The 57,671-nt window shown below is 65.1% G+C and carries 38 protein-coding genes and 2 riboswitches (1 of these 40 running past the window's edge); of the genes, 19 read left to right on the forward strand and 19 right to left on the reverse strand.

Features of this window, described 5'->3' with window-relative positions; translation table 11 throughout:
- Window positions 1-275 precede the first annotated feature (275 nt).
- The 9 genes from RUH75_RS01035 to RUH75_RS01075 form a co-directional block, all read right to left on the reverse strand.
- Window positions 276-4,241: an LVIVD repeat-containing protein gene (locus RUH75_RS01035; protein ID WP_313801294.1), complete on the reverse strand. Its 3,966-nt coding sequence runs from the start codon at window positions 4,239-4,241 to the stop codon at window positions 276-278.
- A 26-nt stretch (window positions 4,242-4,267) separates the two neighbouring features.
- Complete coding sequence (locus RUH75_RS01040; RefSeq protein ID WP_313801296.1) at window positions 4,268-6,091, reverse strand: hypothetical protein; 1,824 nt, start codon at window positions 6,089-6,091, stop codon at window positions 4,268-4,270.
- A gap of 3 nt (window positions 6,092-6,094) precedes the next feature.
- Window positions 6,095-8,065: a heme-binding protein gene (locus RUH75_RS01045; RefSeq protein ID WP_313801298.1), complete on the reverse strand. Its 1,971-nt coding sequence runs from the start codon at window positions 8,063-8,065 to the stop codon at window positions 6,095-6,097.
- Window positions 8,062-9,453, reverse strand: coding sequence for a multiheme c-type cytochrome (locus tag RUH75_RS01050; protein ID WP_313801300.1), 1,392 nt, complete (start codon window positions 9,451-9,453; stop codon window positions 8,062-8,064). The genes RUH75_RS01045 and RUH75_RS01050 overlap by 4 nt, the downstream gene beginning before the upstream one ends.
- Window positions 9,454-9,575: 122 nt before the next feature.
- A complete protein-coding gene (locus RUH75_RS01055; RefSeq protein WP_313801302.1) occupies window positions 9,576-16,706 on the reverse strand; it encodes a histidine kinase in 7,131 nt (2,376 codons plus the stop codon).
- Entirely contained in the window at window positions 16,706-18,505 is a 1,800-nt protein-coding gene (locus RUH75_RS01060; RefSeq protein ID WP_313801304.1) for a ShlB/FhaC/HecB family hemolysin secretion/activation protein, read from the reverse strand. The genes RUH75_RS01055 and RUH75_RS01060 overlap by 1 nt, the downstream gene beginning before the upstream one ends.
- A gap of 133 nt (window positions 18,506-18,638) precedes the next feature.
- Window positions 18,639-19,388 carry a hypothetical protein gene (locus RUH75_RS01065; protein WP_313801306.1) on the reverse strand — a complete coding sequence of 250 codons (750 nt, stop codon included), beginning with the start codon at window positions 19,386-19,388 and terminating at the stop codon, window positions 18,639-18,641.
- Window positions 19,375-21,411 (reverse strand): adenylate/guanylate cyclase domain-containing protein, encoded by a 2,037-nt coding sequence (locus tag RUH75_RS01070; RefSeq protein WP_313801308.1) that lies wholly within the window; start codon window positions 21,409-21,411, stop codon window positions 19,375-19,377. The genes RUH75_RS01065 and RUH75_RS01070 overlap by 14 nt, the downstream gene beginning before the upstream one ends.
- Before the next feature lie 5 nt (window positions 21,412-21,416).
- On the reverse strand, window positions 21,417-24,485 hold the full coding sequence (locus tag RUH75_RS01075; RefSeq protein WP_313801310.1) for a CHAT domain-containing protein: 3,069 nt from the start codon (window positions 24,483-24,485) through the stop codon (window positions 21,417-21,419).
- 356 nt (window positions 24,486-24,841) lie between these two features.
- On the opposite strand from RUH75_RS01075, the gene RUH75_RS01080 reads away from it, so the two are divergent.
- From RUH75_RS01080 to cobJ, 11 genes are all read left to right on the forward strand, one after another.
- Window positions 24,842-25,765, forward strand: a complete 924-nt coding sequence (locus RUH75_RS01080; protein ID WP_313801554.1) for a formylglycine-generating enzyme family protein — start codon at window positions 24,842-24,844, stop codon at window positions 25,763-25,765.
- A gap of 22 nt (window positions 25,766-25,787) precedes the next feature.
- A complete protein-coding gene (locus tag RUH75_RS01085; protein ID WP_313801312.1) occupies window positions 25,788-26,030 on the forward strand; it encodes a hypothetical protein in 243 nt (80 codons plus the stop codon).
- A gap of 111 nt (window positions 26,031-26,141) precedes the next feature.
- Window positions 26,142-26,370, forward strand: a riboswitch (cobalamin riboswitch).
- Between the two features lie 152 nt (window positions 26,371-26,522).
- Entirely contained in the window at window positions 26,523-27,611 is a 1,089-nt protein-coding gene (locus RUH75_RS01090) for a HoxN/HupN/NixA family nickel/cobalt transporter (RefSeq protein WP_313801314.1), read from the forward strand.
- A gap of 14 nt (window positions 27,612-27,625) precedes the next feature.
- Window positions 27,626-28,669 (forward strand): cobalamin biosynthesis protein CobW, encoded by a 1,044-nt coding sequence (cobW, locus tag RUH75_RS01095; RefSeq protein ID WP_313801556.1) that lies wholly within the window; start codon window positions 27,626-27,628, stop codon window positions 28,667-28,669.
- On the forward strand, window positions 28,669-32,391 hold the full coding sequence (cobN, locus tag RUH75_RS01100; RefSeq protein ID WP_313801316.1) for a cobaltochelatase subunit CobN: 3,723 nt from the start codon (window positions 28,669-28,671) through the stop codon (window positions 32,389-32,391). The genes cobW and cobN overlap by 1 nt, the downstream gene beginning before the upstream one ends.
- A complete protein-coding gene (gene cobO / locus RUH75_RS01105) occupies window positions 32,388-32,993 on the forward strand; it encodes a cob(I)yrinic acid a,c-diamide adenosyltransferase (RefSeq protein ID WP_313801318.1) in 606 nt (201 codons plus the stop codon). Before cobN ends, cobO begins: the two co-directional genes overlap by 4 nt.
- A gap of 17 nt (window positions 32,994-33,010) precedes the next feature.
- Window positions 33,011-33,619 (forward strand): 5,6-dimethylbenzimidazole synthase, encoded by a 609-nt coding sequence (bluB, locus tag RUH75_RS01110; protein WP_313801558.1) that lies wholly within the window; start codon window positions 33,011-33,013, stop codon window positions 33,617-33,619.
- 99 nt (window positions 33,620-33,718) lie between these two features.
- A riboswitch (cobalamin riboswitch) is annotated at window positions 33,719-33,946 on the forward strand.
- A 171-nt stretch (window positions 33,947-34,117) separates the two neighbouring features.
- Window positions 34,118-35,182 (forward strand): cobalamin biosynthesis protein CobG, encoded by a 1,065-nt coding sequence (locus tag RUH75_RS01115; RefSeq protein ID WP_313801560.1) that lies wholly within the window; start codon window positions 34,118-34,120, stop codon window positions 35,180-35,182.
- Window positions 35,182-35,811, forward strand: coding sequence for a precorrin-8X methylmutase (locus RUH75_RS01120; RefSeq protein ID WP_313801320.1), 630 nt, complete (start codon window positions 35,182-35,184; stop codon window positions 35,809-35,811). Before RUH75_RS01115 ends, RUH75_RS01120 begins: the two co-directional genes overlap by 1 nt.
- Window positions 35,808-36,527, forward strand: a complete 720-nt coding sequence (gene cobI / locus RUH75_RS01125) for a precorrin-2 C(20)-methyltransferase (RefSeq protein ID WP_313801322.1) — start codon at window positions 35,808-35,810, stop codon at window positions 36,525-36,527. Before RUH75_RS01120 ends, cobI begins: the two co-directional genes overlap by 4 nt.
- On the forward strand, window positions 36,524-37,273 hold the full coding sequence (gene cobJ, locus RUH75_RS01130; protein WP_313801324.1) for a precorrin-3B C(17)-methyltransferase: 750 nt from the start codon (window positions 36,524-36,526) through the stop codon (window positions 37,271-37,273). The genes cobI and cobJ overlap by 4 nt, the downstream gene beginning before the upstream one ends.
- Here cobJ and RUH75_RS01135 read toward each other — a convergent pair.
- Window positions 37,249-37,998, reverse strand: a complete 750-nt coding sequence (locus RUH75_RS01135; RefSeq protein WP_313801562.1) for a cobalt-precorrin-6A reductase — start codon at window positions 37,996-37,998, stop codon at window positions 37,249-37,251. The two genes, cobJ and RUH75_RS01135, sit on opposite strands and share 25 nt — an antisense overlap.
- Here RUH75_RS01135 and cbiE point away from each other — a divergent pair.
- Genes cbiE through cobF form a run of 5 tightly spaced genes read left to right on the forward strand, consistent with a single transcriptional unit; the run spans window position 37,997 to window position 42,398 of the window.
- On the forward strand, window positions 37,997-39,205 hold the full coding sequence (cbiE, locus tag RUH75_RS01140; protein ID WP_313801326.1) for a precorrin-6y C5,15-methyltransferase (decarboxylating) subunit CbiE: 1,209 nt from the start codon (window positions 37,997-37,999) through the stop codon (window positions 39,203-39,205). The genes RUH75_RS01135 and cbiE overlap by 2 nt on opposite strands.
- Complete coding sequence (locus RUH75_RS01145; protein WP_409592304.1) at window positions 39,187-39,567, forward strand: cobalamin biosynthesis protein; 381 nt, start codon at window positions 39,187-39,189, stop codon at window positions 39,565-39,567. Before cbiE ends, RUH75_RS01145 begins: the two co-directional genes overlap by 19 nt.
- Window positions 39,564-40,346, forward strand: a complete 783-nt coding sequence (cobM, locus tag RUH75_RS01150; RefSeq protein ID WP_313801328.1) for a precorrin-4 C(11)-methyltransferase — start codon at window positions 39,564-39,566, stop codon at window positions 40,344-40,346. Before RUH75_RS01145 ends, cobM begins: the two co-directional genes overlap by 4 nt.
- Window positions 40,343-41,656: a cobyrinate a,c-diamide synthase gene (locus RUH75_RS01155; RefSeq protein WP_313801330.1), complete on the forward strand. Its 1,314-nt coding sequence runs from the start codon at window positions 40,343-40,345 to the stop codon at window positions 41,654-41,656. The genes cobM and RUH75_RS01155 overlap by 4 nt, the downstream gene beginning before the upstream one ends.
- A 1-nt stretch (window position 41,657) precedes the next feature.
- On the forward strand, window positions 41,658-42,398 hold the full coding sequence (gene cobF / locus RUH75_RS01160) for a precorrin-6A synthase (deacetylating) (RefSeq protein ID WP_313801332.1): 741 nt from the start codon (window positions 41,658-41,660) through the stop codon (window positions 42,396-42,398).
- A gap of 50 nt (window positions 42,399-42,448) precedes the next feature.
- Here the strand turns inward: cobF and RUH75_RS01165 are convergent, their stop codons facing one another.
- The 6 genes from RUH75_RS01165 to RUH75_RS01190 form a co-directional block, all read right to left on the reverse strand.
- A complete protein-coding gene (locus RUH75_RS01165; protein ID WP_313801334.1) occupies window positions 42,449-42,652 on the reverse strand; it encodes a hypothetical protein in 204 nt (67 codons plus the stop codon).
- Between the two features lie 166 nt (window positions 42,653-42,818).
- Window positions 42,819-44,360 carry a SpoVR family protein gene (locus tag RUH75_RS01170; RefSeq protein ID WP_313801336.1) on the reverse strand — a complete coding sequence of 514 codons (1,542 nt, stop codon included), beginning with the start codon at window positions 44,358-44,360 and terminating at the stop codon, window positions 42,819-42,821.
- A complete protein-coding gene (locus tag RUH75_RS01175) occupies window positions 44,357-45,664 on the reverse strand; it encodes a YeaH/YhbH family protein (RefSeq protein ID WP_313801338.1) in 1,308 nt (435 codons plus the stop codon). Before RUH75_RS01175 ends, RUH75_RS01170 begins: the two co-directional genes overlap by 4 nt.
- A gap of 35 nt (window positions 45,665-45,699) precedes the next feature.
- Window positions 45,700-47,643, reverse strand: coding sequence for a PrkA family serine protein kinase (locus tag RUH75_RS01180; RefSeq protein WP_313801340.1), 1,944 nt, complete (start codon window positions 47,641-47,643; stop codon window positions 45,700-45,702).
- Between the two features lie 345 nt (window positions 47,644-47,988).
- Window positions 47,989-49,359 (reverse strand): ATP-binding protein, encoded by a 1,371-nt coding sequence (locus RUH75_RS01185; protein WP_313801342.1) that lies wholly within the window; start codon window positions 49,357-49,359, stop codon window positions 47,989-47,991.
- Window positions 49,360-49,366: 7 nt separating this feature from the next.
- The gene (locus tag RUH75_RS01190; RefSeq protein WP_313801344.1) at window positions 49,367-50,101 is read right to left on the reverse strand and encodes a response regulator transcription factor; all 735 of its coding nucleotides are present in this window, start codon (window positions 50,099-50,101) and stop codon (window positions 49,367-49,369) included.
- A gap of 244 nt (window positions 50,102-50,345) precedes the next feature.
- On the opposite strand from RUH75_RS01190, the gene RUH75_RS01195 reads away from it, so the two are divergent.
- The 3 genes from RUH75_RS01195 to RUH75_RS01205 are packed head-to-tail and all read left to right on the forward strand — an operon-like array spanning window position 50,346 to window position 56,027.
- Window positions 50,346-51,476: an efflux RND transporter periplasmic adaptor subunit gene (locus tag RUH75_RS01195; RefSeq protein WP_409592305.1), complete on the forward strand. Its 1,131-nt coding sequence runs from the start codon at window positions 50,346-50,348 to the stop codon at window positions 51,474-51,476.
- A 13-nt stretch (window positions 51,477-51,489) separates the two neighbouring features.
- Window positions 51,490-54,633, forward strand: coding sequence for an efflux RND transporter permease subunit (locus RUH75_RS01200; protein ID WP_313801346.1), 3,144 nt, complete (start codon window positions 51,490-51,492; stop codon window positions 54,631-54,633).
- Window positions 54,630-56,027, forward strand: coding sequence for an efflux transporter outer membrane subunit (locus tag RUH75_RS01205; protein WP_313801348.1), 1,398 nt, complete (start codon window positions 54,630-54,632; stop codon window positions 56,025-56,027). The genes RUH75_RS01200 and RUH75_RS01205 overlap by 4 nt, the downstream gene beginning before the upstream one ends.
- Here the strand turns inward: RUH75_RS01205 and RUH75_RS01210 are convergent.
- From RUH75_RS01210 to RUH75_RS01220, 3 genes are all read right to left on the reverse strand, one after another.
- Window positions 55,990-56,400 carry a hypothetical protein gene (locus RUH75_RS01210; RefSeq protein ID WP_313801350.1) on the reverse strand — a complete coding sequence of 137 codons (411 nt, stop codon included), beginning with the start codon at window positions 56,398-56,400 and terminating at the stop codon, window positions 55,990-55,992. The genes RUH75_RS01205 and RUH75_RS01210 overlap by 38 nt on opposite strands.
- A gap of 203 nt (window positions 56,401-56,603) precedes the next feature.
- On the reverse strand, window positions 56,604-57,287 hold the full coding sequence (locus RUH75_RS01215; protein ID WP_313801352.1) for a hypothetical protein: 684 nt from the start codon (window positions 57,285-57,287) through the stop codon (window positions 56,604-56,606).
- A 99-nt stretch (window positions 57,288-57,386) separates the two neighbouring features.
- Window positions 57,387-57,671, reverse strand: partial view of a S8 family serine peptidase gene (locus RUH75_RS01220; protein ID WP_313801354.1) — the final stretch only. 1,011 nt of this gene lie beyond the right edge of the window; 285 of the gene's 1,296 nt are visible here — the last part of the coding sequence; its start codon lies off the right edge, out of view; the stop codon is at window positions 57,387-57,389.

The raw sequence follows: 57,671 nt of genomic DNA on the forward strand, positions 1-57,671 counted from the left end.
TGGTGAATCAGAAAAAGCCGCCGCCGTGAATCCCTAAAATGTCACTACAGCCTAGTGCCATCGACAAGATGGCCTGCGAACGGCAAAAAATGGTCGAAACCAGACCAACGATTTTTCTGTCCTACAGCCCCTTGTCGGCGCTATGCCGCCTGCGGCTCTTTCAACCGTAAAACCCAATAGGAAATTTCCGCAAGAGCCTTACTTCACGCAACATCTACCGTGTCACTTATGTCACCCAGATCCTGTCGCTCAATCCCATCATGGCAAGCTGGCCATCACCGCAATAAAGGCGGCCGCCAGCCCTTCATGTCCACCTCATCGCTGACCTTATAGGGAATCCCTTTCGAGGTCAGGAACAGCCGCTCCATCTCGCCCCGGGTGAAGGGCCGCGATCCGAGCCGCCCGAACACCGCGATCTGCCCGCCCGTTTCGTCCACCGCCCGGTCGCGGTCCAGCCCCTTGGACAGCGCCAGCGCCGGCGAAGGCGTCCGCGCCCAGGCGATCAGTTCCGGCTTGGGCGCGGGGGAGAAGCCGTAGAAATTGGGCTGGCTCGCGGGACTGGTGAGCTGGATCACCTTCATGCCCGCCCGCCCGTCCGCGACATAGGCGAACAGCGACGCATTGGTCGTGCCGACGATGACATCCTCCACATCGGTCATCTGACCGCCGAACGTCTCCTTCAAATAGACGCTGGGCCGGAGCGGATTGGTGATGTTGACGATCGCCAGCCCCTCCGTCTTGGCCGCGACATAAGCATAGGTCCGCGCCAGATAGATGCGCCGCGCGTCGGCCAGCGGCACGGTCGCGGAGGGCACCGCCACCGGATCGGTCAGGTGCGTCACGTCGAACAGCTTCAGCCCCTCCGCATCCGTCACCCACAGATAGCGGAACTGGATCGCGCTCGCCCGCGCATCCTTGAGCGGGCGGACGGCGGCAAGGCGCGGATGCAGCGGATCGCTGAGGTCCACCACCACCAGCCCCGCATCGGCGGTGATATAGGCGATCTGCCCCGCCAACTGGATATGCCGCGCCCCGTTCAGCACGCCATCGGGGTTCCAGGTGACGGCGCGCTTCAGGAAATTGTTGCGGAACTCGCCATCGGCCATCGTCTCGATATTGACCATGATGAGGCCCTCGACGCTATCCGTCACCGCCGCATAGCTGTAGATTGGCAGGAACGCCTGTTCCTGATTGATCTCGCGCCATTTCTTCGTATTGCGCAGCGGGTTGATCGGCTGGTTGGTCGGCAGCGCCATGCACGTCGCATTTTTCGTGCGAATGCCCGTATCATGGCCGAGCTTCGAGAAAGGTCCGCTGATGATCGGCTCGGAAAAGCCCTTGTTCGCGATCGACGCCACGTCATAGACGCGGAAACCGCCCTTCCCTTCGGCCACATACATATATTCGCCGCGCAGTTGCAGACAGCCGACGCGATCCGCCGTGCCCTTCACGACATTGCGGAATTCTTCGACCGGATGCGTTTCGCCCGAAGCCTTTTTGTCGAAGATCTTGCCGCGCACCCAGTTCTTCAACTCGCGCCCGTTCTGCTCGACATGCAGCTTCCAATAGTCGGGATAGGCATATTTCTGGAGATAGCTGCCAATCACCGCCTGCGGCTCGTCCCATTCGGTGACGCGGATCGCCTCGAACCCGCCTTCCAGACCGGTCCAGGCGTTCAACCCGACGAAGTTCACGAAATTGGTGCCGAGCAACAGCAGTTGCGACATGACGGCGTTATTGTCGTCCTTCGCCGACACATGGCAATCGGAACAGGTCTTCGTCTCGGTCCGGCGCACCGTATGCGGGAAATGCGGTGCGAAAGCTTGGCTTGAGAAACCGATGCCCGACACTGGCGGCTGCTGGATATAGATGCGCTCGCGATTGATGTTGGTGGACGACAGGACCAGCGCCGATGTCGATCGAACCGGGGCGGTTTCATTGCCCTTGGTCGTCATATGCTTGCCGAGCTGGAACATTTCGTCGCGCGCCACCTGCGGGTTGTAGGTCGCGAAATTGCGCGTCTCCTCCCCGTCGAAATGATGGAGCGACGTCTTCCAGTTCGCCTCGATCGGCAAGTGACAGCCACCGCAACTGGTGGTCCAGCTGAGATGGCAGGTGAAACAGGCCATGCTGTCATCGCCATGCGCCCGGTCTTCCCTGGCAACGCCGGGCCCGAAAGCGAAACTCCCATCCTCCGCGCCCGATCGACTCATCAGCTTGGCGCGGGCGGCCTTGGCATTGAAGTGCGGGCTGGCAGGATCGACCGCATCCTTGACCAGCGACACCTCCCATTCCAGCTTCGGATCGACGATGGACCGCTGGATCAGCTTCCGCCGCCCGCTGGCGTCGAAATACCATTCAAAGCGGCGCTTGCCGTCCGGATTGCGGAGCAGCGCAAGGTTGGTGCCCTTGGGCGGGGCCGCCGGGCCGGAGGTCAATAACGTCGGATAATTGTCGACCGTACCGTGGCAGTCCTTGCAACCGATCTCGATCGCGTTCGCCACCTCGCCATAGATGAAGCCGTTGCCATGACTGTCCTGCGCGAAATGGCAATCGGCGCATTGCAGGCCCTTTTCAGCGTGGATATCCATGAGGTGGACGGCCTTGCCGGGATTGGTGCCGACAGGCACGAACTTGCCCTCGCCCCGTTTGCGCCATTTCTCCGGATCGTCGGGCGAGACGATCTTGCCATCGGCATCGAGCAGATTGCCCTCCCGGTCGCGCTTGAAGACGCCGCGGAAGTTCCAGCCATGGCCGTGATAATCCGCGAACTGCGTATCCTTGGCCTTGTCGTTCAGGTCGTAGACGTTGCGCAGGAAGTCGAGATCCGACCATTTGCCGCGCGGACTCGCACCTTCGGGATTACGTTCCAGGGTCTGGTGCACTTCTCCTGCGGTCGGATATTTCTGCTTTTCCGGCCACATCAATGGAGCGTCGGACTCATAATCCCACATGGTGTAGCCGAGATAACTGTTCAGGAAGATATTCGGCTGGTGCATGTGACAGTTCATGCACTGGGCAGTCGGGATCGCCCGGGTGAATGCGTGGCGGATCGGATGCCCGCTTTCCTTGACGGCGCCGACCGGATGATCCGGCGCGACCTCCTCGCCATGCGGGCCTTTCAACCCGCCATGGCTCATCTTGTTGGCGATGGTGGGATCGACCGTCGCGGTCTGCCCGTCGCGGCCATATTGGGCATAGATCAGGCTGTGGCGCGGTTCACGGTCATTGGCATAAACGACGTGGCAGCCCGAACAGCCCGAATGGCGATAGTCGCCCGGCTGGTCGTTCGTTCCCATGAACCACATATAGGGGTCGTTGAGGCGCGTCTTGTGCAGGTTCAGCACCGGGATCGCCACGCGCAGGCCGGTGCCAGGACCACGGCTCGACTGTTTGAGGTCGGGGCGGCCGGGTTCCTCCAGCCGCTGGATCGATCCGGTCGGGTTGGGCAGACCGATTTCGGGAAATTGCGTGGCGATATTACGCCCGCCGCGCTCGAACACGCGGAACACGTCGCCGGGCGGCATCACCTGCCAGGTCGGCAGCGGATAGAGTTCGGCCAGCGCGCCGCGCGCCTTCTGCTCAGGCGTAAGCGTGCCGGGCGGGCTGCCGGGAGAGACGATCTTAGCCGGCTTGCCATCCCTGGTATAAGCCTCCCCCAAGGCATAGTTCTTGAATAAGACGACGCCATTATTATAGGCCGCCCCACCCCACAGCATCGCGCCGGATGCCATCAGCGAGCGCTCTGCCGCCTCAATCACCTGCATATGGCATGAGCCGCATGCATCGCGTGCCACGCGATAATCGCTGGGGTTGACGAAGCGGACGAACTCGGGCGCTTCCCGGTTGAGTAGCGAGTAGCTGCGCTGCGGGTTGGCGGAGGAGGGATAGTGCCAGCTCTTCGGATAGCGCGGCAGAACATGCGCCTTCTCCCGCGCGGCGACATAGGCGGGGTCTTCGAAGCCCAGAGCCGGATCGCCGCGCACCGCCGCATTGCCGCCATGGCAGTCGGTGCAGCCCAACATCACCGCCGGGGTGGCGTGCATGGACGGCTCGTCGGTCTTGCTGTGGCAGCTGTAGCAGCCGTCGGATTTGGCCGCGACCTGTTCGGCGGTCTGGCTCATCGGTGCGGCGGGCGCCGGGATATAATGGCGCTCGACCGGCTTTTCGGCGTCGGAAGCGTGGAGCATGGCAACGGGCAAAAGGAGCGCGGCCAGTAGCAGCGTCGCAATACCCAACATCAGGGAAAGGGAAGGTCGCGCGAGCATCAATAACTCAAAATCAAATTGGCGAGCACCGAATAATAATTCCGGTTACCCTCGCTATTGGTGAAGAGATCACGAAATCCAGCACCCGGCAGCAAAGTCGCTCCCGACAGACGAAACACGATATTTTGCGTCGCATGAGGCCGCCAGATCGCGGCGGTCGACAGATCCCAGCCAATCGACTTGGGAATACTGCCTTCATTGCGTAACGCCTGAAGCGTGGCCGTATTCTGGAACCAGAGGTGATTGGCATTGGCCGACAGGCGCAGTTCCGGCATCAGGTCGAAATCCGCGCCTGCCCCCAGAAGCATGGTACCGGGATTGTTGAAATTCGACTGCCCCTGTTCCTTCGACGACCGCAGCGAGTTCAAAATGCCGTTGCGCCCGTTGATCCCGATGACGCGACCGCCCCCGGCAAAGGGAATGGTCTGCCTGATCCAATAGCTGGTGTCGGCCCCTGCAAAAACCGGATTCTCGAAGATCGCGTCGAAGCCGTTCTCGCGATTATCATAGGGATCGCCGTCCCCGCTGGCATAGAGGCCTGAAAGACGGAAACGCATCCAGTCCTTGTCGTAGCTTGCCTCTGCCGCCGCGAAAAAGGCGCGGATCTGCGCGGGCTTTGAGGTAAAGAAACTGTTCCGATCCTCCCCCAGCGCGCCGTAGAGCGAGGCCGTCAGGTTCATCCGCCCGATCCGTCCATCGGCATTATAGCCAAGATAAACGACATCATATTCCCGCCCCCGCAAATCGCCCAGCAACGCCGGACGCACGGGGAAGCCATTATCGTCAATCTCGACGTCATGTTTCTCGCGGTTCATATTATAGACGGCCGTGATCTGGCTGGTGAGTCCGGGGATCAGGAAATCCTGCCGGTAAAGATTGGCAACGAACACCCAGTCGTTGCGCGGCGTCTGCACGATCGAATTCAGGCCGCTATTAGTGTCCTTCTCCAGCCGCCAAAAAGCCGCCAGATTGAACTGGAAACGGTTATTGTCGCGATTGCCGAACAGCCGGATGCCAAGCTGCTGGTCATTGAACAGGAAACCACGAAAGTCCGACTGGAAGGGCTGAATGCCGATGCGCACCGACCGGAAATCATAGCGATCCGATGTATTGGCGAGGTGATAGTCGACAAAGGCTTCCTGCACCCCCAGAAAATGATCGGTGCGGTGCGAGGGCTTTGACGGCTCCACGAACAGCACGCGTCGTTCGGGCACATTCACATGGTTGACGTTGAGCGCCAGCGTCAGGCGATATTCGATCTCCGGCGGCTTGAACGCGGTCGCCCCCTTGATCAGCGCCACGCCACCGATGAACGTCTGGCTCAACACGACGCTGGCATCCTTGCCGAAGACATCGAGGCTGCCGGGCCGCTCGGTCGTCTGCACGCCGACGGGAATCGGGAAGGTACGCGGTTCCAGCACCGTGTCGCTCACCGCATTGGCGACGAAGAACCAGTCGTCGCCCCTGATCGGCAACCACTTCACCTTCTCGCGGTCAAGGGGTCGGTCCCCCTTTAGCGTGTTCTGATGATAGGGATCGAACCAGCGCTCCTTCACCAAACCCAGGCTCTCGATCAGGCGCCAGCGATCCGGAAGCGGAACCTGATCGACCGGAAAAGCCTCGGGCGGCGGGGCGCGGACGGCACCCTTATTGTCCTGCGTCACGGCTTCGGGCAGCGGCACCTCGTAGCCGGGGCGGCGGCGGCCCTCGATAGACTGTTGGTCGGCGTCCAAAATCTCCTGCCAGTTTTCTGGCGGAGCGGGAGGCACCGGTTCCCCCGGCTGGGCCAGCACGAACAGCGGCAGGAGAGAGGCCAGACCCATCTTCTACAGCCCCGCGCAGACATTTTGCGACGCACTGTCGAGGAATGGCGCGAAGGGGCAGCCCACATAGCGTAGCCGTACCGTCGCATTGCCGAGATCGACAACGATCTGATCGGCACGGATCGCAGCTGGCGCATTACCAATCCCGCCTACCCGCGTCCCCGCATTGTTGAGGCCAAGGAAGCTGATCATGTCGTCCTGATCGATCCCGTCGCCCGACACGCCGATGCCGCCGACCAGCATATTGCCGCGATAAATGGGCACCGATCCGGGGAAGATCTGGACACCATTTTGAATGCGATTCTGGTTCGACACAGTCGGCACGGCCGAGCAGCGCTGGGGCGCATCTGTCGCGCTGGCGCCGGTCACATAGGCAAGATGCGCGGCAAGATCGCCCACCACCAGCGCCGATTGGAGGCCGGTCGAGAAGGGATTGAACTGAGCGATCGGCCGGGAGAAGGGGCCGTTGGGCCGCCCGACCTCGCCATCGGGGAAATAAGGCCGAGACAGATTGCCGTTGGCGCGATCGGTAAAGGCATGCTGTCCGGTCAGCGCCGAGGGATCGTTCAGGAAGGTGCGCGCCTTGCCGACGAAGGCCGCGACATCGCTGCTGCTGCTCGCCAGCAAATCCGATGCCGCATGGGAGCCGGAAAAGAAGGCCGCCGTGCGCGCCTTCTGCAAGCTGACATCGGTGCCGAAGATCGGCGCATCGGGCGAGCGGACGATGCCCAGCGGCTGCCCCCGCGTATCGACCAGGCTGATCGTCACCTGCGCACGGCTGTCGAGCGGTTGGCGAATCTGCGCCCGCGCGCGGCTCATGATTGCAAAGGCTTCTTCGAGGATGACTGTGACTTCCGCCGCCGTCAGCGGCTGCGCCACATCGCCCGCATCGGTCCCGGCGCGGATCGGGAAACGGTCATTGCCCGACCCGTCGGTCAGGACGAAAGCGTCACTTTTGGAAAATTCGGCTGTCCGGGCCGGACGCACTCCTGAAGCTTCCATCCCGTAGGCAATGCCTCCCAGGATTGCGGGCGCCGGATCGCCATAATAGCCGCGCACGGCGACCAGCGATCCCGCGCTGCCGTTGATCGCCGCGAAACTGACCGCGCCAGTCGCCAGCAATCCACCATAAGCCGCATCGGAATAGCGCAGCGACGTGCCGTCAACGAAGATGCGATCGGCACGGATGCTTTCGGGCGCTTCGAAACCCAAGGTTCCGGCCAGCGCGATAAATTCCTCGGGATCATTGTCGGCATCGCTGACATCCGGATCGGAGCCATAAACCCCATCCGCCATCACGCCGATGCCGCCCACGACAACGCCATTCTTGTAGAGCGGGAAACCGCCCGGATCGGCCGCCAGCCCCAGCGGCGAGCGCTTCGGTCCGATCATTGCCGTCGTGCCCGATGACACGAAACGCGCGGATAGGTCCGAACAAGGCAATTGGCTGAACTGCACGCCGAACAGCGGCCCGCTCTCCAGCCCGGCGGTATTCGGCGCGGGCGGAAAATGCTGTTGCACGATCATGCTCGCCGTGCGGGTTGAAAAGGCATTGCCTCCGCTCGAAAGATAAGCGCCGGTAATGGCCTTGGCGATGGCGCCAGCCTCTGCCGGGACGGTCAGGTTCTGGGCGTCGATATTGTCGCCATTGGGCGCGGAACTGGTGGTCGCATCCTTCAACGCGCCGGTCATGCGGAACACCGCCAGCACATTGCCCACCCGGTCGGTCACAGCGATCACGGCGGGTAAATTACGGGCTTTCGCCTCCGCCACGGCATGAGCGACAACCGTTTCGACATCCGCGACGGTCAGCGATTCCTGCGCGGGAACGGCATAAAGGCTGGTGGGTGTCGGGGTCGGACCGGGCGTCGGCGTGCCGCTGCCGCTGCCGCTCCCTCCCCCGCCGCCGCAGGAGGACAGGATCAGCACCGCGCTCGCCGTCAGCGCGCTCAGGCGGCGATGCCTTCCCCTCATTGCAGCGCTCCGATGCTGCGCGCCGCGCCGCCCAAAGCAGAACGGAAATCACCCGGCCGATAGTCGTTCGGCTCCTTGACCGCCGCATAAGCGCGATTGACGTCGGCCCTGATGCCCGCCGCCGCGCCCACGGTCACGCGCCCCGATCTGACCAGGCTGTTGAGCAGCGTGTCGACCGCCATGACCGCCTGTACCGACCCTTCATAATCGGTGAAGCGCGACGATATGGCAGTGCCCGCAATCTCCCGCACAATGGCAAAGGCCATGTCGCCCTTCATCCGGCCGCCCGCAAAGGCCTGCGCCAACGCCCCGGCACTCTGGGCCAGCCTGCCCGCCGCCGCGACCGCAGAAGGCCTGTCCCTGGCGATCGCCGCATGGAAAGCGCGGCTGTCAGCATCGAACCGCCCCGCCAATGCCGGAGCCGCCACCCGAGCCACCGCCGAAAGCATGATCATGTTTTCGTCGTTGAAGGGCGGCATCCCAGCCGGGATCGGCCGCCCTGGATTGGCTTCCCAGCTCTTGCCGCGTTCCGCCTGATCGTAAATGCGGCGGTGGCAGCTCTGGCAGTCGAAGAAATAGAATTCGGGAAAAGCCCCTTCCGTCCCCTTGCTTCCGGCATAAAGGGTCAGCGCCCGCTCGACCGCCATGGCCTGTCCCACGGCCCAGAGTTGCAAACTGTCGGTTCGCCCCTTGCGCGCGGCATAATCAGCATCCTCGTCATGATGCGCCTGCATCGAGGAGAAGAGGTCCAGCTCGAAGGAAATGCGCGGATGCCCCGCCGCCATGATCCGGTGCGTGACGAACTGCCCGTCGCGCGCGCTGCCGAAATGGCAGTCAAGGCAGACCGAGGCCCGCGCCTGCGGCCGGTCGAGCGGCGTCATCCCCGCCGCGACATTGCCGGCATGACTCGCCCCCACCGCATAATGCGAGGCGATCCAGCCACCCGCCGGACCATGGCAGGCCTCGCACCCCACGCCGTCCTGCGCCAGAAAGCGCGCACCGCGCGCGGCTGCCGGGGTGGAATGGCATCCAAGACAAGCAGGGGCCGCCATGGGGTCGCCCAGTCCCAGAGTGGCAGCGATCTGCCTGCCTCGGGTTCCGCCCAGCACCGCAAAGGCCCGGCTATGCGCGCCCCCCGGCGTCGATGGTTCCTGCCAGCGCATCAACTCGTCCTGCCGCACGACCTTGCCGTCGGCCTCCATCCGGCCGTGGCAGGTCGACCCGGCGCAGGATGCGACGCCGACATAGAGCCGGCCCGCCGCAGCGGCATCCGCCGCGCCCGATCCACTGCCCGGCAGGCCGCACAGCAACAGCACCGCCAGCAGCATGACGCTTAGCGCCATGCCGCCCACGGACCTGCCGATCACCTTGCCGTTTCCGCCCCCCATTCGTCACGCCCCCGTGCCGGTTGAATCGGACGCTATTCCCCTTGCGTCCAACCGTTCCATTCTCTCTACGGGTTCAACCCGTTGTTTCAATCCCGTTTTGTCGGCAATCGCGCTTCGGTCTACTATGTGCCACTATCACCACAGGCCGGCTGGTCCGCGCTGCCGCATTGACGCTCCCACAGATCTTCATTGCCCGCGCCGGTCACCGGTTCGTCGATCAGCGGCGGATAGCCCTGCGCCACGATATCGCGCAACTCGATCAGCGACAGGGTGAAGATGCGCCCAACCGATACCGAAGGATCAAGCAGCGCGTTCCATGTATCCCGGCTGTCCAGACCGGAACTGAGGCAAGCGCCGGGATTGCCGATCAGGCAGCCATTGACCTTCGATCCGAGAGTGTAAGAGCCATTGATCGCGACCAGCGGAATTGTCTCCAGCCCCGTGATGAAACCGCCGGTCGGCCGGGCCAGTTGCCCATTGATGGCGATCTGCGGCGCGGCGCCTTGCGTGGCGATCATCAGGTCATTGGCGGTGAAGCCGCGCCGCTCGAAAATGCTGGCGGAAACCCCGCTGTTCTGGACGAAAAAGGCTTGCGTCGCATTCACCCGGATGGTCCCGGCCCGCAAGATGCCGGCGTCGTTCACCAGTCCGTCATTCTGGGCCAGACGCAGTTCCCGGGCATTGAGCGTGCCTGCCGCAGCGACATCGGCGATTGCAGACAGGGTCGCGGCGATGACATTCGGGCTGCTGAGCGTCAAAACGCCGCCCAACCCGCCATTGCCGTCGCTGATGTCGATCAGACCGGAACCCGCGATGACTTCCAGCGCCTGTCCCGCCGACAGGGCCAGTCCACCCTGTCCGGAGCGTCCCGTCAGCCGCAGCGTGCCCTGAACCCGCAGCCGACCGCTCGTGCCGATCGTCAACGCGCCGACGCCCGGCAGATTGGCCGTGCCGATCGTCAGGTCCTGCAAGACGATATCCGGCGTCCCCGCGACGCCGCGAGCCGGGGCATCGATCGCGATATTCGCGGCGGCCGCCCGCGCCAAATCAGCGGCGGACAGGCTGTACGCGCCCGCGACATCATTGCCGCCGATATAAGCCGGCTGTTGCGTGTTCACCGAATGGAAGGTGATGCCGTTCGTCCCGCCCAGGCTGCCGATCAACGCCGTGCTGCCAATGGCTATATCGCCCGACCCGATAATGATCGTCCCGGCGCTGACCACGCCCGAAAGGCTGAGCAGGCCGCCCGCGTTCAGCAGGATGCCGCCCGTCTGCGAAGTCACACTGCCAAAATCGGCGCTTCCTGCGGCGGTGGCCGTCAGCGATCCCGCCGCATCGAGCGTCGTCGCGACGATCGTGCCGCCGTTCAGCGTCATCGTTCCCGCAGAGCCCGCATTGGCGACCGAGAGTGCTCCCCCCGCATTCAGCACCAGCGCTCCTGTCGAGGCAATGGCCTGCGCGATGGTCATGGCGCCGGTCGCACCCAGGCTGACGGTCCCGCCATTCGCCGTGATCGCGCCCGTCGATGCGATGTCGCCTACCGTCAGGCTGCCGGTGCCCGCGTCCAACAGGCTCTGGCCGCCCGCCGCCAGGGTCGACGCGGTGATGCCCAGCCCCGACAGCGTCAGACTGCCGCCCGCGAAAGCATTGCCGATCGTCAGCCCACCGGCGCTGGCGGTCATGATGATCGCCCCGAACGCGGACGCATCGGTCACCGCCAGATCGGACGCGGATCGCAGCAGCATGTCTCCGCTGCGTGCCGTCAGGCCATTGCTGGCGATCATGCCCGCATCGATGTCGATAGAGCCCGCCGCCACGGTTCCGGGGAGTTGCGCAAAACCCGCGGCTCCGGGCGCGCGCACCTGCAACAGCCCGGTGATATCGGCATTGCCCAGCAGCAGGCTGGAATTGACGATCAGGTCGCCGCTCATCAGCGCATTGCCGATCCGGACCGTGCCGCTGGTGGCGGTCAGTTGCTGCGTATCGGCGGCCAATGTGCCGATATCGATGCTGGCGGCGGAGAGCGTACCGCTGCCCGCGCCGATGTCCAGGCGGCCGGAGACGGCAAAGTCGCCGCCGATGGCGATTCCGCCCATTCCCAAAGCATTGCCGCTGGCATCGGCCTGATCCAGCAGGCCGCCGGAAGCAAGATCGCCGAGCAGGATATTGCCTGCTCCACCCAGGCCGATGGCCGCCACCCCGCCTGCCCGCACCGTTGCGCCGGCGCCGTTCAGACTGCTCTGCGCGAACAACCGCACGTCGCCGCCCGCATTCAGCGCGCTGCCGCTTGCCAGATTGATATTGCCGCCGGCACTCAGGATCGTCAGCCCGTTGATGGCCCTCAGCGCACCCGCCGAAAGCAGGCTCACGTCGCCGGGCGCCGTGAACAGGATGCTGTCGGCGGACAGGCTGTCGCTGCCCGTGGGCCGCCCGCCATGGCTGAGGTCGATGCGCGTGGAGGACGTGGCGGTCAACGATCCGGCCACTGCCATGCCGCCCGTTCCTGCAAAAGCGAAGGAGATCGGTCCGGTGCTGCTGAAGTCAGCCGCGCCGCCGATTTGCACGACATTGGCCGCTGCTCCCGCGGAAATGCCGGAAAAGCCCACGACTGGCGCACCCAAGCTGGCCAGCGCGATGGAGCCGTTGACGCGTAGGCCGCCATCGATCGCCGTGCTGCTGTCGGAAAACTGCACGCTGCCTGCCGCATCGCCGCTGGCACTCATGAAGAGCGCGTCGATCAGCCGCTGCGCGCCGGGCAGCAGGGTGCCACCATCGCCATTGCCGAAAGTCGCAGTGCCGCCGCTGCCGAAGCCGGTAGCGCCTCCCGCCGAAGCGCCGCCGGGTCCACTGCCGCCGATCCCGCCCAGACCCCCAGCGCCATCTGCCAGCAGGCTGATGCCGCCCAGCGCATAGTCGCCATTGCTGGCGTTGAACGTCGCGACACCGCCCGTGCCGTCGCCGCCGCGACCGCCCGATCCGCCGCTCAGTCCCGCATTGGTCCCCGCGCTGCCGTCAGCGCCTGTACCCCCCTGACCGACAGCGGAGATGGTATAGCCCGGCGCCTTGGGCAAAGCGCTGCTGAAGACCATGCGCGCATCGCTGATCCGCAAGGTCGCGGACCCCGCCGCAGCATTGCCACCCGCGCCGCCATTGCCGCCGACCGGTCCGGCCGTGCCGACGGTTCCGTCGCCGCCCGTCGCATCGCCGCTGACCCGTAACGCAACGCCCGTGGTCGCGCTGGCGCCCGCGCTGACATCGAACAATGCAGCGCCGCCCACTGCGCTGCCGCCGTCGGCACCCGCCAGGCCCGCGCCGCTACGCAGGCCGCCTTGACCGCCAGCGCCACCCAGGGCTTCTGCCAGCACGCCGATATCCCCCGCGTCCAGCGTGGTCGACGATCCTGAGAGGTTGAAGGTGGCAATCCCGCCAAAGGCATCGCCGCCACGCCCGCCGCTATTGTCATAGCCCGTGCCGCCGGTGCCGCCCAGACCGGCAGCCGTCACGCGCAACGCGCCGCTCACCGTCGTCGCGCCGAAGGCCAGATTGAGCGTCGCTGTGCCACCCGTTCCCACGCCACCCGCGCTACCGGTTCCGCCGCTGCCGCCCATGCTACCCGTGCCATCGGCACTGATGGTCAGGCTCGCGAAAAGAGGATCGACATCGACCTGCATCGTGGCGCTGCCGCCCACGCCCCGGCCGCCGGCACCACCATTGCCGATGCCATAATCGTAAATCGGGTTATTGTTGATGTCGAAGCCGATGATGAAGCGATTGCTGCCCGCCTGGCCACCCTGTCCGTCAGCCTTGACGATGACGTCGCCGATCGCATGGCCTTCGTTCAGATAGGAAAAGCGCGCCGTGCCGCCCGTGCCGTCGCCCGCCGCGCCCCCGGGTCCGTCGCTGCCATTGTCGCCGCCGGACCCGCCAATGCCTTCGGCCGAGATCAGCAATGAAGGCGCGGTCAACTGGCCACCAGCCAGCGTCACATCCACCGTGCCGCCAGCGCCGCCTCCGCCCGCACCGGCGAGATAATATCCGGGGCCGTCCGAACCTGTCTCCCCCCCGATGCCGCCCTTGCCAAGCGCGCGGATGATCGCGCTGCTGTCTATCACGACCTGCCCGCTGCTGGCGGCAGTCATCAACAACCCGGCATTGCCGCCCGTGCCCAGGCCGCCAGCGGCGCCGTCAGCCTGGAAAACCGACGCGCCCAGTCCGCCGACGCCGCTGGCATCGACAGTCAGCGTCGTCAATCGCAGCATGCCGCCCTGGGATTCCAGCAGAGCCGCGCCGCCCCGTCCCGATCCCGCCAGCGCGGCCACGGACTGCGGATCGTTCGCGCCATCCGCTTCGCCGCCGGTGCCCTGCGCGCCCAGCGCCAGCGTCCCGATGGTTGCCGTTCCGCCGGAAATCAGGAAATGGGTCGACCCGCCCTGCCCACTGCCTGCCTGAAACGATGTCGTGCCCCCGCCTTCGCAGGTCGGGCAATTTTCCGCCGCCGCGCCGCCAAGGCCGGATGCCTGCGCATCCACCAGATCAGCGGTCAGTCCGCCGCCCTGAATTGTGACGTCGACCGTGCCACCGGTGCCGCTACCGGCATCGCCACCATTGTAGAAGACGCCGTCGATCGAAGGAACCGAACTGCCCTCCGCCGAGAGAAAGAGATTGCCAAAGGTGAGCGCGCCGCTGCCCGCAGCGCCCGTGCGGCTTTCCACCGTGACAATGCCGCCCAGACCATCGCCGCCACGGCCCGCTACTCCATCGGATGCCGCGCCGCCCCCGCTGCCGTCAGCATGCAGCGCCAGCTCGCCCAGAACGGAAAAATCGGCATCGCTGGCATAGAGCAGGATCGACCCGCCAGTGCCGTTCGAGCCGTTGACACCCGCCGCGCCATTGCCATCCGCCGACACGCGGCACTGCAAGCGAAGGCAATCGGTCAGCGAGAAATTGCCCCGCTGCCCGCCCGATGCGCTGGCGAACAGCGTCACGCTGCCGCCGAAGCCGTTGCCGGCGACATCCGGCGCGTCGCCCGCCGAGCCGCTGGCATGAGCAAAAAGACCCGCCGCGCTAAAGCTGCCGCCCGCCGCGCCGATGCTGATCGTCCCGCCAAAGGCATCCGGCGTTCCGGGCGTGAGGAAGGTCGATCCCGGATAGGCCGGATAGCCGGACGCGTCCGCGCTCGCGAACAGGTCTTGGGCGATGGAGAAGCTGCCGCCGTCATGCGCGGCGATGTTGATCCGTCCGCCGCGCAGAGTCCCGCCCGAAGCGCCGCCGCCGCCATAGCTCCTCGCATCGGCGTAGAGCGAAACGGAATTGAGGATATCGAGCTTGCCGGTGCCGCTGATGTCGATATCGATGCCGGTCGCGCCGGGGATAGCCGCGCCATGGCCGCCGCCCTCAGTCGCATAGCCGGGAGCGGCGCTGACGTCGGCAAAGAAGCTCTGCCATTGATGCGTGCCGCTGGAAACGATGACGCTGATATTGCCGCCGGTCGCGCTGCCTGCCGTGCCTGTGCTTGCCACGCCGCCGGTGGCCTGAGCGCTGGCGCTGACCGTGCCCAGGTCAAGCCCACCCCCGATCGCAACCCCCGATGTGCCCGTCAGCGCAATGCTGCCGCCGACGGCATTGCCGCCGTCGATCGGCGGCAACGAAACCTGAAAGGCGCTGCCCGCCGACGCATCGAGTGAAGTGCTGCCAAAACGCAAGACGCCGCCTTCCGTCCCGCTGGGTCCGGCGGCCGTCAGCGCCGACAGGGTGATGGCGCCGCCAGCAGCATTGCCGGACCGGTCACTGCCATAGCCTGCATAGCCCACGGCATTGGCGGCAAGAGTCGCCGCCTCGATCGTGCCGCCCGTGGCGATCAGGTTGATCGTGCCGCCATTCGCATCCGCGCCGATCAGCGGCGGAACGCTGGCGAATCCCGAATCATAGCCGCTGGCGTTCAGCGTCAGATTGCCGGTGACGCTGATTTGTCCGTTGGTCGCCACGGCGCCGCTGCCGCCAAAGGTCAAAAGGTCGATCCGGCCGCCGGTCGTTCCCATCCCCGCGTTCAGGGCCATGTCCCTGTCGACGGTGATCGCCGCCAGCTGGTCGGCCCGCAGCGTGATGCTCCGTTCGGCGGAGAACGCCGCATTGCCAAGGAAATGCGCGGTCGCAGCGGGCCGGATCACGATGTCGCCGGTTGCTGCTCCAGTCAGATCATTCTGCCAGTCACCCGTTCCGATGCTGAAACCGGCGTCCGCTGTAGCGGTGCCGTTGCGCGTCGTGACCCGGTCCCCTCCGGCGACATCATAGCCCGCCGACAGCACGATGGCGCTGCCGTCCGGGGTCGCGGCGGCGGCGGGCGCATAGCCGACATTGCCCGACAACAACATGGTCAGCGCATTGTTCTTCGGCACCGCGACCATATAGACGCGTTGCGGATCGCCGGTGCCGGCAGAAGCCGGACCGCTGGTCGTGCCGCTGTGCACCACGCCATTGGCATCGGTCGTGCCGGCGGTGATCGTTATGTCGAACAGGCCGCTGTTGATCGTGATATCGGCCGCTTCCGCTCCCACATAGGCGGTCGAGCCATCGACGTTCACCGTCCCCGCCTGCACCACGCGCGGCGCCACCAGCGCGACATAGCTGCCCGCCGCCAGCGCGTTGATCTGCGCGCCGGCCTGAACATCTACCGCCGCGGTGCTGCCCGCCACGCCGCGGAAGCGGATCTCGCCATTGGCGCCGTAAAGGCTGCCGCCATTGGGACCGCTCAGATCGATATCATTGCTGGTGAGCACCAGCGATCCGACGTTGAAGATGCTGGTCGGTCCGGCGATGATCCCACCTGGCGCATAGAACCATATCTTCCCGCCCGTGCTGCCGAAAAGGTCGGACTGCACCGTGCCGTTGAGCGCAACGATGCGCGACACCGGCAGGCCGCTGCCGTCCACCGGCAGAATGCGGTTCAGCACCGTATAGTCGCTCAGCGGCGCGCTGGTATTGACGGTGAACTGCGCGGTGCGCCCCGATGGCAGGAAGTCGATGGTGCCCGTGCCGCTGGTGTCGCTGGGCGTCCAGTTGATGACCGTTTCCGAACCATCGACCGCAATCGTGTCCGTCGTGCCTCGCGTGATCGTGGCTGATCCGAACACCACCGAAGGATTGCCCTGAAAGGCCGTCTGCGCGGCGGCAGGCATGCTCCAGCCGAGCGCGATCACGCTGGCGCAGCCACCCAGCAGGGTCAGCGTCGAACGGGTGCGGGACTTGTCCATCATTATCGCCTCCACGGCACGAGCTGCGTGGTGATAGAGAAGAGCAGCCGCGTGCCGCCCCGTTCGGTCTGGAAACCGGCCTTGCGCAGCGGCGTCGCCAGCGTCAGGTCGAGTCGGGCATGATTGTCCCACGCCGCGCGCAGGCCGCCGCCCGCCGAATACAGCTGCGGATCAAGTCCCGTGAAATTGGCGCTCTGGTGCCACATCCAGGCAGCGTCGAAAAAGACGAAGGGCTGGAAAGCGAAATCGCCCGGACCGCGCGGCGCGATCCGGCCGTAGCGCAATTCCGCCGCGATGCCGACCCCGCTGTCGCCGGTCAACACGCCCGGATCATAGCCGCGACCGACCGTGTAATTGCCCGCGCTCATCTGCTCATAGGATAGCAGCACGTCCGGGCTATATTGCGCCCTTGGCGACAGGGCGAAGGTCACATTCGGGGTCGGCCGATATTCCGCCTGCACACTCGCCCGCAGGACGAAGGCGGAAGGATCGCCGTCCAGCTGGCTGATCGGCGTTGCGGGATAGGCGCAATTGGCGAACGCGGCGCCGCAGGCCCGGCTCGCGCCCAGGCCGTCCATGCCCAAACGCGCTTCCACCATGCCGCCGATCCGCCATTTGGGCTCGATCCCCGAATAGCCGATGGTGCTGACGATGCTGTCCGGATCGATCAGCTCGCCCTCCAGCCGCAGGAACAGCACACGCAGCCGGTCGCGCGACAGCGGCACTTTGGGCATGCCGGTGCCGAAGCGCAGATCCTGATTGATGATATCCAGCCCGCCCGTTGCCAGCAATGTATGCACCTGCCGTCGCGCGAGCGGCCAGGCGAGCGCCGCCGTCGCGATCATCGTTTCCGATGACAGCGGCACCCCCGCGATCCCCGGCTTGCTCCACGCATAGGTCAGGTCGCCCGACAACCGTAGCCCATCACTGCCCAGCGCCATGCTGTGCCCGGCCTGAAGCACCGTCTGTTCGCTGGGCTGCGCCGTATTGAAGATGCTGAACACCGTGCTGTCGCCCATGCCGGTCATGTCGTTGAACCGCACCCTCGCCAGCCCGCCGAAACGCCCGACCGCATTGCTGCCGAGATTCTGGACGTTGACGTCCAGCTCGACCCGCTGGCGCGTCACCTGCACCTCGCCCACCACTTCGCCGGGCGCCGTCCCCGCCGGACGCAGCGCCAGCCGGACATCATAACCCGGCAGGTCGCGCGCCAGCAGCAGATGCCGTTCCGCATCGCGCACGTTGAAGACCGGTTGGCCCTTCAGCGCTTCCATATGGGCCGCGATCAGTCTCTCGCTGCTGCCCGCATTGCCGCGCACCTCAATGGCGACCAGCCGGGCCATGAAGATGTCGAAGCGGACCGTTCCGCCCTTTTCGATCCTCTGCGGCGGCACTTGCACCGCGGCCAGATAGCCCATCTGGCGCAGCGCGGTCGCTGCCCGGTCGCGCACTTCGCAAAGACTGGCGATCGGCACGTCGCGCCCCGCGAAATCGCGCCAGCTGTCCTCCAGCACGGCCGGATCGACGCCGCGCAGCCCTTCGAACCGCACATCGGCAAAATTCACCTTCACATCGGCATAGCGGGGATCGGCGAGCGGACAGGGCGCCCGTTCGATCCCGCCGACCACTGTGAGACGACTTCCTTGAGCCGCGGCATCGCCAGTCAGTTGGCCGCGCGTCACTTCCTCGCGAGTCGGTGCGCGCGGCGCGACCTGCCCCGCGGCCGCCACAGGCACCAGCATCGCCAGCGCCAAAGCTGATCGCCCGACAGCGGAAGCCCGCACTTGCCCCTTCTTTCTCATTGACGTCCCCAAACCGCCAGACGGCCTTCCCTTGACCGCCTACTCCCTGACCTTACGGCATGCGGACCTTTTTGACCCGTCACCCCCGCCCCGCGACTCGCAGCCGGTTAACAGCGCGTTACCGCCGCGACAATCAATTCCGTGCCGATCCGTCCGTCAGCGCCGCCGTTTCCACCAGCAGGTCGAGTTGCGCCGAGCATTGATGGGCCATAAGAGCTGAAGCCATGCCATCCAGTCCCGGCGGCGCCGCCCCCAGCAACGCGAAGCGGACATCGGCAGCATGCCCGCCATCACTCAGGCGATAGGCCGCCCCCTCCCGTACCGGCGCTGCGACAGGCCAGGTTGCGACCGATTCGCCTGCCGCGAAATTCGCCGTCGCATTGACGCCGCCGCCGCTGATCCTGATCGTCGCGGGCCTTGCCGCATCGGCGCGCCAAAGCCGCACGGCTGCCGGATCAGCAACGCAGAGCGTGCCGGATTGCGCCACATCCACCATCCAGAGATTGGGTCGATGCGGCGGTGCAGCGGGCGCTTCGCCCACGCCGCCGCGCACCGCCCCGGTCCGCGCGCGGCGCACCCGCTTGGTATCGAGCAGGGCAGAGAGCATCACGCTGTTGGCCGGCGCAGCACTGACGGAAGCGGCAACGCTGAAATGCCCCGGCCCACGCAGCGTGCGGGTGCCCTTGGCATCCAGCAAGGTCACGACATCGCCTGCCTTCAGCACCAGCGATCCGCCCTCGACCAGCTTGCTCCCCGGTTTGTAGGCCGTGGCGGAAGGTCCGGTCGCTCGCACCACCATCGTCTCGGCCCCGGCCTGCGCGCTCATGCCCGCAACGACCCATCCGGCCAGCGCGCAACGCGCGGCAAGCTTACCCCAGACCATAGGTTCCTCCTTCCCCGATATACTCATAACGATATAATAGATTGGCGATCGCCGCATCATCCGGATGATGGTTAATCATCCCTTTGAGACGTTTCAGCGCCTGTCCCCGTGCCGCAGCATCTTCGCTATCGAAGACGGCCAGAATTTCGGCCAGCGCCGCCCCGTCTTCCACCGGGAAATCGGGCGCAGGTTCGAACAGATCGACCGGCGTCGACCGCCCGCGCAGCCGCACCCGTCCCATCGGCCGCCACCAGTCCAGTCCGGACAGCAACATCGCCTCGCGGCTCGCCAGCACGCTCGTCTCCAGCGCCTTGTTCGCGGCCTCCAGCCGGGACGCGGTGTTCATGCTGTCGCCCAGCGCGGTATATTGGATGCGCCCTTCACCCCCGAAATTGCCGACGATCGCCTCGCCATGGTGCAGCCCCACGCGTGTCCGTCCGATGGGCGGCACGCCGGGCGGCAGATCGCGGCGAAACGCCTCCCCTGCCTGCCACATGGCATAGGCGGCCAGCGCCGCCTTCTGCCCGTCATCGGGCCGCGCGATCGGCGCGCCCCAAAAGGCCACCACCGCATCGCCCACGAATTTATCGATCGTTCCGCCATGCGCCAGCACGACATCGCTCAGCATGTCGAGATAGCGGTTCAGCAATTGCGCGACCATTTCCGGCGCGATGGCGTGGCTCAGCTTGGTGAAGCCCTCCAGGTCGGTGAACAGCGTGAAGATTGGCCGCTTTTCACCATGGAGCGCCAGTTTTTCCGGCTCCGCCAATATCTGCGCGGCGATGTCGCGCGGCAGATATTTCCCCAGCGCAGCCTGCGCGAAACGCCGTTGCTGCGAAGTCACCGCCCTCGCCGCCACGCCGATGGCGGTGAAGGCCAGCACCCAGCCCAGCACCCAGCCGACGGCAGGCAGACCCTTCGTATCCCAGCCCCGCGCCTGCAACCAGAGCGGCAAACCGGCAATCGCCCCGGCCTGCACCGTCAGCGCGGGGACCAGCGTGAACCAGCGCAATTCCGCCAGGCTGGTAAGCCCCGCCGCGCCGACGACCAGCAGGGCTGCCAGCCAGCGCCATGCCTCCGGCACGGGGGGCAGACGCGCCCCGTCCAGCAATTGCGCCAGCATCGTCGCATGCACTTCCAGCCCGATCATGGTCGACCGCGCCTGCCTTCCCGAAAGCGGCGTTTCGAACTGGTCGATGTCGACGATGTCGCCACCGATCAGCACATGCCGCCCATGTACCATCGACGCCAGCGCGGGCGCCATAGCGGGATCGGCCAGCGTGTCGATCTGAAGGCTGGGGATCACCGGCTCCTCGGACCCGTCGGGCTGCTTCAGCGGCAGGCGGAAGCGGATCGCCCCGCCATAGTCCGCAAAGGACGGCGAAGGCTGCATCGCCAGCGTCAGCAACGGCGGCTGGCCAGAGGTCGGCATTGGCCAGCTGCGCGCGACATTGTCGGCATCGGTTTCCAGCCGGATGCTTGCCGGGCGCACCCGATCCGTCCGCGCCTGCACGATGAACCGGTCCAGATATTGCTGCTGCTCGAAGATGATCTGTTCCTGATTGTCGCCCAGATTGGCGTAACCCAGCCAGACCGGCGTCTTCATGCCATGCAGCGTCGCCAGCAGTTCGGCATCCTCGTCCTGCGGCTGATCGAACAATATATCGATGCCGATCGATTGCGCGCCCATCGCATCGATATTGCGCAACGCCCGCGCCAGCAGGCCGCGATCCAGCGGGGATCGCTTGCGCGTGGCAATCAGTGTCTGATCATCATAGACCACCATCAATATGCGCGGGTCCTGTCCCACGCGCGGGGCGAAAGTCGCGGCCCGCCAGTCATAAAGCCCACGCTCCGCATCGGCGGTCGGGATTTCCCGCGTCATGCGGTCCAACGGCCGGTTCCAGTCCCATCCCGCCAGAAACAGCGCAAGCAGCAGCAGCAGCCCGGTCGCCGCCAGCCGCCAGCGCCCGGCATCCCGCACCAATCGCGCGCCGCGGCGCAGCAGGCCCCGCCTTGGCATGGCGATCAGCGGCGGGTGATCAGCGGACGCGCGCCATCACCGATGATGGCGAAGCCGGACCAGTAGAAGGGATGCGAGGTTTCGGCATCATCCATCAGCTTGATCTGCGCCTCGCGCAGCGCTTCCGCCACGGGCTGGTCCGTGCCCGCCGCGAACAGGCCGCTCATCAGTCTTTCTGTTGCGTGATAATCCTCCGGCGCTGGCCAGTGGCTGGCAATGACCGCCCTGCTGCCCGCGCCGATAAAGGCGCGCACCAGACCGTCCAGCGCGCCGCCGCCGCCCGAAAGCCCCGCCGCCCGCGTCGTTTCGACACCGGCTGCGCCTGCGGTGTCGCAGGCCGACAGCACGACCAGATCGGCATTCAGCCGCAAATCGAAAATCTCGCTGAACTGCAACAATCCGTCCGACATCCGATCCGGCGCGAAGCTGGTCAGCAGGGCGGGTCGGGCCGGGCATCCCGGATGCGGCGGCGTCACCAGCCCATGGGTCGCGAAATGAAGGATGCGGAAGCTGTCCAGGTCACGCCGCGTCATCACCGCTTCATCGGTAAAGGCCGCGCCGGTTATCAGTTCGCTGCCCTGTCCGCCAATGGCCTGCGCCGCCTCCCGCAATTCTGTCGCGGGGATCGGCCGGTTCCATTGCATGGGCGACCAGCCGCAATCGTCCGTCGCCCCATTCGGCAAGGCACTGCGGGTGGAGGCGGCGAGCGTCGGCCCGGCAAGCGGCGCATTGTCGCCGAAGCCGATATAGCTCTGGGCCGCGCTGGACGGCACCGCTGCGCGGGCATCGCGGAAGGCGCGGGCCGATAGCGCCGTGCTCACCGCATGGTCACGGCCCAACCAGTCGATGCCGCGGAAATCGAACTCATCGCCGCCCTGCGCGACCCGCGCTTCATAGGCGTCAACGCCCGCCTGCCCCGCGATCAGCAGATTGACCGGCAGTTGCAGCATTGCTCCATCCGGCTCGAAGATCAGATGCCGGACAGCCGCCAGCCGCTGCTCCACCGGCCCGAACAGATCGAGATAAAGGCTTCGCGCCACCGGCACGTCCAGCGCATAGGTGGTCTGCGCGCCGTTCAACTCGATTGAGATCGTCTCGCGCAACGCCGCTACCTTGTGCGCGACGTCGCTCGCACCCGCCGCCAACCGGTAGCCTGTCGCGCCCGCGCCGTCGATCCACAGCGCGTAGAGCGCATCTCCCAGCTGCGCCAGCTTGTAATAGCCCTCGCCGGGTTTCAGCGTCGCCTGCATTTCGGCCAGCGTCAGCACCTGCGGACTGACCGCCCGATATTGCGGATAGGCCGCCAGCGCCGCCAGCGTATTGGCCTGATCGGCGGCAAGCCGGTCGATTTCCGCCTGTGCCTGCGCGACGTCGGGCAGCAGCGCCGCATTTCCTTCCGCCGCCTGCCGCAACTGCGCCAGAGTGATCCGCCCGCGCTCGATATCGCGCGACAGGGAGACGGACTGACGGAACAGCCGCGACGCTTCGCCATTGCCGGCGGACAATTCACGGCTCAGTTGCTCCAGCGTGTCGGCGGCGCCGGGCCGCACCAGCATCTGCGATGCCGTGAACAGATCGGCGGTCAACTCCGGACGGTTGGGAATTTCCCGCGCAAGCAAGGTGAAATAAGGCTGAAGCTGGTTCGCCATGCCCGTCAGCGTCGCGCGATTGCCCATGGTGGACGCCATGATGCCGCGATAGATTTTCAACGCATCCTCATTGCGCCCGCGCCGAACGAGGAAGGCACCCAGCCGCGCGCGCGCGCCGTTCAGGGCCACCGTCTCGGGATATTGCGCGGCCAGCAGGGCCAGGGCCTGGTTGAGTTGGCTTTCCGCCTGCCCGAAATCCCCCTGCGCCTCATGGGTCAGCGCGATCTCGCCCAGCAATTGCGCGCGCAGGCGGGTGATCGACGTCACCCGTCCGTCGCGGATCGCGACCGCATTCGCCAGCGCCCTGGCCAGCACCTCGCGCGCCGGTCCCGGCTGGCCCGACAGCCGCAATATCGTGCCGCGCAACTGCTGCGCCTGCGCGTCAATGATCGCCGCCCGCTCAACCGGGGTCAGCGCCGTATCCTGCCGCACGCCCAATGCGCGGGCCTGCGATGCTCCGCTGCTCATTTCGGCAGCGACCTCCGCTGGCAAGGCGACGGCGCCGTCGCTCTCGGTCACGCCTCCGTTGCCGCCCGTCAGGGGGCGATCCAATATCGCCAGCGCGCCGCTCAGATCCTGCCGGTTGATATGGTGCATCGCCTCGAAATTGCGGCGCAGGCGGACCTGCACTGCATCGGCGGTCGCAATCGCGCGCGCCTGGGCAAAGGCAGCATCGGCCTGGTCGAACAGCCCCAGATTGGACAGTTGCAGGCCGCGATTGACCAGATATTCATGCGCCCGGTTCGCCCGCTCCGCCGGAGTCAGCCTGTCGGCGTCGGGATCACGCGCCAGCCGGTCCGTCAGGCTGTCGAAAAATTCGGCCGCTTCGGCATAATTGCCCGACGCGTTGCGCCGATAGCCCTCGGCCAGCACGGTTTGCGGGTCCAGCGTGGCAGCCTGCAAGCGCGCGAACCCCGCCTCGCCAGCACCGACCGTCGCTATGTCCACCTTGCCCGGCACCGTCCGTCCGAGGATGACCGATCGCAGGCCGAGGTCGAGCGCGCTGGCATAGGCCGCATAGCCCTGCGCAACATAGATGGTCTTGCCCCGCGCAACGGTCAGGATGCGATAGGTTCCGACCGTGCCGGTGCAATTGCGCATGAGCGCCGCGCCGATATCCGGCAGCGTGATCCCACCCGGCAGGCCGCATTCCACCGCTGTCTTGCGGGAGGCCGTCAGCCGTTCAAGCAAGGCCGCTTCCTGATCACCAGCACTACGCCGCAACGCATAAAGCTGTCCCACCGGCCGTGCCGCATCCCGGCACACCAGGGTCCAGGCCCGATCGAACATGGTGCGCGCCGCCGGATCGCCGGTCGCGCTCTGTGCCTGGCACAGGGCGCCGCCTTCGCTGCCGATGCGGAAACTGTCCTGGAGCAGCGGACGGTCCCCGCCCCGCTGCGCGTGCCCCGCAACGGACAGACTCAAGACGCCCAGGCCGGCAAGGCGGCAAATCATTTTCCCTAAAGCGCTCAAAGGCTTATCCCCCATGCCTTGCCGGATATGTCCGTGCAAAGCTCCCCTTAGCATGATGGGCGCCCTCATAACGCCGCCTGAGGGCGCGCTGCAAGGCGAAAGGCACGCGATTGAACGGCGCAGTGCCTTCCCCCGCCCAGGCAAGGAAGGGACAGTCGCCTACGATCGGCGTGACGGTTCGCAAGGACTTCTAAACTCGGGATGCCGGAAGCAAGACTGTTTCCGGCATCCTTTTTGCCCGATACACCCGGTCGATCCGCCGCTATGGTCGCCCAATGATCGAAACCAGGAACGGCATTGCGCAAGAGATGCGCTTTATCGAAGGCGGCGCCTTCGCCATGGGATCAGAGCGCTTCTATCCCGAAGAAGCCCCGGTGCGGCAGGTGCGGGTGGACAGTTTCTGGATCGACGAAACGCCCGTCACCAACCGGCAGTTCGCGGAGTTTGTCGATGCCACCGGCTATCACAGCTTTGCCGAGATCGCGCCCGATCCCAAGGATTATCCCGGCATGCCCCAGGAAATGGCGCGGGCCGGTTCGCTGCTGTTTCAACGCACCGCGATGCCGGTCGACCTTGGCGATTTCAGCCAGTGGTGGCATTTCAGCTTCGGCACGGACTGGCGCCATCCCCATGGCCCCGACAGTAATCTGGACGAACTTTGGGACCATCCCGTGGTCCACATGGTGTTTCAGGATGCGCAGGCCTATGCCAAATGGGCGGGAAAGGCGCTGCCAACCGAAGCGGAATGGGAATTTGCCGCGCGAGGTGGGCTGGACGGCGCGGACTATGCCTGGGGCGACGAACTGGCGCCTGGCGGAGCGATGTTCGCCAACTACTGGCAAGGCATGTTCCCCTACAGCAATTTGCTGGAGGACGGCTATGAACGCACCTCGCCGGTCCGCAGCTATGCGCCCAACGGCTATGGCCTGTACGACATGATCGGCAATGTCTGGGAATGGACGACCGACTGGTTCGCCCAGCCCAGGGTCGAGCGCAAGGCGAAAGGAAGCTGCTGCATCCCCTCCAACCCGCGGGGCGGCACGCGAAGGGAAAGCCTGGACCCCGCCATGCCCCATGCGCCGATCGCGCGGAAGGTGCTGAAGGGCGGTTCCCATCTCTGCGCGCCAAGCTATTGCCAGCGCTATCGCCCCGCCGCCCGCCATCCGCAGGCGGTGGACAGTTCCACCAGCCATATCGGTTTCCGCTGCATCATTCGCGAACCGGAACGCTGAATTTCAAGAACAGGAAGACGCCATGCTCCATATCCCCTGGGACCAGCCTGCCACCATGATCGACCTTGACGGCAAGGCGCCGATCATCGGCACGATCCGCGATTGCGCCCAGCATTTCGCGATCTTCAAGCCTCATGCAAGGGAACAGGCGCGCATCCTGCTGACCCAGCCGGTCCACCGCGAAGGCCGGAAGACGCGAACCTGGGTGCTGGAGCCCTGGGAGATCGAGAAGCTGGTCGACCGGCTCCGGGCGGAGGTGCATTGATAACCCGCCGATCCTGCGTTGACTGACGCCACCTTTCGCGCACCGGCAAGCACCCCCTTCCCATTCCCCTTCCCAATCTCTATGCACGCCCATGAAAGCCGGTCTTGACCGGCTTTCACTGATCGCGCCGGTGCCCCGTCAAGGGGCTTAATAGGGAATGCGGTGATGAATCCGCAGCTGTCCCTGCAACTGTAAGCGGTGAGCGAGACGCATATCGATTCTTCGGACCGCCGGAGGATCAGCCACTGGGCCGGACGCTAAATCCTGCGAGGCCTGGGAAGGCCATGCGCCGAGCTGCGACCCGTGAGCCAGGAAACCTGCCTGCGTCTGGTCGCTCTTGCCTTGGTCCAGGGGATGGCCGTGGCACGGTACTCCGTCTGAGCGACGCTTACGCAGCGGGAGCTGCTGTCCGCATGCCGGGCGCTGGCGCGTCCGTCCGGCATGAAGGCAGATCCCGTCCGGTTTCGCTGACGCCGACGGGGGACGACCCTGATGACTGTTTCCAATGTGCCGGCCTGTCCGGTAGAATCGACGGGCCTGCTCCGACGCCGCGCGACGACCATGTTCGCCACGCTGATCGCCGCCAATCTGGCCGCCTGGGCCTGGGCTTTTGCCCTGTTCGCGGGCAACAGCATGATGCTGGGCACGGCGCTGCTCGCCTGGAGCCTGGGCCTGCGCCATGCCGTGGACGCCGACCATATCGCCGCCATCGACAATGTGACCCGCAAGCTGATGCAGGACGGCCAGCGCCCGCTGACCGTCGGCCTCTGGTTTGCCGTCGGGCATAGCGGCATTGTCCTGATCGCGGCCGTCGCCATCGCCATCGCCGCCAACGCACTGAGTCGCGTGGAGGCCATGGGCGCGATCGGCGGCACCATTGCGACGATCGTTTCGGCGACCTTCCTCTTCACCATCGCGGCGATGAACCTGATCATCCTGAGATCGGTTCTGAAGACATTCAACCATGTTCGCAATGGTGGTTCCTATATTGATGAAGATATGGACATTCTTCTCGGTTCCCGAGGTTTCCTCGCTCGCATCTTCCGCCCGCTTTTCCGGCTGGTGAGGCGCAGCTGGCACATGGCGCCGCTCGGCTTTCTCTTCGGCCTCGGCTTCGACACCGCGACGGAAGTCGCCATTCTCGGCCTCTCCGCGGGCCAGGCGGCGAGCGGGCTTTCGATCTCGACGGTCCTTATCTTCCCGCTGCTGTTCGCCGTTGGCATGGCGCTGATCGACACGGCGGACGGCGCGCTGATGATGGGCGCCTATCAGTGGGCTTTCGTGAAGCCGATCCGCAAACTCTATTACAACATCACCATCACGCTGGTGTCCGCTCTGGTCGCTCTGCTGATCGGCGGGATCGAGGCGGCCGCGCTACTGGGCGACAAGCTGGGCCTGACCGGCGGCATCTGGGCCGTCGCCACCGATCTGGGCGAACATTTCAACAGCCTCGGCTTCTTCATCGTCGGCCTGTTCGCCGCCTGCTGGCTGGCGAGCTGGGCCATCTACCGCTGGAAGGGCTTTGACGAGATCGAAGTCGCCTCCATTGCCAGCCACCAACCCCAAGGAAATCCCGCATGAGCCCCCCAATTACCCTGAGCAAGGTTCCCGCCACCGTCATCACCGGCTTTCTCGGCGCCGGGAAGACCACGCTGATCCGCCACCTCATCGAAAATGCGGGAGGCCGCCGCCTCGCCCTCATCATCAACGAGTTTGGCGATGTCGGCGTCGATGGCGCGCTGGTCAAAGGCTGCGGCGATGAAAGCTGCCCGGACGAGGACATCATCGAACTGGCGAACGGTTGCATCTGCTGCACCGTGGCTGATGATTTCCTGCCGACCATGCAGCGCCTGCTCGACCGCCCGACGCCGCCCGATCACATCATCATCGAAACCTCCGGCCTCGCTTTGCCCAAGCCACTGGTGAAAGCTTTCCAGTGGCCCGACATCCGGACCCGCGCCACGGTGGACGGCGTGATCGCCCTGGTCGACGCCGATGCGCTGGCGGCGGGCCGTTTCGCCCATGACGAAGCCGCGCTGGCCGCCGCCCGCGCCGCCGATCCGACGCTGGACCATGACAGCCCAATCGAAGAATTGTTCGAAGACCAGCTCGCCTGCGCCGACCTCGTCCTGCTCAACAAGACCGATCTGGTCGACGCCGACACGCTCGCGGGACTGGAACGGGACCTTGCTGAGGAAATCCGTCCCGGCGTCACCATCATCCGCACCGCCAAAGGCGAAATCGACCCTGCGGTCCTGCTCGGCCTCGACGCCGGGGTGGAGGACAAGATCGACGCCCGTCCCTCCCATCACGATAATGAGGAGGATCACGACCATGACGATTTCGAAAGCTTCATCGTCGATCTGGGCGAACAGGGCAATCCGGAGCCGCTGCTGACGGCGCTGGACAAAACCATCGCGGCGCACGGCATATTGCGGGTGAAGGGCTTCCTTGCGGTCGCGGGCCGTCCCGCCCGTCTGGTCGTGCAAGCCGTCGGCCCGCGCATCCAGCATCATTATGACCGTCAGTGGCAGCCGGACGAGCCGCGCGCGTCCCGCCTCGTGGTGATCGGCCAGCATGGGCTGGACCGCGCCGCCATCGAAACGGCCCTGGGCGCCCGATCGGCGGTCGCCGCCTGATGCACCTGCTGACCGCCACGCCCGGCACCGTCTCCAACGGAGACGAAGCGATCGACCTTGGCCAATCGCCGGGCGACATTGTCGTGCTGACCGTTGCGGACAGCGAACTCGCCTGCTTCGCCAGCGCCGCCGCGGCTCTGGGCGAGGCAGCGCCGAAAATCCGCCTCGCCAATCTCCTTCAGCTCAAACATCCCTATTCGGTCGATCTCTATGTCGAAAAGGTGATCGCCCACGCCAAATTCGTCTGCGTGATCCTGTTAGGCGGCAAGAGCTATTGGCCCTATGGCATTGATGAAATTGCCAATATTGCGCGGGAGAAGGGCATAGCCTTCGCCGCCATAGCCGATGGCCGCGAGGATGATCCCGATCTGCGCGCCGCCTCCACCCTGTCGCCGGAAAGCTGCGACCGGCTGCGCGACTATCTCCGTCAGGGCGGCATTCCCAACGCAACCGCTTTCCTCAAGACTGCCGCCCGGCTCGCCGGCTTCGACGCAGGCGCCCCAGAGGACCCGGTCCCGGTCGCTGATGCGGGCCTTTACCTTCCCGGCATCGACCGACCAACGCTGGATCAGGTCAAAACGCGCTGGACGACGGGCCGCCCCATCGCCCTGTTCGTCTTCTATCGCGCGTTGCTGATAGCGGGAACGCTCGACGCCGTTGACGCCATGGTCGCGGGGCTTGAAGCAGCGGGCCTCAACGTCCTGCCCGTCCATGCCCGTTCCCTGCGCGAACCCTTCGCCAGAGACTATCTGCAAGGCCTGATGGCGGAGGTGCCGCCCGACATCATCCTGAACGCCACCGCTTTCGCCGCGAGCGCGCCGGGGGAACCGCGCAGCCCCTCGATTCTCGAGCAGGCGGATTGCCCGATCCTGCAAACCATCTTCGCCAGCGCCGAACAAGGCGCATGGGAAGCGAGCGCCCGCGGCCTTGGTCCCCGCGACCTCGCCATGCACATAGCCCTGCCCGAAGTGGACGGGCGCCTCATCACCTGCGCGGTTGCCTTCAAGGCCGCCGCCCGCTTCGACGAGCGCACCGAATGCAGCATTGTCGTTCCCCAAATATTGAAAGATCGTGTCAGCTTCATTTCAGAACTTGCTGTAAATTGGTCGAAACTTCGAAAAACAAGCGCGGCAGATCGCCGCATCGCGCTGGTTCTCGCCAATTATCCCAATAAGGATGGCCGCATCGGCAATGGCGTTGGCCTCGACACGCCGGCAAGCACTGCCGCCATTCTGAAGGCGCTGGCGGAGTCCGGCTATACCGCCACCGATGCGCCGACCGACGGCGCGGCCTTGATGCGCCTCATGACCACGGGCGTCACCAACGCCGCTCCTGATCGCCCGACCGAAGCCTCCCTTTCGCTCGATGCATATCGCACTGCCTTCAACGCCCTCCCGCAATCCGCGCAAGAGGCCATCCGTGTCCGCTGGGGCGCGCCGGAAGCCGACCCCTTCGTGCGCGACGCCGCCTTTCATCTCCCCGTCCATCGCTTCGGCAACATCGCCATCGCGGTCCAGCCCTCGCGCGGCTACCATATCGATCCGAAGGCCAGCTATCACGACCCCGCCCTGCCGCCGCCCCACGCCTATCTCGCCTTCCACATCTGGCTGGCCAAGGAATTCGGCGCCCAAGCCGTCGTCCATGTCGGCAAGCACGGCAATCTGGAATGGCTCCCCGGCAAGGCCATCGCGCTTTCGGAAAGCTGCTTCCCCGAAATCTGCGCCGGGCCGATCCCGCAAATCTATCCCTTCATCGTCAACGATCCCGGCGAAGGCACCCAGGCCAAGCGCCGCATCGGCGCCTGCATCATCGACCATCTGACGCCGCCGCTGACCCGGGCCGAAACCTATGGCCCCCTCAAGGAACTGGAGGCGCTGGTCGACGAATATTATCTCGCCGCCGGCATGGACCCGCGCCGTCTGGAAACGCTGCGCAAAGACATATTGGCTCTCGCCGCGGCGCAGGGACTGGACAAGGATGCCGGCGCGGAAGGTGGCGGAGACGATGCCTTGGCCGCCATCGACAACTATCTGTGTGAACTCAAGGAAATGCAGATCCGTGACGGCCTGCATGTCTTTACACACAGCCCGCAGGGGGGGCTGCGCCGCGACCTGCTCATAGCGCTGGCCCGCTGCCCCCGAGGCATGGACGATGAAGGCCAGCAATCGCTCCTCCGCGCATTGGCCAATGATTTCGCGCTGCATTTCGACCCGCTCGACTGCTCCATGGGAACGCCCTGGACCGGCCCCCGCCCCGAAATGCTCCGGACCCTCGCCCAGACCGCTTGGCGCACCACCGGGGACACGGTGGAACGGCTCGAACTCTGCGCCATCCACCTGCTGGACAAGGGCGAACCTGCCCCCGGCCCGCAAAGCGCCGCGGTCCTGAACAGCATCGAAACCGACCTTTCGCCACGCGTCGCGGCATGCGGCGAAGCGGAAAGAACCGCCCTTCTCAAGGCTCTCAACGGCAATTTCGTGCCCCCCGGCCCTTCCGGCGCGCCGACCAGAGGCCGCCCCGATGTTCTTCCCACCGGGCGCAATTTCTACTCGGTCGATACCCGCGCCGTGCCCACGGTGGCGGCATGGAATCTCGGCCAGCGTTCCGCCGACCTCATCGTGCAGGATTATCTCCAGCGCGAGGGCGACTATCCCCGCGCTATCGCCCTTTCCGCCTGGGGAACCGCCAATATGCGCACCGGCGGCGACGACATGGCGCAAGCCCTTGCCCTGATGGGCGTTCGGCCGCGCTGGGACTGGGCCTCAGGCCGGGTCATCGGTTTCGAGGTCATGAAGATCGCCGAACTGAACCGCCCGCGCGTGGACGTGACGTTCCGCGTCTCCGGCTTCTTCCGCGACGCCTTCCCGGAGCAGATCGACCTCATCGACAGCGCCGCCCGCGCGGTCATGGCCCTTGACGAGCCGGAGGAGGACAATCCCGCCGCCGCCCGCCACCGGGCCGAAACCGCTACCCTGATGGCTGAGGGCACCCCCGAAACCGCCGCCCGTCGCCGCGCCGGCACCCGCGTTTTCGGTTCAAAGCCGGGAGCCTATGGCGCCGGCCTGCAAGCGATGATCGACGAACGCATCTGGCACGACCGCGCCGACCTTGCGAACGTCTATCTGGATTGGGGCAGCTATGCCTATGGCAGCGGCATCGAGGGTGAGGCCGAGCGCAGCCTTTTCGCGGAACGCCTGACGCAGGCGGACGCCCTCATCCAGAATCAGGACAATCGCGAGCATGACCTGCTCGACAGCGACGATTATTACCAGTTCGAGGGTGGAATAGCCGCCGCCGTCGAACATCTTTCGGGCAGGAAGCCGCTCAGCTACCATAATGACCACAGCCGCCCCGAGCGCCCCGTCATCCGCACGCTGGAGGATGAGATCGGCCGCGTCGTCCGCGCGCGAGTCACCAACCCCAAATGGATCGCGGGCATGATGCGTCACGGCTACAAGGGCGCGTTCGAAATCGCCGCCTCGGTCGATTATCTTTTCGCCTTCGCGGCCACGACCCATGCGGTGAAGGACCATCATTTCGACGCCGTCCACGCCGCCTTCATCGAGGATGAAACCGTCCGCGCCTTCATGGCGCAGGCCAATCCCGCCGCGCTGCGCGAAACCGCCGCCCGCCTCCACGAAGCGCTCGACCGGCGCTTGTGGAAACCCAGGTCGAACAGCGCCGCCATGCTCCTCTCCCAACTCAAGGAAGTTCAGCCATGATCGAACGCACCCCCGAACAACATGCCGAGAAAATGAAGAAGAAGCAGGCCGTCCATGACAGGATCATGGCGACCAAGACCCGGGAAAAGGGCCTGCTGATCGTCCACACCGGCAAGGGCAAGGGCAAGACGACCGCCGCGCTGGGCATGGTGGTCCGCGCCATCGGCCATGGCAGGAAGGTCGGCGTGGTCCAGTTCGTGAAGGGGGCCATGACCACGGGAGAAAAAGGGGTGTTCGACGCGTTTCCCGACAATGTCGAATTCAAGCCCATGGGCGAAGGCTTCACCTGGAACACGCAGGACAGGACACGGGACATTGCCCTTGCCCGCGAAGCATGGGATGAGGTCAAACGCATGATCGCCGATCCGGCCTATGATATGGTCCTTGCCGATGAGCTTAATATCGTGCTGCGCTACGACTATCTGCCGCTGGAAGAGGTGCTGGAGGCCGTGATCGCCCGTGACGAGATGAAGCATGTCCTCATCACCGGTCGCAACGCGCCCGAAGCGTTGATCGAGGCGGCGGATCTCGTCACCGAAATGACCCTTGTGAAACACCCTTTCCGCAGCGGCGTGAAGGCTCAGGCAGGAATTGAATTCTGACTCACACCATTTTCGATATCGCCGCCTTCGAGGAACTGGTCCATTCCCGCCGCGACGTGCGCCATTTCCGCTGCGATCCGCTGGACGAGCAGGAGGTCGAGCGCCTGCTCGCCCTTGCCCACAGCGCGCCGTCGGTAGGCCTGTCCCAGCCGTGGCGTTTCGTGCGGATCGAAACGCCCGGATTGCGCGAACGACTGGCGAGCCATGTCGACGATCAGGTCGCCAGCGCGGGAAACATCTATAACGGCGATGAGGACCGGCTCTACCGCAGCCTGAAACTCCACGGCCTACGCGAAGCGCCGGTGCTGTTCGCCGTCTATTGCGATGAAGGCACCGAAACCGGTCACAAGCTGGGCGCCATCACCATGCCGGAAGCGCGCCGCTATAGCTGCGTGATGGCGATCCACACCCTTTGGCTTGCCGCCCGCACGCGGGGCATTGGGCTGGGCTGGGTATCGATCCTGGATCGCCCCACCGTCGACGCGCTGCTCGCCATCCCGGACAACTGGCGCTGCCTCGGTCTGCTGTGCCTGGGCTATCCAGTGAGCGAGGAAGCGACGCCGGAGCTGGAACGGCGCGGCTGGGAGCACCGCACCGACTGGCATTCCACGATCGTGACCCGCTGAAGACAGGTTCTTCCTCCCGCCAGCGGGAGGGGAGTGGATTCTCCCGCTTCCCTTTCCCCCTCTCTCCACGTATGAAGCGCACCGGAGCAGGCTGATGCCTGTTCCATCGATCGCGTCGGTGCCCTCAAAAAAGGGCTTAAATGGGAACGCGGTGCGGGAGGAGACTCCCTAATCCGTGGCTGTCCCTGCAACTGTGAGCGGCGAGCAAGGCAAGGACAGGCCACCCCCGTCATCCGGGGAGGCCAGCCACTGGAGCGATCCGGGAAGGCCCCCTGCCAACGCTATGACCCGCAAGCCAGGAGACCTGCCAACGCAAAGGTCGCTCTAGCCATGGTCCAGGGGATGGTCACGGCTCGGTTCTCCGCACGGGCGACGACAGGCGGCTGGGGAAGCATTTTCCAGTCATCGTTGCGACGTGGGAGGTGAAGACCAGTGCCAGATGTCCGGAGCCAGTCATCCGCCGCCCTTCGCGGCTGGTGTCCGACGGCATGGCGTCCGATGATGGCGGGCGACGGCCTGCTGGTGCGCGTCCGCCCTCCGCTGGGCCGCCTGACGATCGCGCAGGCGGCCGGCCTTGCAGAAGCGGCGCGGCGCCACGGCAATGGCCTCATCGACCTCACCAACCGGGCGGCGCTCCAGATTCGGGGCGTGACGGAACCCGGCCACCGCCCACTGCTCGAACAGTTGATCGCGCTCGACCTCACCGATCCCGATCCGGCCCGCGAAACCCGCCATAATCTGGTCCTCACCCCCGACTGGTCTACCGGCGACGACACGGAAAATATCGCCCGAAGCCTGCTTGCCGCCCTGGACCGGCTTCCTGACCTTCCCGCCAAGATCGGGATCGCCATCGACGCCGGTCCGGCCCCCGGCCTGACTCATGTTCCCGCCGATTTTCGCATCGAACGCAGCGCAACCGGCACCTTGCTGCTTCGCGCGGAAGGTCATGCTCTTGGCGCATCGACCAGCGCCGAAACAGCCGTGCAGGACCTGATCGCCCTCTCCCGCTGGTTTCTCGCCACGGGGGGCGCCCTCTCAGGGCGCATGGCACGGCACAAGGCGCCGCTGCCCCTGACTTCCGGGGTCGCGCCAGCATCGCCCCGCCCGCTGCAACAGCTGCTGGCGCAAGCCCCCGGCCCTTTTCACGGCATTGCCTTCGGCCAGCTCGATGCAGACAGCCTGGCGGCCCTGACCGAACAGCCGGGTGTGACCGCGCTACGCCTCACCCCATGGCGCGGCCTGATCCTGGAAGGCGGGCTGGCAAACCCCGGCCACGCCCTTTCGGACCCGCTACTGCGCGTCGACGCCTGCCCCGGCGCACCGGCCTGCCCGCAGGCGAGCGTCGCCACGCGCGACCTTGCCGCCCGCCTCGCGCCGCTTGTCGAAGGCGCGTTGCACCTTTCCGGCTGCGCCAAGGGCTGTGCCCGGCCAAAGCCCGCCGACATCGTCCTGACCGGACAGGACGGCCGCTTCGACCTTGCGCGCAAGGCCTGCGCCGGATCGCCTCCCGAAACGGCCGGACTCACGCCCGACCAGATCCTCGCTCTCCTCGGAAAATCCTGATGCCTCATATCTACGAAACCGATGGCGCGGCCATCTACCGGGAATCCTTCCGCACGATCCGCGCCGAAGCCGATCTTGCCCATTTCTCCGTGGAGGAGGAACGCATCGCCGTTCGCATGATCCACGCGGCGGGACTGGTGGCGCTCGCCCCCCAGATCCGCTTTTCCTCCACCTTCGCCATCGCAGCCATCGCCGCGCTGGAATCAGGCGCGCCGATCCTGTGCGACGCGCGCATGGTGTCGGAAGGCATCACCCGCAAACGCCTGCCCGCCGGTAACCCGATCCTCTGCACCCTGAACGATCCGCAGGTTCCCGCCCTGGCAGCGCGCATGTCGAACACCCGCTCCGCCGCCGCGCTGGAGCTTTGGCGTCCGCATCTTGCAGGCGCACTGGTCGCGGTCGGAAACGCGCCCACAGCTCTCTTCCACTTGCTCGACATGCTGGAAGACCCGGCCTGCCCCCGCCCGGCGGCCATCATCGGCTGCCCGGTCGGCTTCGTCGGGGCGACGGAATCGAAAGACGCCCTCTGGCAGAGCCAGCCCGTCCCCTGCTGCATCGTGGAGGGCCGCCTGGGCGGCAGCGCCATCACGGTCGCGGCGATCAATGCGGTAGCGAGCGCAGCGGAATGACCATCGGCACCATCCACGGCGTAGGCCTGGGTCCGGGCGCGCAGGACCTGATGAGCGTCCGCGCCGACCGGTTGATCCGCGGCGCCCGCCATGTGGCCTATTTCCGCAAACGGGGAAAGCCGGGCCATGCCCGCCGCATGGTCGATGGCATGTTGCGCGACGACGTGATTGAATTTCCCATGGAATATCCGGTGACGACGGAAATCCCCTTGGCGGACCCCCGCTATAACCAGCTGCTGGCCGCCTTTTACGCCGACTGCACCGCCCATCTGGACGGCCTGTCCGCATCCGGGGAGGAAATCGTCATCCTCTGCGAAGGCGATCCGTTCTTCTACGGCAGCTTCATGCACCTGCACAGCCGCCTCGCCGCGCCGGTGGAAATCGTTCCCGGCATCACCGGCATGTCGGGCGCCTGGACCGCCAGCGGCACGCCGATCAGCTGGGGCGACGATGTGCTGACGGTCCTGATGGCGACTTTGCCGGAAGAGGAACTGGTCCGCCGCATCCACGACACCAATGCATTGGTCGTCATGAAGATCGGCCGCAACCTTCCCAAGCTCCGCCGCGCCGTCGAGGCCGCGGGCAGGCAGGACTGCGCCTGGCTGGTGGAATATGCGACCATGGCCGACCAGCGCATCACGCCCCTGCATGAAGCAACCGACGTCACCGCCTATTTCTCGATCCTGCTGATCCACGGGCAGGGCCGCCGCCCGTGACCGGCTGGGTCGCCATAGCGGGCCTCGGTCCCGGATCGGATGCGCTCATCACGCCGGAGGTATCGGACGCGCTGGCGGAGGCGACCGACATCATCGGCTATATCCCCTATGTCGCCCGCATCACCGAACGGCCCGGCCTGACGCTCCACGCATCGGACAATCGCGTCGAGCTGGACCGTGCTACTCATGCCCTGATGCTTGCCGCCGAAGGGAAGAAGGTCGTGGTCGTTTCCTCCGGCGACCCCGGCATATTCGCCATGGCTTCCGCCCTGTTCGAAGCGCTGGAGGCCGGAAACGCAGAATGGCGCGCGCTGGATATCCGGGTCCTGCCCGGCATCACCGCCATGCTTGCCGCCGCCGCCAGGGCAGGCGCGCCGCTGGGCCATGATTTCTGCGTCATCAACCTGTCCGACAATCTCAAACCCTGGCCCCTCATAGAGCGTCGGCTCCGCCTCGCGGCTCAGGCGGATTTCGCCATGGCCTTCTACAATCCGCGCTCAAGGTCGCGCCCCGACGGCTTCGCGCGCGCATTGGACATATTGCGCGAGGAATGCGGCGAGGATCGCTTGATCCTCTTCGCCCGCGCCGTCTCCACGCCGGAGGAAAGCCTGCTCATCGTCCCCCTGGGCCGGGCCACCCCGGACATGGCCGACATGCGCACCATGGTCATCCTCGGCTCCAGCCGGACCCGCCTGATCGATCGTCCCGGCCAGCCGATACTCTACACGCCGCGCAGCGCCGAATGACCCAGCCATTCCAGCACCCCGGCAACAGCATGCGTGACCCGCGCGGCGGGGCAAGGCGGCCTATCGATCATCACGACCGGCAGGCCCAGCCCACGCGCCGCGATGAGCTTGGCTTCGGCGCCGCTGCCGCCCGCATTTTTGGAAACGACGCAGCCAATGGCATGCTCGCGCATCAGCCTCATGTCGCCCTCGACCGTGAAAGGGCCACGGTCGATGACAAGGCTGTGACGCGGCAACCCCGGCGCAAGCGCGGGCGCATCGACGAAACGCAGCAGATAATGATGCTGCGGCTGGGCGGCGAAAGCCTCCACATGCATCCGTCCCAGCGCCAGCATCACATTACGGGGCGGCCCCTCCAGCGCGGCAACCGCTCCCGTCACATCCGGCACATGGATCCAGCGATCCCCCTCCCCCGCCACCCAGGGGGGCCGCGTCAGCATGATATGCCGCACTCCGGCCCGTTCCGCCGCTTCGACGGCATGCCCGCTCATCGTCGCGGCGAAGGGGTGGGTCGCATCGACCAAATGGGTGACGCCTTCGTCCCGCAGCCAGGCGGCCAGGCCAGCGACGCCGCCAAAGCCGCCGATGCGCACCGGCACCGGCTGCGACCGTGGCCTGTCCGTGCGGCCCGCATAACTCAATATCGCGCGCTCCCCCCGCTCGGCCAGCGCCACGGCGAGCGCGCTGGCTTCGGTCGTTCCGCCCAATATGAGGATATGGGAAATGCCCGCTACTCCTGACGGTCCATGGCTGACGATCATCGGGATCGGGGAAGATGGCCTGGATGGCCTGTCCACCGCCGCCCGCGCCGCGCTGGAGGAAGCCACGCTCATTGCCGGAGCGCCGCGCCACCTCGCGCTGCTGCCCGGCCTTAGGGCCGAAACCCTCAGCTGGCCAGTCCCGTTTGACGACGGCGTTCAGGCGCTGCTGGCCCGACGGGGCGAGCCCACCGTCATGCTGGCTTCCGGAGATCCTTTCTGGTTCGGCGCCGGCGCCAGTATTTCCCGGCATCTGAACCCGCAGGAATGGACCGCGCATCCCGCGCCGTCCACCTTCGCCCTCGTTGCCGCGCGGCTGGGCTGGCCGCTTCAGGATACGGAATGCCACGGGCTCCATGCCGCTCCGCTGACGCGACTACGGCCCAGCCTTGTTCCCGGCCGCCGCGCCATCCTGCTGCTGCGCGACGGCCCGGCGGTGAACGCGCTTGCCGCCTATCTGACAGGACAGGGCTTCGGCCCCTCTACCCTGCATGTGCTGGAAGCAATTGGCGGCCCGCGCGAGCGGATTCGCCGGAGCCGTGCGGACGCATGGGACCTTGACGATATTGCCCATCCGGTCGCGGTCGGCCTGTCGGTGGCGGGCGACGGCAGGACGCTCCCCCGCTCAAGCGGCCTGGCCGATGACTGGTTCGACCATGACGGCCAGATCACCAAGCGCCCCGCCCGCGCCCTGACCCTGTCCGCGCTGGCCCCCCGGCCCGGCGAAACCCTGTGGGATATCGGCACCGGCTCCGGCTCGATCGCGATAGAATGGCTGCTGGCCCATCCTTCGACCCATGCGCTTGCCTTCGAAGCCGATCCGCAGCGCGCCGCCCGCGCCCGCGCCAATGCCCTGTCCCTCGGCGCAGACCGCCTGAGCGTGATCGAAGGCAAGGCGCCGGAAATCCTCGCAGGCCGGACCCGTCCCGACGCCGTCTTCATCGGCGGGGGCCTCAGCCAGACCCTGCTGGAGGCCCTGTTCGCCCTGCCCGGCGGTCCGACCCGTCTGGTCGCCAACGCCGTGACGCTGGAATCCGAAGCCCTGTTGTTCCAATGGCACGGCAGCAAGGGCGGCGATCTGCTCCGCATCGAACTTGCGCAAGCCGCCCCTCTCGGCTCCCGGCGCGGCTGGCGTTCCGCCTATCCGCTGGTGCAATGGAGCCTGATATTGTGATCATCGCGGGTTTCGGTTTCCGCCAGAGCGCCTCCCTCGCCTCTCTGGAATCCGCGCTGGCAAAGGCCACGAAGGGCGGAATCATGGTCGATGCGCTCGCCACGGTGGAAAACAAGACGCAGCAGCTTGCGCCGCTGGCCCGTAAACTTGCCTTGCCTCTCATCCCTGTCGCGGCGGCCCCATTGGCGGGCCAACCCACCCTCACCCATTCTCCCGCCAGCGTCGCCCGCTACGGCGCCGGCAGCGTGGCCGAAGCCAGCGCGCTCGCGGCGGTGGCTCATCCCGCCCGTCTTCTCGCCCCACGCTCCCTCTCGTCCGATCGCCTGGCGAGTTGCGCCCTTGCCGAAAGCCCCATTCCGTGACCATCCATTTCATTGGCGCCGGCCCCGGCGCGCCCGACCTCATCACGCTGCGCGGCCGCGATCTGATCACCAGCTGCCCGGTCTGCCTCTACGCCGGATCGCTCGTCCCCGCGGCGTTGCTGGATCACTGTCCCCCCGGGGCGCGGATCGTGAACACCGCGCCGCTGACGCTCGACGAGATCATCGCCGTCATGGCTGAAGCCCATGTCGCGGGCGACGACGTCGCTCGCCTTCATTCCGGCGACCTGTCGATCTGGTCGGCCATGGGCGAGCAGCTTCGGCGCCTGAAAGCGCTCTCCATCCCGACCAGCATCACGCCCGGCGTCCCCGCCTTCGCCGCCGCCGCCGCCGCGATCGGCGCTGAACTGACCCTGCCGGAACTGGGCCAGTCGCTCATCCTCACCCGGACGCCCGGTCGTGCCAGCACCATGCCGCCGCGTGAAAGCCTGACCGCCTTCGGGGCGACCGGCGCCACGCTCGCCATCCATCTGTCGATCCACAATCTGGCGCAGGTCGTGGCCGACCTCGTCCCCCTTTACGGCGCCGATTGCCCTGTGGCGGTCGTCTGGCGCGCCAGCTGGCCCGACCAGCAGATCGTTCGGGCGACGCTCGGCACGATCGAACAGGCCGCCGCACAGGGGCCAGAACGCACCGCGCTCATTCTGGTCGGCCCGGTTCTGGGGGGTGAGGATTTCGCCGAAAGCAGCCTCTACGCCCCCGGCTATGACCGCCGCTTCCGCCCGGCCAGCGCCGACTCCGTCTTCATCGGCAAGCCGTGACGCCCGGCCTTCTCATCGCCGCGCCCCGTTCCGGATCGGGCAAGACGACCGTGACGCTGGGCCTGTTGCGCGCCTTCACCCGCGTGGGCCTGCGCGTCCAGCCCTTCAAGTCCGGCCCCGACTATATCGATCCCGCCTTTCAACAGGCCGCCGCCGGGCGCGCCTCCTTCAATCTCGACAGCTGGGCCATGTCCCGCGCGCGGATATCCGCCACCGCTGCCCAAGCGCGGGAAGCCGACCTTGTCCTCGCGGAAGGCGTGATGGGCTTGTTCGACGGCGCCCCGGCCAGAGGCGAAACCGGCACTGGCTCCAGCGCCGACATCGCCGCCCATTTCGGCTGGCCGGTCATCCTCGTCATGGACGTTTCAGGACAGAGTCAGTCCGCCGCAGCGATCGCCAGCGGCTTTCGCAGCCTGCGCCCCGGCATCGCCATGGCGGGCGTGATCCTGAACCGGGTTGCCAGCGAGCGCCATGATCGGCTGATCCGCGCAGCGATGGCAGAGGCAGGCATCCCCGTGCTTGGCGCCATCCCGCGCTCCACGGAACTTGGCTTGCCGGGGCGCCATCTCGGCCTGATTCAAGCGTCCGAACAGGCCGATCTCAATGGGACGATCGACCGCATGGCCGACTTCATCACTGCCCATGTGGACCTGAACGCGATCCGCCGGGCAGCGGGTGCAGCCACGCCCTATGAACATGGATCGGCCCGCATTCGCCCTCCGGGCCAGCGTATCGCGATCGCACAGGATCAGGCATTTTCCTTCACCTATGCGCATCTTCTGACGGACTGGCGAGCCGCCGGCGCTGAAATCCTGCCCTTCTCGCCGTTGGCGGACGAAGCACCCGCGGCCGATGCCGACATGGTCTGGCTTCCCGGCGGCTATCCCGAATTGCACGCGGCCCGCATCGCCCGAGCAAGCCATTTCCTGTCAGGCCTGCGCCGCCATGCCCAGAACCGGGCCGTGCATGGCGAATGCGGCGGCTATATGGTGCTGGGGCAAGCACTGATCGATGCGCAGGGTCGGGGCCATGCCATGGCAGGTTTGCTGGGCCTCGTCACCAGCTTCGCGGATCGCCGCCTGCATCTCGGCTATCGCCGGGCACGCCTGCTCGCGCCCATGGGCGGCATGCCCTCCGGCGCCGTGCTGAACGGCCATGAATTTCACTATTCCACCATCGTCGAACAGCCCGACAGCCCGCTTGCGAGCGTCACCGATGCCGAGGGCAATGACATCGCATCGACCGGATCGCATCGCGGCCTCGTCACCGGCAGCTTCTTCCATCTCATCGCGCCCGCATCGGAAGCCTGACATGATCACCCTCAATCTCATCGGCATCGGCACGGGGAATCCCGACCATCTGACCCTCGCGGCGGCGCAGGCGATGAACGCTGCCGACCTGATCCTGCTGCCGCGCAAGAGCGACGCAAAATCCGACCTTCTTGACCTGCGGCGGACGATCTGCGCCCAAATGCTGACGCATCCTGTGAAAATCGTGGAATTCGACATGCCGGAACGGGCCGACCAGCAAAATTATGTCGGCGCCGTGCTTGACTGGCATGATGCGATCGCGACGCTCTGGATGGAACAGATCGCCCGACACCTGCCCGATGGCGGCAATCTTGCGCTGCTGATATGGGGTGATCCGTCGCTCTACGACAGCAGCCTGCGCATCGCCGGACGCCTGCCGGACACGAAAATCCGGGTGATCCCCGGCATCACCAGCATCCAGGCGCTGACCGCCGCCCATGGCATATGCCTCAACGACCTCGCCGGGCCGGTGCTGATCACCACCGGGCGTCGCCTGCGCGAACGGGGCTGGCCGGATGACGCCGACAGCCTTGTCGTCATGCTCGATGGCCATTGCGCCTTTCAGACGCTTTCCACCGGGCATGTCGACATATGGTGGGGTGCCTATCTCGGCATGCCGCACGAAGCGATCGCACATGGTCCGCTGGCCGCGATCGGTCCGGACATCATCCGCCGCCGCGCCGCTCTCCGGAAAGAGCATGGCTGGATCATGGACATCTACCTTTTACGCAGACGCCCGTAATCGCCCGATCAGACCAGATGAGCCGTCCGCAGGGCCGAAAGCCCCTGCCGTCACGCGACGTTGCGGCACAATTCGACGATAGGTCTGTTCACTGCCTGCCGCACGCTGTCGATCGCCATTTCAGCCCGGCGGCGAAATTCAGCGGCCATGGCCTGATGCATCATCCGCGCTGAGGCATCGGCGGTCGTCGCCGCCAACTGCTCGTGCATTCTCGCCCGGTCAAGACACTCTTCTGGCGTAAGAGCATTCGTCATGAATCGAACTCCTGCCTGTCACGGGGCCTTATCCTCTCCATTGCTCTGGCAGAGCGACGAAACGGACTTCGCCCACGAAAAGCCGGCGGCCAACTTAGCCGTTCCCAGGACCGATTGAAAATGGAATCTTGTCCCGCCCCTGTTTCCGTCCGCTGCGGGAACCGGTTCAGCGCAGCCAGCCCGCATTGGGCTGTGCGCTGTGACTCTTCAGCTCCTTCCGCGTTTCGGAGTCGACTTCCTGCAGCACCACCTCATAACCCCATAAATTCGCCAGATTTTGCAAAACCATGGCGGCATCGCCCGGTTCCAGTTGAACGCCGTCCATGACCGCATGCTCCACGATCAATTTCCGGTCGCCGGCCAGATCGACATCCATCACCTGGATATCCGGTTCCTGCCGTCCAATGTCATATTCCCGTGCCAGAGAGCGCCGAATCCGCCGATAACCGCGTTCGTCATGAATGGCGTCGACCCGCAGCTCCGATTCGCCCTGCCTGTCCAGAATCTTGAACAGCCGCCATTGCCGGATCAGATGCGGGCTCAGAAATTGCGAAACGAAGCTTTCATCCCGGTAATTCGCCCAGATATCCTTCAGCACCTCCATCGGGTCGCCCGATCCGGCAATGTCGCCAAACCATTCCCGGTCCTCACCGGTTGGTTCGCGGCATATGCGCTCAATGTCCGACATGATGCCGAAACCCAGCGCATAGGGATTGAAACCGCCAAAATGCCCTGAATCATAAGTGGGTTGGTAGACGACATTGGTATGGGATGACAGGAACTCCATGAAGGACCCATCCGTAATCCAGCCCCTCTCGTGCAGTGTCGTCATGATGCGATAATGGGTGTAGGTCGCCGCGCCTTCGTTCATCGCCTTGGTCTGGCGCTGGGGATAAAAATATTGCGCGATCAGCCGCACGATGCGCAGGATTTCCCGCTGCCAGCTTTGCAGCAGGGGCCCGGTTTTTTCGAGGAAATAAAGGATGTTTTCCTGCGGCAGGCCGAGTACCGCCCGCCGTTCGTCATTGGGCACCGCATCGGCCTTTGCCCCCGTCGGAACGGTGCGCCACAGATCATCATAGATTCGGTCGCGATAAGCCTGCCGCTCCGCTTCCCGCGCCGCCTCGCCCTTGAGGTCCCTGGGGCGGATGCGCGGATAGCGATGCACGCCCTGATTCATCAGCGCATGGGCTGCATCCAGCACCCGTTCTACCGGCAACTGACCATAGCGTTCCTCGCACTGGGCGATATAGCGCTTGGCGAATTCCAGATAGTCGAGGATCCCTTCCGCATCCGTCCACTGACGGAAGACATAATTATTCTTGAAGAAATGATTATGACCAAAAGCAGCATGTGCAATGACCAATGTCTGCATCGTCGCGCTATTTTCCTGCATCAAATAGTTGATGCAGGGATCGCTATTGATAACCAGCTCGTATGCCAGTCCCCTCAGCCCTTTTCTGTACATCATTTCATTGGTCACAAACTGCTTGCCGAATGACCAATGCTTGTAGAATAGCGGCATGCCGATCGACGAATAGGCATCCAACATCTGCTCCGCGCTGATGATTTCTATCTGATTGGGATAGATATCCAGCTTCATTTCCTTGAGCGCGATCGGTTCGATCGTGTCATGGATGCGATTGATGAGCGCAAAGTCCCAATCGCTTCCCGTGAACAGCGGGGCTTTCGCCAGTTTTACCGTCATGCCGAGCGCTCCGCCACGCCCTTGCGCTGGAACAGTTCCCGGAACACCGGGTAGATTTCCCGTCGGTGGTGCACCTTGCGCATCACGAAATTGCGATTCGCCTCGCTGACCGGGGCGTAGGCCTGCCACAAGCCCGTCGTGGTTCCGACTGTCTCGATATCGGCAAATTCCTCCCGTCCCACTTCCAGATAGGCGACATATTGACACATGGGCAGAATTTCGTCCTGCATCAGGCTGACGACCCGGCCATTGTCGGATTGCATGGTGTCGCCATCCGAAGCCTGAGCCACATAGATGTTCCAGTCATCCGGCCGATAGCGTTCCTTCACGACCTCCAGCAGCTTGTCGAGCGCGCTGGACACCAGAGTGCCACCCGTCACCGTGCTGTAGAAAAAGGTCTGCTCATCCACCTCGGCCGCTCTGTCGGTATGGTGGATGAACACCACCTCGACATGCTCGTAACAGCGCGACAGGAACAAGTGCAGCAATGCGAAGAAACGCTTTGCCAGGTCCTTCATATGCTCCGTCATCGATCCGGAGACGTCCATCAGGCAGAACATCACCGCCTGCGCGACGGGCTTGGGAATCGTTTCGAACCGCCGGTAACGCAGGTCGACCGGATCGATATAGGCGATCAGGTTCCGGCGCCGGATGATGACAGAACGTTCCTCGCGCAAGGCCTCCAGCCGCACCGCGTCGTCCGGCATGGCAGGTTCGCGCGCCTCGATCAGCGCGATCTCCTGCTCGACGCGCATGAGATCAGCGCTTTTCGGGCGGCGCAGGGCCAGCCTTCGGGACATGGCTTTCTGCATGGTGCGCGGCACCGACAGATTGGATGGGTTGCCGATCGTCGAATAGCCCGCTCGCCGGATTCCGTCCACGGCTCCACCGATCAGCCGCCGCTTGGCCAGGTCCGGCAGTTCCAGATCATCCAGAAACAGGTCCAGAAACTCTTCCCGGCTCAGCGCGAACTGGAAATCGTCATTCCCCTCGCCTTGCCCGGCTTGCGAACCGGACCCCTGCCCGCCATCGGGCCGCTTGATCCGGTCGCCTTCCATATAATCGTGATTGCCGGGGAACACCCTTTCGCGATTGCCGCCCTGCGGCGCGCGATGCAATGTCGGTTCGTGGATGACGTCGCGCTGGATCGAAATCTGGCCTTCCTTGTCCAGATCCTTGATGCTGCGGTCCTTCAGGCTGTCGCGCACCGCCTGCTGCACATATGCCCTTGCCCTACGCAGGAAGCGCTGCCTGTTGACCAGGCTCTTGCCCCCCGGATTCAGGCGTCTGTCGACTATGTGCATGGTGCCCTATAGGCCCTCCATCAACCGGCCTGCCATCATCCAGCCTGTTTCACCCGGATATACCATTCCACAAGCCGCCGCACTTGCCGCTCAGTATAGCCTCTTTCGATCATCCGCGCGACGAATTCGTCATGCTTGGTGGCGGTTTCGCCGTCCTTCTTCGAGCCGAAGCTGATGACCGGCAGCAAATCCTCGACCTGGCTGAACATCCGCTTCTCTATGACTTCGCGGATTTTCTCGTAACTGGTCCAGCTGGGATTGCGCCCGTCATTGCTCGCCCGCATGCGCAAGGCGAATTTCACCACCTCGTTCCGGAAATCCTTGGGATTGGCGATGCCGGCGGGCTTTTCGGTCTTGGACAGCTCCTGATTGATGACCTCCCGGTCCAGAAGCTGCCCGGTGTCCGGGTCCTTGAAGTCCAGATCCTCGATCCACGCATCCGCATAGGCAACATAGCGGTCGAACAGATTCTGCCCATAATCATGATAGGATTCGAGATAGGCCTTCTGGATTTCATTGCCGATGAACTCCGCATAGCGCGGCGCCAGTTCGCCCTTGATGAATTCCAGATAGCGGGATTCAACCTCGGTCGGAAACTGCTCCTGCCGCACCATCCCTTCCAGCACATACATGAGGTGCACCGGGTCGGCGCCGATCTCATTGGTGTCATGATTGAAGGTCGCCGACAGCGCCTTGAAGGCGAAGCGGGTGGAAATGCCCGCCATCCCTTCATCCACGCCCGCCGCGTCGCGATATTCCTGCATGCTCTTGGCCCGCGGGTCGATCTCGCGCAGCATTTCGCCGTCATAGACGCGCATCTTGGAGTAGAGATTGCTGTTCTCATGCTCCCGCAGCCGCGTCAGCACGGAGAAGCGCGCCAGCATATCCAAAGTCCCCGGCGCGCAGGGCGCCTTGCTCAGGTCCGATTCCCGCAGCAATTTCTCATAGACATGCCGCTCTTCGGTCGCCTGCAAACTATAGGGCACCTTGATGACGTAGATGCGGTCGATAAAGGCTTCGTTATTCTTGTTGTTCTTGAAATTCGCCCATTCCGATTCATTGCTATGCGCCATGATGATACCGGTATAGGGAATGGCGCCGATATTCTCCGTGCCGATATAATTCCCCTCCTGCGTCGCGGTCAGCAACGGGTGGAGCATCTTGATCGGCGCCTTGAACATCTCGACGAATTCCAGCATCCCCTGGTTCGCCCGGTTGAGCCCGCCCGAATAGCTGTAGGCATCGGGATCATTCTGCGAGAGCATCTCCAGCTTGCGGATGTCGACCTTGCCGACCAGAGAACTGATGTCCTGATTATTCTCGTCCCCCGGCTCGGTCTTGGCGATCGCCACCTGCCGCATGCGCGAGGGCATCATGCGGATGACCCTGAACTGGGAGATATCGCCACCGAACTCGTCGAGCCGCTTGCGGCACCAGGGGCTGATCATGCCCGTCAGCCGCCGCCGGGGAATGGCGTAATTTTCCTCGATGAAATCGCCATGCGTTTCCGCATCGAACAGGGCGAGCGGGCTTTCGAAGATCGGGCTGATCTCGTCCCCCGCCTTCAGCACATAGATGGGATGCGTCTCCATCAGCGCCTTCAGCCGCTCGGCCAGCGAGGACTTGCCGCCGCCCACCGGCCCCAGCAGGTAAAGGATCTGCTTGCGCTCCTCCAGTCCCTGGGACGCATGGCGCAGGAAGCTGACGATGTGTTCGATCGTTCCTTCCATGCCATAGAAATTGGTGAAGCTCTTATAGCGCCGGATCGTCCGGTTCATGAAAATCCGGCCCAGCCGCTGATCGCGTGAGGTGTCGATGATCTCCGGCTCGCCGATCGCCGCCAGCAATCGCTCGGGCGCTGTTGCATGCATCAATGGATCGTTGCGACATCCCAGCAGATAATCTTCGACGGACATTTCGGCCTGGCGCCGATCATCGAACTTCCGCGTGAAGCTGGAAAACAGCTCATTTTTTGTCACTGGCGACTCCCGCTAAAGTAGCCATAGAATGTATATAGACCCATATGGTCTGTAAAAACAGTGTAATACAACCTGGCTGGGTGAAAAAATTCAATTCTGTCCAAAAGTTAATCGGCAAAGTTCTTTGCAAAAGAACACATGATGCTCATCCGGCGACGCAAGAGCATTTCCGGTATTCGCACGACCCTTATCTGCGGCCGACACCAACATTGCCACGCCGCTGCCGTGCAGCATCTTCAAATCGGCGCGACGTTCCCCCGCCGCGATCTACTGCATAGTGTCACCTGAAGCCGTCAGAGGGAAGAGGGTATAGAGAGATAATCTCGCCAAGCGGCGATGGTTCCCTCAAGCCTTCATGTCGATCGTGGCGATCAGCCCACCTTCGCCGGCATTGGCCAGCCGCACCGACGCCTCGAAACTCAGCGCCAGCGACCGGGCGATGGTAAGGCCGATGCCGGTCCCCGGCCGTCCACCCGGCTGCCCCGCGGCACCGCGGGTGAAGGGCGCGAACATCTGGTCCAGCTGGTCAGGCGCGATGCCCGGCCCCTGATCGCGCACCTCGATCAGCACACGGCCCGCCTGCCGCGCGCAACGGATGTCCGCGCTGCCACCATATTTGACCGCATTGTTCACAAGATTACTGATGCAGCGTGTCAGCGCATTGGGCTTGACCCGAACCGTGCCGCCGCAACCCGCCAGAAATCGTACCGGCGCGCCCAGATCCTGGGCATCTTCCGCCATGCTGGTCAGCAGCGAATCGATGTCGATCACCGACCAGTCCTCCTGGGACTCCGTGCTCGCCGCCAGGTCCAGCCCTTCGCGCACCAGCGTCATCATCGCCTGATGATCCTGCAACAGCCGCGCCCGCAACTCCTCATTTTCCACCAGCTCCAGCCGTAATCGCAACCGGGTCAGCGGTGTCTGGAGATCATGGCTGATCGCGGCCAGCAATTGCGTCCGTTCAGCAAAGCCCGCCCGCACCCTACGTTGCATCAGGTTGAAGGTGGAAAGCGCCGCACGGACTTCTTCGGGGCCGCGTTCGGGGATTTCCTCCGGATCGATCGACACCGAAAAGGCTTCCGCCGCATGTTCCAGACGACGCAACGGCTTGGCAACGAAGCGCGCGACGATAATCGCCAGCCCAGCCGACGACAGCAGGATCAGCAGCAGATAGACCGGATTGGCAAGGTTGCTGGGCGGCTTCACCAGTCGTGGCAGATAGAGCGCCAGAGAACGCCGCTCGCCAGTGCCATCACTGAAACGCACCACCCAACAATCGGGCCGCGGGGCGCCGATCAGCCCAGCCGCGCGATTATTCGGGTCCATCTTGCTGGGAGGGAAGCAAAGCCCGACAGGCACCTGCCCCGCTTCGGGATTGGAATGGGCGCCGAAACGCGCCCTCAACGCATCGGCCAAATCCGGATCAGGGTCCGTCAAGGCGACCCCGCCCGGCGCCATCCGCGCGCCCATGATCTGCTGATCCGCCAGCATCGCCTCGATCCGGGCGGGGTCATGGCTCAACCGCTGCGCGATGTCGACAGCGCTCGCGACCACGCGCTGCAAACGCCACCGCTCGAAATCGAGATGGCGGGTCTGCTCCGCGACGATCAGGGCCAACAAGGCGGCGACCATCATGCCGACCGTCAGCAACAGGAATATCTGCCCCACCAGCGACCGGAAGAAGCTGCGCGCGCGCGTCACGACCGGAACCGTCATGCGCCGCTCATTCGTATGTCACCGTGCTGGCCAGCACATAACCTTCGCCGCGCACCGTCAGGATCAGGCCGGTGCCGCCAGGCCCATCCCCCGAATGATCGGCGAGTTTCTGACGCAGGCGGCTGACCTGAAGATCGATGGACCGGTCGAACGCCGCCGTCGCCCGGCGTTCGGGCACCAGCGCCTCACGCGACAAAACCACATTGGGTTCCTCTATGAAGCGGGAGAGCAGGCGAAACTCGGCCGAAGACAGCATGATCAATCGATCGTCGCTCGCGATCAGGCGGCGCTGGAACAGGTCCAGCCGCCATGAACCGAAACGAGCGATCCGCGCGCTTTTCTGCCGTATGCTTTCCTCGCCCCTTGAACGGCGCAGCAGGTTGCGGATGCGCACCAGCAGTTCGCGCGGCTCGAACGGCTTGGTGAGATAATCGTCCGCGCCCAGTTCCAGCCCCAGCACCCGATCGATAGCGCTGCCCCGCGCCGTCACCATGATGATCTGCACCCCGCTGCCCTGCGCGCGCAATTCCCGGCAGAGCGCCAGCCCGTCCCCATCGGGCAGGTTGAGGTCCAGCACGATCAGATCGATCGCCTGCTCCGCCATGGCGGCATGCAGTTCCATCAGGCCTCCGGCCGTCAGGACCTCATAATGTTCCTGGACAAGCTGACCGGCAATCAGCCCCCTGATGTCTTCGTCGTCGTCGACGACGATCACGCGGGGCGGACGGGACAAATCGGGCATGAGCCTCCTCTAGCCGTATTTCCGGGCCAAGTCTGCGTCCGCCGCGCTCCTGGATACATAAAGATACAATCCGCTACATATTGATCCACCGGGACAATAAGTCGCTCTACCATGCACCGTGCCGAGCGATATGAGGGCGAAGGTCGGCGTCATGTCCTGAAGCCGACCTTCGCCCGGCGCGTCCCTCCCCTCCCCCTGCGCCGGGCGAAGACCTTTTCACCCGTTTTGGACCCGTCCGCCGACCATGCCCAGCCGCCGCCACCCCTTTCGGACCATGCCATTCGCGCTTTGCATCCTGATCGCCGCCTGCGGCCAGAAGGAAGCGCCCAAAAAGGGGCCGGTCGAGGTTGGCGTGGTGACGCTGACGGCGCAGAATGTGACCGTTTCCACCGAATTGCCCGGCCGCACCGCGTCCACCATGATGTCGGAGGTTCGCCCCCAGGTCGCCGGCGTCATCCAGAAACGGCTGTTCACCGAAGGCTCCGCCGTCCGTGCAGGCCAGCCGCTCTACCAGATCGACCCCTCTCTCTATCGCGCCTCCCGCGATGAAGCGCAGGCGACCCTCGCCAGCGCGCAGGCGACCGCCGCCGCCGCCCAGGCCAAGGCCAATCGCTACCGCATCCTGGGCCAGAGCGAGGCGGTGAGCGCGCAGGACCGCGACGATGTCGTCGCTACCGCGCGCCAAGCCGCCGCCGCCGTGAGCCAGGCCCGCGCCACGCTCCAGACCACCGGCATCAACCTCAATTTCACGCAGGTCCGCGCGCCCATCAGCGGACGCATCGGCCGATCCTCGGTCACGCCGGGCGCGTTGGTCACGGCCAGCCAGACGACGGCGCTTGCCACGATCCAGCAACTCGATCCGATCTTCGTCGACGTGACGCAATCCAGTGCCAGACTGCTTGAACTGCGGCGCGCGCTGGCTGCGGGCAAGGCGCTGCCCGCCAGCGCCACCATCCGGCTGAAGCTGGACGACGGCACCGACTATCCGCTGGATGGGCGCATCGAATTTGCCGAACCGATCGTCGATCCGGATAGCGGCACGATCACCCTGCGCGCGCGCTTCCCCAATCCCGATGGCCTGTTGCTGCCCGGCATGTTCGTGCGCGTGGTCGCGCCCCAGTCGGTGGTCCCGGGCGCCATTCTCGCCCCGCAGCAGGGCATCAGTCGCGATCCCAAGGGCAACGCCACGGCATTGGTCGTGAACAGGAAGAACAAGGTAGAGCGCCGCATCGTCGCCGCCACCCAGGCGGTAGGGGACAAATGGCTGGTCACCAGCGGGCTGCAAAAGGGTGACCGGCTGATCGTCGAGGGCACCGACAAAGTGCAGCCCGGAGACATCGTCAAGGCCGTCACCGCCGACCAGGCCGCGAAATAAGGGAGGGCAAAGCTTGCTCAGCCGCTATTTCATCGAACGGCCGATCTTCGCATGGGTCATCGCCATCGGCATCATGCTGGCTGGTCTGGGCGGGATGCTGACCCTGCCGATCGCCCAATATCCCGACATTGCGCCGCCATCGGTCAACATCAGCGCCAACTATCCCGGCGCCTCGGCCGAAACCGTGGAAACCAGCGTCACCCAGGTCATCGAACAGCAGCTGACCGGCATTGACGGCCTCATGTATTTCTCCTCCTCCTCGACCGCCAACGGTCAGTCGCGGATCACCGTCACCTTCAAGAAAGGGACCAACCCGGATACCGCGCAGGTCCAGGTCCAGAACAAGGTACAGCAGGCCCTGAGCCGCCTGCCCAATGCCGTGCAACAGCAGGGGCTGACCGTTACCAAGTCGCAGACCGACTTCCTGATGCTTGTCGGCCTTTACGACAAGACCGACACCGCGTCGCAGACCGACATTTCCGATTATCTGGTCAATCATTTCCAGGACCCGATCGCCCGCATCGACGGCATCGGGTCTTCGCAGATATTCGGTTCGCAATATGCGATGCGGATCTGGCTGGACCCCTATAAGCTCGCCACGGTCAAGCTGATGCCTTCGGACGTGCAGAGCGCGATCGCTGCCCAGAATGTCGAGGTATCGGCCGGCCAGATCGGCGCCGACCCCGCGCCCGCGGGGCAGCAGATCAACGCGACCGTAACGGCCCGCGCCCGCCTGCAGACGCCCGAACAGTTCCGCAACATCATCGTCAAGACGCAGAGCGACGGGTCCATCGTCCACCTGTCCGATGTGGCGCGGGTCGAACTGGGCAATGAAAGCTATACCTCCTCCGCGCGGCTCAACGGCCATCCGGCCTCCGGCATAGCGCTTCAGCTCGCGCCGGGAGCCGACGCGCTCAAGACCGCGGAACTGGTCAAGGCCAGGGTGGAGCAACTGTCGGCCGACCTGCCGCATGGCTACACCGTCACCTATCCGCGCGACACCACCCCCTTCATCAAGCTGTCGGTCGAGGAGGTCGTCCAGACGCTGATCGAGGCGGTCGGGCTGGTGGTCGTGGTGATGTTCGTCTTCCTGCAAAGCTGGCGCGCGACCCTGGTGCCTGCGATCGCGGTGCCGGTGGTGCTGCTCGGCACCTTCGGCGTGCTCGCGCTGTTTGGCTATTCCATCAACACGCTGACCTTGTTCGGCATGGTGCTGGCCATCGGCCTGCTGGTCGACGACGCCATCGTGGTGGTCGAAAATGTCGAACGAATCATGGAGGAGGAAGGGCTTTCCGCCCGCGACGCCACGATCAAGTCGATGGGGGAAATCGGCGGCGCTCTGGTGGGCATCGCGCTCGTCCTCTCCGCCGTTCTGCTTCCCATGGCCTTTTTCGGTGGATCGACCGGCGTGATCTACCGCCAGTTTTCGATCACCATCGTCTCGTCCATGCTTCTCTCGGTGCTGGTCGCGCTGATCCTGTCCCCCGCGCTCTGCGCCACGATCCTGAAGCCCATAGCCGACGAGCATCGCGACCGGGGCTGGACCGGCAGGTTCAACCGCTGGTTCGAACGGGTGACGCGCGGCTATATGCGGCAGCTCCAGCACGTCATCGGCCGCCGCGCGTTTTTCTGGGGCGGCTATGTGGTCGTCCTGCTGCTGCTCTGGCTGCTGTTCGTGCGCCTCCCCACCAGCTTCCTTCCGGTCGAGGATCAGGGCCAGGTGATGGTGCAGGCGACCCTGCCGGCCGGCGCGAAATCATCCCGCACCCGTGCCGCGCTCGAACAGATTCAGAATTATTTCCTGAACGATGAAAAGGACAATGTCGATTTCATCTTCTTCGCTCAGGGATTCAGTTTTGCGGGACAGGGCGAAAACACGGCGCAGGGCTTCATCAATCTGGCGCCATGGGACCAGCGCAAGGGATCGGCCAATCAGGCCACGGCCATAGCGAACCGCGCGACCCGGCAGCTCGGCGCGATCCGCGATGCCAAGGTGCTGGCCATGACCCCTCCCTCCATTCGCGGCCTGGGTCAATCCAACGGCTTCACCTTCGAATTGCTCAATACGGGGGGGCTCAGCCGCGAACGCTTCCTTGCGCTTCGCAACCAGCTGATGAAGGCCGCGGCGAACGATCCCAAGCTGGCCGGCGTCCGCGCCGCCACGCTGGAGGACACGCCCCAGCTCAAGGTTGACGTCGACTCCGAAAAGCTTGCCGTGCTGGGCCTGACCCAGGCCAATGTCGACAATGTGCTGAGTTCCGCCTGGGGCAGCACCTATATCAATGATTTCGTCGACCGTGGCCGCGTGAAGCGCGTCTATATGCAGGCCGACGCGCCCTTCCGCGCGTTGCCCGCCGACCTCGACAACTGGCAGGTGCGTTCCAGCACCACCGGCGAAATGGTGCCTTTCTCCGCTTTCGCCGCCACCCGTTGGACGATGGGACCGACCACTGTGTCCCGCTATAACGGCCAGTCTTCCTACGAAATCCAGGGGCAGGCCGGTCCCGGCACCAGCTCGGGCGAGGCGATGGATGAGATAGCGAAGCTGCAGGGACAGCTCCCCCCGGGCACCAGCTATGCCTGGAGCGGCCTGTCCTATCAGGAAAAGCTGTCGGGCGGTCAGGCACCCCTGCTCTACGGACTGTCGGTCCTGGTCGTGTTCCTCTGCCTTGCCGCGCTTTATGAAAGCTGGTCGATCCCGCTGGCTGTGCTGCTGGTGATCCCGCTCGGCCTGATCGGCGCGGTGCTGGCGGTGACGCTGCGGGGGCTGGAAAACAACATCTATTTCCAGGTTGGCCTGCTCACCACCATGGGCCTTGCCGCGAAGAACGCCATTTTGATCGTGGAGTTCGCCGAACTCTCCTGGCGAGAGGGCAAGGACGCCACGGCCGCGGCGCTGGAGGCCGCCCGCCTGCGCTTCCGCCCGATCCTGATGACTTCACTGGCCTTCATCGCGGGCGTCATTCCACTCGCCATCGCCACCGGCGCCGGCGCACAGAGCCGCGTCGCCATCGGCACGGCTGTGGTCGGCGGCATGGTGACCGCCACCGTGCTCGCCGTTTTCTACGTCCCGCTGTTTTTCCTGACGATCATGCGCATCTTCAGCCGCAAGGGTCAGCCGCCCGCCGCCACCCCCGCCGTGGAGGTCCGGGCATGAAGCGCGCCCTTCTGACGCCCCTGCTCTCCCTGGCATCGCTGACTGCGTTGTCAGCCTGCGACATGGCGCCGCATTATGTCCGGCCGATGCCCCCGGTGCCCGCCAATTTCCCCTCCGGCCCTGCCTATGCGGCGGCGCTCGCCACGGAAAAGCCGGGCCTGCCCTGGACCGCGCTGGTTGGCGATGCTCGGCTCAGGTCGGTCATCGACCGCGCGCTTGCGAATAATCGCGACCTGCGCGCCGCGCTTGCCAATGTCGAGGCCGCCCGCGCGCAATATCGGGTCCAGCGCGCTGCCCGGCTTCCCGCCGTCACCGGCGAGGCAGGCGCCAGCTTTTCCCGCCAGAGCGATAATCGGCAGAACAGCTATAGCGCCAATATCGGCTTCAGCGCGTTCGAGATCGACCTGTTCGGCCGGGTCCGGAACCTGAGCCAATCGGCGCTCGAATCCTATCTCGCGACGGAAGAGGGGGCCCGTTCCACCCGCATCACGCTGATCGCGGAAACAGCCGCTGCCTACGCCACGCTGGCCGCCGATCAGGAACTGTTGGCGCTTGCCCGTCAGACGCTGGCCAGCGCGGAACGCACACTCGCCCTCACCCAGTCGCTCAATCGCGCGGGGCTACGCGGCAAGCTTGACGTCCACCAGGCCGAAACCTCCGTGGAACAGGCCCGCAGCGACATCGCCGCCCAGGCAACCCAGGTGGCGCAGGACCACAACGCGCTGAACCTGCTCGCCGGCGCGCCGGTGGAGGACGCCCTGCTGCCCCAATCGCTCCAAGATCTGACCGGCAGCATCGCGAAGGTTCCGGCGGGCCTTTCCTCCGACGCGCTGCTCCAGCGCCCGGACGTGCTACAGGCCGAACATCAGTTGAAGGCCGCCAATGCTGATATCGGCGCCGCCCGCGCGGCGATGTTTCCAAAGATCAGCCTGACCGCCGCGATCGGCGTGGCGAGTTCGGCCCTCTCCTCGCTCTTCACCGGCGAGGGGTTCGCCTGGTCCGCCGCACCCTCGGCCGCCATGCCGATCATCGGGGGCGGTGCCCGGGGCAATCTCGACTACAGCAAGGCGCAGCGCGACCTGGCCCTCGCCCAATATGAAAAGGCAATCCAGACCGCCTTTCAGGAAGTGTCGGACGCGCTCGCCCGCGAAGGCACGATCGACGACCAGCAGGCAGCCCAGCAGCGCCTGGTCCTCGCCAGCCAGCGCAGCTACGCCCTGGCCGATGAGCGTTATCGCGCCGGGATCGATACTTTCCTCAACAGCCTGACCAGCCAGCGCAACCTGTACAGCGCGCAACAGAGCGCGATCGCGACCAATCTGGCGCTGATCCAGAACCGCATCCTGCTCTACCGGGTCATCGGGGCGGATTTCGCGACGGGCGAACAGTCCTGAAACCCGGCCTTTTCGTTTCCACCGAAGGCCGGAACAAGGTAGGCACCTGATAGCCCGCTTCAACTGAGCGCTCGGCGTTCGCGGGGCTTTTGACCGCCGCCGGATTGATCGCCGTCTCCAGATGCAGGCCAAAGCTCTGCCCCTTGCGCCAGGCGATCCGACCCTGGGCAGGTTCGCAATCGACAAGGACGACGACCACGACCTCCCCGACCGCCAGATCCAGATCGCACCGCCCGCCAAGACCCGTTTCCGATACATCGCGGACAAGGATGTCGACCTCGCCATGGCGGGGATGGTGCATGCGTGCCTTCAGCAACCGGCGCTGCCGGTCATGAAGCCGCTTGGAGCCGAAATCGGTGTCGGAAACGGACATTCAGTCCCGTAACTCTTCATTTTACGGTGCCGCGACGCACCATTGGCGACCTTGGGTTCCTTGCAGTTGCCTGCCGGACCCGTTTGAAACACCGATATTAGTCGCTTAAACGAAGCGTGAAAAGTGCCATAGCCTTAAGTCAATTATATCAATGGCTTTTCCAACGTTCTGCGCAAGGCATGAAAAGGCCCGCCCCGGCGGGGTTAATTTTCCGCCTGATCCGAAGAGGTGGAGCCGCTGGAGCCCGAAGCCTGTCCGTTGCCCGAAAGCTGTCCACTGGCATCGAGCGAGGCCACGCCGCCAGCGCTGTTGGCCGCGCCGCCGGCAGCACCCGCAGCGCTGCCTGCCGCATTGCCCGCCACCGACCGCGCCCGGCCAGCGGTGCTGGAGGCCCGATCATGCGCGGCGCCCGCGGCTGCGCCGGCACGGCCCTGGGCATTGGCGACCGCTCCGGCCGCGCGATCCCGTGCTGCGCCAGCGGTACCGGCGGCCTGATCACGCGCGCCACCCACGGCGTTGCTCACGTCGCTGGTTCCCAGCGTGTCAGCGGTCAGGCTGCCGCTGGCCGATCCGCTCCCGGAGCCGGAAGCGTTGCCGCCATGATTCTTGCCGTGGCGGCTGACCGATCCGCTGGCGGAACCGTTGCCGCTGCCATGGCCCGAACCGTTGGCGCCTACGCGACCATTTTCAAGGTCGATGCTGCGGTCGAGGCCAATGCCACCCGAACCACCGAGTGAGCCGCCCAGGGAACCGCCGACGCCACCCAGACCGCCGCCAAGGCCGCCGCCAAGCATGCCGCCACCGCCACCGCCCAGCAGCTGGGCCGAAGCAGGGGCTGCCGTCAAAGCGGCGAGAGCGGCGGTAGCAAGAAGGAACTTCATCTTCATCGATCGTCTCCTTGTTCGTTGTCGATCCGATGAGAGGACAACGGAAGGACGATCCGCTTTCATCCCGACCCGCGTGAAAAATTTACAAGATATTGATATTCAATCCATGTTTCTGCAATTCCCGCAAAGGATCGCCGGTCCAGCGCCGCGCTTTGCTTCCGCGCGCAGGGCCGCCAGACTGCCGGCGGCGAACAGCCGCCCCGCCACCAGCGGCGCCGCGAAGGATGTGCCGCGCACCCGCCCCTTGCCGCCATCGGGACGCGCCGCATTCATGTCTGCGCCCGGCGCGGCGAAGTCGACATGGCGCGCTCGCCCGGCTTCCGGCAACACGCGTCCGCGCCCGTCAATCCCGGTGACGGCAATCACGTCGGGATAGGAGGCGGG

Origin of the sequence: Sphingobium sp., from assembly GCF_032153725.1 — a bacterium.
Classification (GTDB): Bacteria; Pseudomonadota; Alphaproteobacteria; order Sphingomonadales; family Sphingomonadaceae; genus Sphingobium.

Excerpts from the sequence above, each read along its gene's own strand:
- RUH75_RS01065 (WP_313801306.1), bottom strand. The coding sequence starts at position 19,388 with ATGGTCTGGGGTAAGCTTGCCGCGCGTTGCGCGCTGGCCGGATGGGTC.
- RUH75_RS01035 (WP_313801294.1), bottom strand. The coding sequence starts at position 4,241 with ATGTTGGGTATTGCGACGCTGCTACTGGCCGCGCTCCTTTTGCCCGTT.
- RUH75_RS01170 (WP_313801336.1), bottom strand. The coding sequence starts at position 44,360 with ATGACGGTAAAACTGGCGAAAGCCCCGCTGTTCACGGGAAGCGATTGG.
- cobO (WP_313801318.1), top strand. The coding sequence starts at position 32,388 with ATGATCGAACGCACCCCCGAACAACATGCCGAGAAAATGAAGAAGAAG.
- RUH75_RS01120 (WP_313801320.1), top strand. The coding sequence starts at position 35,182 with ATGCCTCATATCTACGAAACCGATGGCGCGGCCATCTACCGGGAATCC.
- RUH75_RS01210 (WP_313801350.1), bottom strand. The coding sequence starts at position 56,400 with ATGTCCGTTTCCGACACCGATTTCGGCTCCAAGCGGCTTCATGACCGG.
- RUH75_RS01205 (WP_313801348.1), top strand. The coding sequence starts at position 54,630 with ATGAAGCGCGCCCTTCTGACGCCCCTGCTCTCCCTGGCATCGCTGACT.
- cobI (WP_313801322.1), top strand. The coding sequence starts at position 35,808 with ATGACCATCGGCACCATCCACGGCGTAGGCCTGGGTCCGGGCGCGCAG.
- RUH75_RS01045 (WP_313801298.1), bottom strand. The coding sequence starts at position 8,065 with ATGAGGGGAAGGCATCGCCGCCTGAGCGCGCTGACGGCGAGCGCGGTG.
- cobF (WP_313801332.1), top strand. The coding sequence starts at position 41,658 with ATGATCACCCTCAATCTCATCGGCATCGGCACGGGGAATCCCGACCAT.
- RUH75_RS01165 (WP_313801334.1), bottom strand. The coding sequence starts at position 42,652 with ATGACGAATGCTCTTACGCCAGAAGAGTGTCTTGACCGGGCGAGAATG.
- RUH75_RS01050 (WP_313801300.1), bottom strand. The coding sequence starts at position 9,453 with ATGGGGGGCGGAAACGGCAAGGTGATCGGCAGGTCCGTGGGCGGCATG.
- RUH75_RS01185 (WP_313801342.1), bottom strand. The coding sequence starts at position 49,359 with ATGACGGTTCCGGTCGTGACGCGCGCGCGCAGCTTCTTCCGGTCGCTG.
- RUH75_RS01215 (WP_313801352.1), bottom strand. The coding sequence starts at position 57,287 with ATGAAGATGAAGTTCCTTCTTGCTACCGCCGCTCTCGCCGCTTTGACG.
- RUH75_RS01070 (WP_313801308.1), bottom strand. The coding sequence starts at position 21,411 with ATGCCAAGGCGGGGCCTGCTGCGCCGCGGCGCGCGATTGGTGCGGGAT.
- RUH75_RS01115 (WP_313801560.1), top strand. The coding sequence starts at position 34,118 with ATGATGGCGGGCGACGGCCTGCTGGTGCGCGTCCGCCCTCCGCTGGGC.
- RUH75_RS01040 (WP_313801296.1), bottom strand. The coding sequence starts at position 6,091 with ATGGGTCTGGCCTCTCTCCTGCCGCTGTTCGTGCTGGCCCAGCCGGGG.
- RUH75_RS01055 (WP_313801302.1), bottom strand. The coding sequence starts at position 16,706 with ATGATGGACAAGTCCCGCACCCGTTCGACGCTGACCCTGCTGGGTGGC.
- RUH75_RS01145 (WP_409592304.1), top strand. The coding sequence starts at position 39,187 with ATGGAGCCTGATATTGTGATCATCGCGGGTTTCGGTTTCCGCCAGAGC.
- cobN (WP_313801316.1), top strand. The coding sequence starts at position 28,669 with ATGCACCTGCTGACCGCCACGCCCGGCACCGTCTCCAACGGAGACGAA.
- RUH75_RS01060 (WP_313801304.1), bottom strand. The coding sequence starts at position 18,505 with ATGAGAAAGAAGGGGCAAGTGCGGGCTTCCGCTGTCGGGCGATCAGCT.
- RUH75_RS01195 (WP_409592305.1), top strand. The coding sequence starts at position 50,346 with ATGCCCAGCCGCCGCCACCCCTTTCGGACCATGCCATTCGCGCTTTGC.
- RUH75_RS01080 (WP_313801554.1), top strand. The coding sequence starts at position 24,842 with ATGCGCTTTATCGAAGGCGGCGCCTTCGCCATGGGATCAGAGCGCTTC.
- RUH75_RS01190 (WP_313801344.1), bottom strand. The coding sequence starts at position 50,101 with ATGCCCGATTTGTCCCGTCCGCCCCGCGTGATCGTCGTCGACGACGAC.
- RUH75_RS01090 (WP_313801314.1), top strand. The coding sequence starts at position 26,523 with ATGACTGTTTCCAATGTGCCGGCCTGTCCGGTAGAATCGACGGGCCTG.
- RUH75_RS01085 (WP_313801312.1), top strand. The coding sequence starts at position 25,788 with ATGCTCCATATCCCCTGGGACCAGCCTGCCACCATGATCGACCTTGAC.
- cbiE (WP_313801326.1), top strand. The coding sequence starts at position 37,997 with ATGCCCGCTACTCCTGACGGTCCATGGCTGACGATCATCGGGATCGGG.
- RUH75_RS01175 (WP_313801338.1), bottom strand. The coding sequence starts at position 45,664 with ATGCACATAGTCGACAGACGCCTGAATCCGGGGGGCAAGAGCCTGGTC.